The 55,858-nt window shown below is 71.7% G+C and carries 51 protein-coding genes and 1 riboswitch (2 of these 52 running past the window's edge); of the genes, 22 read left to right on the forward strand and 29 right to left on the reverse strand.

The features are described from left to right. A protein-coding gene (locus LAJ50_RS05330; RefSeq protein ID WP_130550878.1) for an aminopeptidase P N-terminal domain-containing protein crosses the window boundary here: on the forward strand, positions 1–586 show its end. Its footprint begins 746 nt before the window's first position; the window shows 586 of its 1,332 coding nt (coding positions 747–1,332); its start codon lies beyond the left edge, outside the window; it ends in the stop codon at positions 584–586. 167 nt (positions 587–753) lie between these two features. Here the strand turns inward: LAJ50_RS05330 and pepQ are convergent, their stop codons facing one another. The 7 genes from pepQ to rph form a co-directional block, all read right to left on the reverse strand. Beyond that, positions 754–2,094 (reverse strand): Xaa-Pro dipeptidase, encoded by a 1,341-nt coding sequence (gene pepQ, locus LAJ50_RS05335; RefSeq protein WP_138654876.1) that lies wholly within the window; start codon positions 2,092–2,094, stop codon positions 754–756. A 488-nt stretch (positions 2,095–2,582) separates the two neighbouring features. Then, positions 2,583–2,921, reverse strand: a complete 339-nt coding sequence (locus LAJ50_RS05340) for a PilZ domain-containing protein (protein ID WP_138654878.1) — start codon at positions 2,919–2,921, stop codon at positions 2,583–2,585. Next, complete coding sequence (locus LAJ50_RS05345; protein ID WP_224096486.1) at positions 2,918–5,251, reverse strand: DUF1631 family protein; 2,334 nt, start codon at positions 5,249–5,251, stop codon at positions 2,918–2,920. Before LAJ50_RS05345 ends, LAJ50_RS05340 begins: the two co-directional genes overlap by 4 nt. Positions 5,252–5,404: 153 nt before the next feature. Continuing rightward, the gene (gene hemW / locus LAJ50_RS05350) at positions 5,405–6,640 is read right to left on the reverse strand and encodes a radical SAM family heme chaperone HemW (protein ID WP_138655230.1); all 1,236 of its coding nucleotides are present in this window, start codon (positions 6,638–6,640) and stop codon (positions 5,405–5,407) included. Positions 6,641–6,672: 32 nt separating this feature from the next. Then, on the reverse strand, positions 6,673–7,269 hold the full coding sequence (gene rdgB / locus LAJ50_RS05355) for an RdgB/HAM1 family non-canonical purine NTP pyrophosphatase (RefSeq protein WP_171044687.1): 597 nt from the start codon (positions 7,267–7,269) through the stop codon (positions 6,673–6,675). Beyond that, positions 7,266–7,658, reverse strand: coding sequence for a VOC family protein (locus LAJ50_RS05360; protein WP_130550884.1), 393 nt, complete (start codon positions 7,656–7,658; stop codon positions 7,266–7,268). Before LAJ50_RS05360 ends, rdgB begins: the two co-directional genes overlap by 4 nt. 14 nt (positions 7,659–7,672) lie before the next feature. After that, a complete protein-coding gene (gene rph / locus LAJ50_RS05365) occupies positions 7,673–8,398 on the reverse strand; it encodes a ribonuclease PH (RefSeq protein WP_130550885.1) in 726 nt (241 codons plus the stop codon). Positions 8,399–8,500: 102 nt separating this feature from the next. On the opposite strand from rph, the gene LAJ50_RS05370 reads away from it, so the two are divergent. The 10 genes from LAJ50_RS05370 (at position 8,501) to LAJ50_RS05415 (ending at position 19,575) form a co-directional block, all read left to right on the forward strand. After that, complete coding sequence (locus tag LAJ50_RS05370) at positions 8,501–9,361, forward strand: YicC/YloC family endoribonuclease (RefSeq protein ID WP_130550886.1); 861 nt, start codon at positions 8,501–8,503, stop codon at positions 9,359–9,361. Positions 9,362–9,589: 228 nt separating this feature from the next. Beyond that, positions 9,590–10,204: a guanylate kinase gene (gene gmk, locus LAJ50_RS05375; protein WP_130550887.1), complete on the forward strand. Its 615-nt coding sequence runs from the start codon at positions 9,590–9,592 to the stop codon at positions 10,202–10,204. Positions 10,205–10,214: 10 nt separating this feature from the next. Further along, complete coding sequence (locus LAJ50_RS05380) at positions 10,215–10,541, forward strand: low molecular weight protein tyrosine phosphatase family protein (protein WP_138655226.1); 327 nt, start codon at positions 10,215–10,217, stop codon at positions 10,539–10,541. Positions 10,542–10,677: 136 nt separating this feature from the next. Then, the gene (rpoZ, locus tag LAJ50_RS05385; RefSeq protein ID WP_130550889.1) at positions 10,678–10,974 is read left to right on the forward strand and encodes a DNA-directed RNA polymerase subunit omega; all 297 of its coding nucleotides are present in this window, start codon (positions 10,678–10,680) and stop codon (positions 10,972–10,974) included. Positions 10,975–11,163: 189 nt separating this feature from the next. Further along, positions 11,164–13,332 (forward strand): bifunctional (p)ppGpp synthetase/guanosine-3',5'-bis(diphosphate) 3'-pyrophosphohydrolase, encoded by a 2,169-nt coding sequence (locus LAJ50_RS05390; protein WP_138655224.1) that lies wholly within the window; start codon positions 11,164–11,166, stop codon positions 13,330–13,332. Positions 13,333–13,880: 548 nt separating this feature from the next. Next, on the forward strand, positions 13,881–14,267 hold the full coding sequence (locus LAJ50_RS05395) for a RidA family protein (RefSeq protein ID WP_130550891.1): 387 nt from the start codon (positions 13,881–13,883) through the stop codon (positions 14,265–14,267). Between the two features lie 219 nt (positions 14,268–14,486). After that, the gene (recG, locus tag LAJ50_RS05400; RefSeq protein WP_130550892.1) at positions 14,487–16,661 is read left to right on the forward strand and encodes an ATP-dependent DNA helicase RecG; all 2,175 of its coding nucleotides are present in this window, start codon (positions 14,487–14,489) and stop codon (positions 16,659–16,661) included. 130 nt (positions 16,662–16,791) lie between these two features. Beyond that, complete coding sequence (locus LAJ50_RS05405) at positions 16,792–17,730, forward strand: nucleoside hydrolase (protein WP_130550893.1); 939 nt, start codon at positions 16,792–16,794, stop codon at positions 17,728–17,730. Between the two features lie 73 nt (positions 17,731–17,803). Continuing rightward, positions 17,804–18,046, forward strand: coding sequence for a type B 50S ribosomal protein L31 (locus tag LAJ50_RS05410; protein ID WP_130517121.1), 243 nt, complete (start codon positions 17,804–17,806; stop codon positions 18,044–18,046). A gap of 248 nt (positions 18,047–18,294) precedes the next feature. Next, entirely contained in the window at positions 18,295–19,575 is a 1,281-nt protein-coding gene (locus tag LAJ50_RS05415; protein WP_130550894.1) for a citrate synthase, read from the forward strand. A gap of 363 nt (positions 19,576–19,938) precedes the next feature. Here the strand turns inward: LAJ50_RS05415 and LAJ50_RS05420 are convergent, their stop codons facing one another. From LAJ50_RS05420 to LAJ50_RS05445, 6 genes are all read right to left on the reverse strand, one after another. Further along, positions 19,939–20,949, reverse strand: a complete 1,011-nt coding sequence (locus LAJ50_RS05420; RefSeq protein WP_130550895.1) for an HlyD family secretion protein — start codon at positions 20,947–20,949, stop codon at positions 19,939–19,941. Between the two features lie 70 nt (positions 20,950–21,019). Then, on the reverse strand, positions 21,020–21,223 hold the full coding sequence (locus LAJ50_RS05425; protein ID WP_130550896.1) for a DUF1656 domain-containing protein: 204 nt from the start codon (positions 21,221–21,223) through the stop codon (positions 21,020–21,022). Continuing rightward, positions 21,210–23,360 (reverse strand): FUSC family protein, encoded by a 2,151-nt coding sequence (locus LAJ50_RS05430; protein WP_130550897.1) that lies wholly within the window; start codon positions 23,358–23,360, stop codon positions 21,210–21,212. The genes LAJ50_RS05425 and LAJ50_RS05430 overlap by 14 nt, the downstream gene beginning before the upstream one ends. Continuing rightward, positions 23,357–23,875: a MarR family transcriptional regulator gene (locus LAJ50_RS05435; RefSeq protein ID WP_224096487.1), complete on the reverse strand. Its 519-nt coding sequence runs from the start codon at positions 23,873–23,875 to the stop codon at positions 23,357–23,359. Before LAJ50_RS05435 ends, LAJ50_RS05430 begins: the two co-directional genes overlap by 4 nt. 54 nt (positions 23,876–23,929) lie before the next feature. Further along, complete coding sequence (locus LAJ50_RS05440) at positions 23,930–24,682, reverse strand: M23 family metallopeptidase (RefSeq protein ID WP_138654566.1); 753 nt, start codon at positions 24,680–24,682, stop codon at positions 23,930–23,932. A gap of 188 nt (positions 24,683–24,870) precedes the next feature. After that, complete coding sequence (locus LAJ50_RS05445; protein WP_138654568.1) at positions 24,871–25,965, reverse strand: phytase; 1,095 nt, start codon at positions 25,963–25,965, stop codon at positions 24,871–24,873. A gap of 134 nt (positions 25,966–26,099) precedes the next feature. Next, a riboswitch (SAM riboswitch) is annotated at positions 26,100–26,224 on the forward strand. 92 nt (positions 26,225–26,316) lie between these two features. Between LAJ50_RS05445 and LAJ50_RS05450 the strand changes: the two genes are divergently transcribed. From LAJ50_RS05450 to LAJ50_RS05460, 3 genes are read left to right on the forward strand one after another with little or no spacing between them, the layout of a single operon-like run. After that, positions 26,317–27,354, forward strand: a complete 1,038-nt coding sequence (locus tag LAJ50_RS05450) for a homoserine O-succinyltransferase (protein ID WP_138654569.1) — start codon at positions 26,317–26,319, stop codon at positions 27,352–27,354. Next, positions 27,351–28,568: an O-succinylhomoserine (thiol)-lyase gene (locus tag LAJ50_RS05455; protein ID WP_130550901.1), complete on the forward strand. Its 1,218-nt coding sequence runs from the start codon at positions 27,351–27,353 to the stop codon at positions 28,566–28,568. The genes LAJ50_RS05450 and LAJ50_RS05455 overlap by 4 nt, the downstream gene beginning before the upstream one ends. Next, entirely contained in the window at positions 28,565–29,650 is a 1,086-nt protein-coding gene (locus tag LAJ50_RS05460) for a homoserine dehydrogenase (protein ID WP_138654570.1), read from the forward strand. The genes LAJ50_RS05455 and LAJ50_RS05460 overlap by 4 nt, the downstream gene beginning before the upstream one ends. 156 nt (positions 29,651–29,806) lie before the next feature. Here LAJ50_RS05460 and LAJ50_RS05465 read toward each other — a convergent pair whose 3' ends face one another. The 4 genes from LAJ50_RS05465 to LAJ50_RS05480 all read right to left on the reverse strand — a co-directional run bounded on the left by LAJ50_RS05465 (position 29,807) and on the right by LAJ50_RS05480 (position 33,503). Next, positions 29,807–29,965, reverse strand: a complete 159-nt coding sequence (locus tag LAJ50_RS05465; protein ID WP_165424106.1) for a hypothetical protein — start codon at positions 29,963–29,965, stop codon at positions 29,807–29,809. A 224-nt stretch (positions 29,966–30,189) separates the two neighbouring features. Continuing rightward, positions 30,190–31,191, reverse strand: coding sequence for an alpha/beta hydrolase (locus LAJ50_RS05470; protein WP_138654572.1), 1,002 nt, complete (start codon positions 31,189–31,191; stop codon positions 30,190–30,192). A 168-nt stretch (positions 31,192–31,359) separates the two neighbouring features. Beyond that, positions 31,360–32,742, reverse strand: coding sequence for an L-serine ammonia-lyase (locus LAJ50_RS05475; protein ID WP_138654573.1), 1,383 nt, complete (start codon positions 32,740–32,742; stop codon positions 31,360–31,362). A gap of 35 nt (positions 32,743–32,777) precedes the next feature. Beyond that, positions 32,778–33,503, reverse strand: coding sequence for a GntR family transcriptional regulator (locus LAJ50_RS05480; protein WP_171044654.1), 726 nt, complete (start codon positions 33,501–33,503; stop codon positions 32,778–32,780). Between the two features lie 177 nt (positions 33,504–33,680). Between LAJ50_RS05480 and LAJ50_RS05485 the strand changes: the two genes are divergently transcribed. Further along, positions 33,681–33,911 carry a glutaredoxin family protein gene (locus tag LAJ50_RS05485; protein ID WP_138654576.1) on the forward strand — a complete coding sequence of 77 codons (231 nt, stop codon included), beginning with the start codon at positions 33,681–33,683 and terminating at the stop codon, positions 33,909–33,911. 13 nt (positions 33,912–33,924) lie between these two features. On the opposite strand, the gene LAJ50_RS05490 is transcribed toward LAJ50_RS05485, so the two are convergent. The 4 genes from LAJ50_RS05490 to LAJ50_RS05505 form a co-directional block, all read right to left on the reverse strand. Continuing rightward, positions 33,925–34,365, reverse strand: coding sequence for a nuclear transport factor 2 family protein (locus LAJ50_RS05490; RefSeq protein WP_138654578.1), 441 nt, complete (start codon positions 34,363–34,365; stop codon positions 33,925–33,927). A 163-nt stretch (positions 34,366–34,528) separates the two neighbouring features. After that, complete coding sequence (locus LAJ50_RS05495) at positions 34,529–35,098, reverse strand: YceI family protein (protein WP_138654580.1); 570 nt, start codon at positions 35,096–35,098, stop codon at positions 34,529–34,531. A gap of 1 nt (position 35,099) precedes the next feature. Then, positions 35,100–35,678 carry a cytochrome b gene (locus tag LAJ50_RS05500; RefSeq protein ID WP_138654582.1) on the reverse strand — a complete coding sequence of 193 codons (579 nt, stop codon included), beginning with the start codon at positions 35,676–35,678 and terminating at the stop codon, positions 35,100–35,102. Next, complete coding sequence (locus tag LAJ50_RS05505) at positions 35,675–36,370, reverse strand: YceI family protein (protein ID WP_138654584.1); 696 nt, start codon at positions 36,368–36,370, stop codon at positions 35,675–35,677. Before LAJ50_RS05505 ends, LAJ50_RS05500 begins: the two co-directional genes overlap by 4 nt. Positions 36,371–36,560: 190 nt before the next feature. Between LAJ50_RS05505 and LAJ50_RS05510 the strand changes: the two genes are divergently transcribed. The 3 genes from LAJ50_RS05510 (at position 36,561) to LAJ50_RS05520 (ending at position 45,962) form a co-directional block, all read left to right on the forward strand. After that, positions 36,561–40,085, forward strand: coding sequence for a two-component regulator propeller domain-containing protein (locus tag LAJ50_RS05510; protein WP_138654586.1), 3,525 nt, complete (start codon positions 36,561–36,563; stop codon positions 40,083–40,085). Positions 40,086–40,576: 491 nt separating this feature from the next. Next, the gene (locus tag LAJ50_RS05515) at positions 40,577–44,104 is read left to right on the forward strand and encodes an ATP-binding protein (protein WP_138654588.1); all 3,528 of its coding nucleotides are present in this window, start codon (positions 40,577–40,579) and stop codon (positions 44,102–44,104) included. Between the two features lie 91 nt (positions 44,105–44,195). Beyond that, positions 44,196–45,962: a hypothetical protein gene (locus LAJ50_RS05520; RefSeq protein WP_171044655.1), complete on the forward strand. Its 1,767-nt coding sequence runs from the start codon at positions 44,196–44,198 to the stop codon at positions 45,960–45,962. Positions 45,963–46,003: 41 nt separating this feature from the next. Here LAJ50_RS05520 and hemE read toward each other — a convergent pair whose 3' ends face one another. From hemE to LAJ50_RS05540, 4 genes are read right to left on the reverse strand one after another with little or no spacing between them, the layout of a single operon-like run. Beyond that, entirely contained in the window at positions 46,004–47,074 is a 1,071-nt protein-coding gene (gene hemE, locus LAJ50_RS05525) for a uroporphyrinogen decarboxylase (protein ID WP_138654606.1), read from the reverse strand. A gap of 30 nt (positions 47,075–47,104) precedes the next feature. Further along, the gene (locus LAJ50_RS05530; RefSeq protein ID WP_138654590.1) at positions 47,105–47,662 is read right to left on the reverse strand and encodes a GNAT family N-acetyltransferase; all 558 of its coding nucleotides are present in this window, start codon (positions 47,660–47,662) and stop codon (positions 47,105–47,107) included. A gap of 2 nt (positions 47,663–47,664) precedes the next feature. Beyond that, entirely contained in the window at positions 47,665–47,922 is a 258-nt protein-coding gene (locus LAJ50_RS05535; RefSeq protein ID WP_130550915.1) for a WGR domain-containing protein, read from the reverse strand. Positions 47,923–47,951: 29 nt separating this feature from the next. Continuing rightward, positions 47,952–48,902: a helix-turn-helix domain-containing protein gene (locus tag LAJ50_RS05540; protein ID WP_138654592.1), complete on the reverse strand. Its 951-nt coding sequence runs from the start codon at positions 48,900–48,902 to the stop codon at positions 47,952–47,954. 94 nt (positions 48,903–48,996) lie between these two features. On the opposite strand from LAJ50_RS05540, the gene LAJ50_RS05545 reads away from it, so the two are divergent. Further along, a complete protein-coding gene (locus LAJ50_RS05545) occupies positions 48,997–49,941 on the forward strand; it encodes an isochorismatase family protein (protein WP_138654594.1) in 945 nt (314 codons plus the stop codon). A 13-nt stretch (positions 49,942–49,954) separates the two neighbouring features. Here LAJ50_RS05545 and aroB read toward each other — a convergent pair whose 3' ends face one another. The 3 genes from aroB to LAJ50_RS05560 form a co-directional block, all read right to left on the reverse strand. After that, complete coding sequence (gene aroB, locus LAJ50_RS05550) at positions 49,955–51,067, reverse strand: 3-dehydroquinate synthase (protein ID WP_138654596.1); 1,113 nt, start codon at positions 51,065–51,067, stop codon at positions 49,955–49,957. Continuing rightward, positions 51,064–51,609: a shikimate kinase gene (locus LAJ50_RS05555; RefSeq protein ID WP_138654598.1), complete on the reverse strand. Its 546-nt coding sequence runs from the start codon at positions 51,607–51,609 to the stop codon at positions 51,064–51,066. Before LAJ50_RS05555 ends, aroB begins: the two co-directional genes overlap by 4 nt. Positions 51,610–51,685: 76 nt before the next feature. Next, positions 51,686–52,531, reverse strand: coding sequence for a kinase (locus LAJ50_RS05560; protein WP_171044656.1), 846 nt, complete (start codon positions 52,529–52,531; stop codon positions 51,686–51,688). Positions 52,532–52,579: 48 nt separating this feature from the next. On the opposite strand from LAJ50_RS05560, the gene pdxH reads away from it, so the two are divergent. Genes pdxH through LAJ50_RS05575 form a run of 3 tightly spaced genes read left to right on the forward strand, consistent with a single transcriptional unit; the run spans position 52,580 to position 54,511 of the window. After that, positions 52,580–53,194 (forward strand): pyridoxamine 5'-phosphate oxidase, encoded by a 615-nt coding sequence (gene pdxH, locus LAJ50_RS05565; RefSeq protein WP_138654600.1) that lies wholly within the window; start codon positions 52,580–52,582, stop codon positions 53,192–53,194. 55 nt (positions 53,195–53,249) lie between these two features. Continuing rightward, the gene (gene aac(6') / locus LAJ50_RS05570) at positions 53,250–53,711 is read left to right on the forward strand and encodes an aminoglycoside 6'-N-acetyltransferase (RefSeq protein WP_224096488.1); all 462 of its coding nucleotides are present in this window, start codon (positions 53,250–53,252) and stop codon (positions 53,709–53,711) included. Positions 53,712–53,716: 5 nt separating this feature from the next. Beyond that, complete coding sequence (locus LAJ50_RS05575; RefSeq protein ID WP_138654610.1) at positions 53,717–54,511, forward strand: cobalamin-binding protein; 795 nt, start codon at positions 53,717–53,719, stop codon at positions 54,509–54,511. Positions 54,512–54,514: 3 nt separating this feature from the next. On the opposite strand, the gene LAJ50_RS05580 is transcribed toward LAJ50_RS05575, so the two are convergent. Continuing rightward, positions 54,515–55,858 carry the 3' portion of an MFS transporter gene (locus tag LAJ50_RS05580; protein WP_224096489.1) on the reverse strand. The gene runs 27 nt beyond the window's last position, so only the last 1,344 of its 1,371 coding nucleotides appear in the window; the start codon falls outside the window, past its right edge; the stop codon is at positions 54,515–54,517.

The following is a 55,858-nucleotide window of genomic DNA, read 5'->3' on the forward strand; positions in this document are numbered from 1 at the left end:
CACCGCGCAGGCCCGGGCGGGCGATCTGGTGCTGATCGACGCTGGTGCCGAGTACCGCAACTACGCTGCCGACATCACCCGCACCTTTCCGGTGGACGGGCGCTTCGGCAAGGCGCAGCGCCAGCTGCACGACCTGGTCGGCGCCGCGCAGGCCGCCGCGCTGGCGCAGGCGCGCCCGGGCGTGCCGTACGAGGCCGGCCACGAGGCGGCGGTGGAGGTGCTCACCGAAGGGCTGCTGCAGTTGGGCCTGCTCAAGGGCAGGCTGGAGAAGTGCATCGCCGACGGCAGCTACAAGCGCTTCTACCGGCACAAGACCGGTCACTGGCTGGGCCTGGACGTGCACGACGTGGGCGACTATCGCCTGCAGGGCGAGTCGCGCCTGCTCGAGCCGGGCATGGTGTTCACCATCGAGCCCGGCCTGTACATCTCGCCCGACGACACCAGCGTGGACGCGAAGTGGCGCGGCATCGGCATCCGCACCGAGGACAACGTGGCCATCACCGCCGACGGCCACCGCGTGCTGACCGCCGCCCTGGCGCGCAGCGCCGACGAGATCGAAGCGGTCATGGCCGGCGGCAGCATCTGAAGCTGCCGGGTGGGCGCCGCCATGGCGGCGCCCACCGAACGAGGCGCCCCACCGAGCGCTGATCACGTTCTAGAGGAGAGCCCCTGAGTCAGGGGCGGCCGCGAAGCGGCGGAGGCCTGGAGGCTGACGAGGCGGGACCCGAGGTCTGTGAAGCAAGCCTCGGGGCGTCAGCGCGAATGCGATGCCGCGTCGGCGAACGCCGGCCGGGTGAGGTTGTCGGCGCCGGTCTCGGTGCACAGCACCTCGTCCTCGATGCGGATGCCGCCATAGGGCTTGAACTGCGCCACGCGCGCCCAGTCGATCGCCTCGCCATGGCCGGCGGCCTTGGCGTCATCCAGCAGCATGTCGATGAAGTACAGGCCCGGCTCGATGGTCACCACCATGCCCGGCTCCAGCACGCGGGTCAGGCGCAGATAGGGATGGCCTTCCGGGCGCTCGATGCGGCCGCCGCGATCGGAGGCCGCGAAGCCGGCCACGTCGTGCACCTGCAGGCCGATCGAATGGCCCAGGCCGTGCGGGAAGAACGCCGCCGACACGCCGCTGGCCAGCGCCGCCTCGGGCGACACCTTGATCACGCCGAAGTCCTTGAGGATGCCCATCAGCGACAGGTGCGCGTCGAGGTGCAGCTGCTTGTAATCCACGCCCGGGGCCACGGCGTTGCCCATGCGGAGCTGCGCGGCGTCCAGCGCGTCGATCATGGCCTGGAACTCGCTGGCGGCGTCGGCCGCATAGGTGCGGGTGATGTCGCTGGCATAGCCGGCGGCGCTGGCGCCGGCGTCGATCAGGAAGCTGTGCGACTGCGCGGGCGCGGCGCGCTCCAGTTCGGTGTAGTGCAGCACCGCGGCGTGTTCGTTGAGGCCGATGATGTTGCCGTAGGGCAGCTCGGCCGCGTCCTGACCGACCGCGGCGCAGTAGGCCATGTGGATGTCGAACTCGCTGGCGCCGGCGCGGAAGGCCGCCTCGGCCGCGCGATGCCCGCGCACGGCCAGCGCCTGCGCCTGGCGCATCAGCGCGATCTCGTAGGGCGTCTTGTAGGCGCGGTGATAGGCCAGGTAGTCGATCACCGCCTCGGGATTGTTGGGCACGTAGGCGCCCAGCGCGCTGTGCGCCTCGCCCAGGATCGCGCAGCGCGCGACGTCCCCGGGCAGCAGGGCGGCGGCCTGGTCGGCGGTGCGGATGATGTCGATGTCGAAGTGCTCGACCCACCAGCCGCTCGGCGCGGCCGGCACCACGTGCCAATAGTCGCGCGGCTGCAGGAAGATCAGGCGCGGACGCTGGCCGGGCGTGTACACGATCCAGCTGTCGGGCACGCGCGTCAGCGGCAGCCAGGCCTTGAACTGCGGGTTGACGTAGAACGGGTAGTTCAGGTCGTCAGCATGCTGGTAGTGCAGGCGCCCGCTGGGGATCACCAGATGGTCCAGGCCGCCGCGCGCCAGCGCCTGGTCCGCGCGCGCCTTGAGCGTGTCCAGGTGGGCGGCGTACAGCGGGGCGGGATCGGGCAGGGACATGGCGGCGACTCGTGCGGCGAAAGAGCCGCGGAGTTTACCCGCCGCCGGCTCGGGTCTCTTGTCGCGATGTGCTGTGCTTTGGAGTGGGCGAGCGGCGGCGCATGGGTGCACGTGATGGCGTCCGGCCTGGGCACGGCCAGCAAATCCGTCGTTCCCGGGCTCGCGGGAACGACGGTAAGAAGTATTCCTAAGGAGTGCGCCACGAGCCTTAAACCCCCTGTGCTCGCCTGGATCCAATCCGCTCCGCGCTACCAATTCAAAGCTCGTCATCCCCGCGAACGCGGGGATCCAGGGACTTCCAGGCAGGTCGAGCAAAAGGCTCTGGGTTCCCGCTTTCGCGGGAACGACGGCAGGAGGGCTAGCGGATTGAGATGCGAATCGGCCGGGGCGGCGTGCGCGGCGCGGGCCTCAGGCTTCCCAGCGCAGGTTTCCAGCCAGGCCGTCCCCAATTCGGCGTCCGCGCCTTCGCGCGTCCGCGTACGATCGCGCTAGCGTTCGATCCAGTCGCGCAGCGCGGCCAGGTGTTCGGCCGACACCGTGAGGAAGCGCAGGCCGGCCAGCGACTGGCCTGGGGTGTGCGCCGCGCCGGTCCACAGCACGTGCGCGCCGACGTCGATGTCGGTCTCGCGGCCGGTGGAGCCGACCGGCAGCGAGAACTGGAACTGGTAGAGCGCGTCCTCGCGCACCGGCGCGTCGGCCACCAGCAGCATGCCGGCCTCGGACAGATTGCCCACGCGGCCGACCAGTTCGCCGGTCATGGTGTCGGTGACGGCGATGGCGCCGTCCGGATTGCGGCGCTGGGCGCGGCGCGCTTCGGTGATGCTCATGTCGCCTCCATGCCGGCCAGGGTGCGCAGCTTGGCCAGGGCGGCCTGCCAGGCGCGGTCGAGCAGGCTGCCGTGGTCCTCGCTGACCGGGCGCGCCTGCTCGAGGGCCATCAGCCGCGCCACGCTGTCCAGCGTGTGTTCGCCGACCTTCTGCCCGCGCGCGCTGACGAACAGGGCATGGCCGCTGGTGGGGTTGTACCAGGACAGGCGCAGCCGGCGCAGGTCGCCCTGCTGGTTCTGCACGAACTCGAACCAGGTGCCGAACGGCAGCCGCCGCAGCGATTCGTAGCTGGCCTGTTCGGCCGGGGTGCGCGGCGGCGGCGGGGGTGCCCTGCGCGGGGCGTCCTGCGTGGCGGCGGCGACCTTGGCCTGCAGCTTCAGCGCCGGTTCGCCGGGTGCCTCGGGTTCGGGCGTGTTGGCCAGGCGCCGGGCGATCACCGCCGCCTCGTCGCTGTGGTAGCCCATCTTCACCAGCGCGCTTTCGATCTGCGTCGCCAGCGCCGGCGCGGGTGCGGCCTCGCCGGTCACCGTCTCGGCGATGCGCGTGGTCAGCGCCGCCACCTCCCGCCATTCGTCCGAGTCCTCGCCGTTGCGCAGGCGGATCAGGGTCAGCACGTCGGCCCAGGCCTGGGACAGCAGCGCCTGGACGAAGGGCGGCACCGGCCGAGCGCCGAGCGCCCGGTCGATGGTGTGCGCGGCGGCGGTCTTGGCGTTCTCCAGGCGGTCGCGCCCGCGCGCGGCCTCCACCAGCCGCCGTTCGGCGACCTCGGCCTTGCGCGCCGCCGTCTGGAAATGGTCCTGCACGTCGCGATGGGCCTGGGCGAACACCGCCTCATCGCCGGTGTACTCGGTCAGCACCTTGGCCACCGCGGCCTTGAGCTTGGCCAGCAGGGCCGGGTCGGTGTCGTCCTCGCCCAGCCAGTTGGCGCCGGACTCGGCCACGGCGTTGAGCAGTTCGCGCGCCGGGTGCTGCGGGCTCACGAAGAATGCGCGGTCGCTCAGCGCGGCCTGCACCACCGGCACCTGCAGCTGGCCCAGCAGGTCCGCGGCCGGTCCGCGGCGGACCTCGTGGCCGATCTCGTGATAGAGCAGGTCCAGCAGTTCGAAGGTATCGGCATCTTCGCGCGCCAGTTCGGCCTGCGGCCCGTGCACGCGCCGCAGGCCGGCCAGGACGCGTTCGCGCAGGTCGCCCAGCGCCAGCGGCGTGCTCGGCGCATGGCCCTGCGCGACCTGCAGCTGCAGGGTCTGCAGGGTGCTGAGCAGGTGCGCGGTGGGCAGCGCCTGTCCGGAGGATGCGCCGCCGTCGCCCTGCTGGCCGGCCGTCGGCGGGGCGGCGCCTGGGCCGGCGGCGTTCGGCATCGCGGCGCTTGTCGAAGCCCCCGCGCGCGCGGGACTGTTCGCCTGCCAGGCCGGCGTGGGGAGGTCCCGGGCCGGCGTCGGGCGCGCGCCGCTCCGGGCGTGCCCGGCCGAGAGCAGCCGCTGCAGCGAAGCGAAGCTCACCACCGGCGCGGTCGAGCGCTTCGACTGTCCGGGGCGCACCCAGCCGGGCAGGTCCACCGGCGGCAGGCCCGTCCGGCCCGGCGGCGTGGCCGGCGCGACGTCCGGCGTAGCGCGCGTGACCGGCGCGCGGCCGCGCTGGGGAGCGAACACCAACCCGGGCAGCACGCCCTGGCGGCCCAGGGTCTGGGCGATCTGGTCGAGCAGTTCGCCGTAGCCGGACAGCATGTGCTGCTCGAACAGCCGATACAGCTGCAGCTGGGCGGTCAGATCCACCTCGAGCCTGGCCACGCCGGCACGCAGCGCCTGGCACAGCGAGTGCGGCGACAGCGGCTGGCGCGTCTCGTCCGGCGCCGGGCTGCCGGCCAGCACGCCCAGGCGCTGGGACAGCAGGAACAGCGCCTCCTGGTGGCGACCGGTGTGGCGGCGCGCGATGTCCTGCAGGACGATGTCCTGATCGATGACGGCGTCCTCGACCAGGGTCAGCACGGTGGGAATCGCCCCGGCCTCCCGTGGCGGTTCGCGTGGGCTGCGCAGCGCGGCCAGTTCGGCTTCCAGCCGCGCCAGCAGCGTCGGCAGCACCTGGGGACGGTCGCGGCGCAGGTGCTGCAGGTGGGCCAGGTAGGCGGTCTGCAGTTCATTGCTGCGGGCGCGATTGGCGCTGACCGACAGGTCCTGCTCCAGCGCGTCCAGGCTGGCCTCCACGCCCCGGAACAGTGCCGGCCGCAGCTGCGCCAGCAGGGTCTCCAGAATCCGGCGCACGCGCACGGGCAAGGCCGCCGACGCCAGCGTGTCGGCGGCCGAGAAGGGTGGAGCAGCCCCTGAAGCGACCATCGGATCCCAGTGTGGTCATGCGCTTTGCGGCGGTTTTGTAACACACCGCCACACGCGGCCGACACAGGTGCCGCGCCGTGAGGCGCCGGGGCTGGCGCGCGCGACGGGCTCCGGGATGAGGGGGCGGGTCGCCGACGGTCCGGCTTTCGGGGCCTAGGCTTCCAGGAACAGCGCCATCACATCGTTGGCGAAGCGCAGCCCCAGCGGCGTCGGAACGACCCGTTCGGCTTCGACCCGCAGCCAGCCCTTGGCTTCGGCTTCGGCCAGCGGCGCGGCGATATGCGCGGCCGGCAGCCCGGTGCGCACCTGGAAGTCGCGCAGGGCGAAGCCCTCCTTCAGCCGCAGCAGGTTGAGCATGTACTCGAACGGGCGCCGCGCCGGGGCGATCTCGTCGTCGCCGCCGATGCCGGCCGGCGTGCCGGCGCTGGCCAGATAGGTGGTCGGATGCTTGACCTTCCAGCGCCGCAGGATGTTCTGCCCCGCGCCCGAACTGATCTTGCCGTGCGCGCCCGCGCCAATGCCCAGATAGTCGCCGTAGCGCCAGTAGTTGAGGTTGTGCGCGCACTGGCGGCCAAGGCGCGCGTAGGCGCTGACCTCGTAGTGCGCGTAACCGGCCGCGGCCAGCGCCGCCTGGCAGGCCTCCTGCATGTCGTAGGCGTCGTCCTCTTCGGGGATGCCCTGCGGGGGGCGCGCGAAGAAGACCGTGTTCGGCTCCAGCGTGAGCTGATAGTGCGACACGTGCGCCGGCTGCAGGGCGAAGGCGCGCTCCAGATCATGCAGCGCCATCGCCAGCGACTGGCCGGGCAGGGCGTACATCAGGTCCAGGTTGAGATTGTCCAGGCCGGCGTCCTGGGCCAGCTTGACCGCGTGCTCGGCCTGGGCGCTGTCGTGGATGCGGCCCAGCCGCTGCAGGCAGCCATCGTCGAAGCTCTGGATGCCGAAGCTCAGCCGGTTCACGCCCGCGGCGCGATAGGCACCGAAGCGGTCGTGCTCGGCCGTACCCGGATTGGTCTCCAGGGTCACCTCGCACTCGGGCGCGAAGCGCAGCCGCGCGCTGGCCGCCTGCAGGAAGCGGTCGATGTGTTCGGCCGGGAACAGGCTCGGCGTGCCGCCGCCGAAGAACACGCTGTGGATCGTGCGGCCCCAGACCAGCGGCAGGTCCTGGTCCAGGTCGCGGATCAGCGCGTCGATGTAGGCATCGAAGGGCAGCGCGCCACTGCCCTGGTGCGAGTTGAAGTCGCAGTACGGGCACTTGCGCACGCACCAGGGCAGGTGCACGTACAGCGACAGCGGCGGCGGGATCAGCTGCACGCCCGCGGTCTGCGCGCGTGTGTCGAGCGGCCAGGGCGGGCCGGGCCGGTGCTCGGCGGATTCAGCGGGCGGCGCCATGGAGGACATCGGATTCGGGACGGTCGCCGCGCTCAGAACAGCGTGGTCAGACGCTGGTTGAGCACCTCGAGCGCGCGGGCGCGATGGCTCAGCCGGTTCTTCAGCGCGGTGTCCATTTCCGCCGCGGTCAGGCCATGGTCCGGATCGAGGAACAGCGGGTTGTAACCGAAGCCGCCGTTGCCGCGCAGTTCGCGGGTGATCCGGCCTTCCCACGCGCCCTCGGCGATCAGCGGCTGCGGATCCTCCGGATGGCGCAGCAGCACGATCACCGCGTAGAAGCGGGCGCGGCGCTGGTCATCGGGCACGTCCTTCATCGCGTCCAGCAGCTTGGCGTTGTTGGCCGCATCATCGGTGGGCTGGCCGGCGTAGCGCGCGCTGTACAGCCCGGGCGCGCCGCCCAGCGCATCGACGATCAGGCCCGAGTCGTCGGCCAGCGCCGGCAGGCCGGTCGCCGCGCAGGCGTGGCGCGCCTTGATCAATGCGTTCTCGACGAAGGTCAGGCCGGTCTCGGGGACGTCCTCGACGCCCAGCTCCTTCTGCGGAACGATCTGGTAGGGCAGGTGCGCCAGCATCGCGCTGAACTCGGCCAGCTTGCCGGCATTGCCGCTGGCCAGGACGAGACGGGTCATCGCTTGGGCTCCAGCAGATCCCACAGGTTGCCGTAGGCGTCGCGGAACACCGCGACGGTCGCGTAGGGCTCGTGGCGCGGCGCCTCCAGGAACTGCACGCCGCGCGCGCTCAGCGCCGCATGGTCGCGGGCGAAGTCGTCGGTGTGCAGGAAGAACCCCACGCGCCCGCCGGTCTGGTCGCCGATGCGCGCGCGCTGGGCCGCATCGCTCGCGCGCGCCAGCAGCAGCGCGGTGGCGTCGTCGGCCTGCGGCGCCACGCGCACCCAGCGCTTGCCGCCGCCAAGGTCGGTGTCTTCCAGCAGTGCGAAACCCAGGTCGCCGGTGTAGTGGGCGATCGCCCGGTCGTAGTCGTCCACCACCACCGTCACCAGTGCGAGCGTGCGCTTCATCGCCTACGCTCCGCTCAACCGGCCAGCGCGTCGCGCTGGGCCTGCACCAGCTGGGCGATGCCGGTCTCGGCCAGGCCCAGCAGCGCGTCCATCTCCTCGCGGCGGAAGGCATGGCCCTCGGCCGTGCCCTGCACCTCGATGAAGCCGCCGCCGTCGTTCATCACCACGTTCATGTCGGTGTCGCAGTCGCTGTCTTCCGCATAGTCCAGGTCCAGGACCGGCACGCCCTTGTAGATGCCCACCGACACCGCGGCGATCGCGCCGAAGATCGGGTCGCGCTTGATCTCGCGCCGCGCCTTCAGCCCGTTGATCGCGTCGACCAGCGCCACGTAGGCGCCGGTGATGGCCGCGGTGCGCGTGCCGCCGTCGGCCTGCAGCACGTCGCAGTCCAGGGTGATGGTGCGTTCGCCCAGCGCGCCGCGGTCCACGCACGCGCGCAGGGCGCGGCCGATCAGGCGCTGGATCTCCAGCGTGCGCCCGCCCTGCTTGCCGCGCGCGGCTTCGCGGTCCGAGCGGGTGTGGGTGGAGCGCGGCAGCATGCCGTACTCGGCCGTGACCCAACCCTCGCCCTTGCCGCGCAGGAAGGCCGGCACCTTGTTGTCCACCGAGGCGGTGCACAGCACCCGCGTGTCGCCGAAGGACACCAGCACCGAGCCCTCGGCATGGCGGGTGAAACCGCGCTGGATGGACACGGGGCGGAGCTGGTCGGCGGTGCGACCACTGGGGCGGGAGAACGTCATGCGTGGAATGCCTGCTTGAGGAGGGGGCCGGCGTCGGGGCCGGCCGGCCAGGCACGCTAGGGTACCATCCACGCCCCTTCGACCCTTGGGAAACGCCCCGCCGTGATCCGTTCCATGACCGCCTACGCCACCGTCGAACAGCCCGTGGACGGCGGCGCGCTCAGCGCCGAACTGCGCGCGGTCAACCACCGTTTCCTGGAGCTGGGCCTGCGCCTGCCCGACGAGTTGCGTGCGCTCGAACCGGCGCTGCGCGAGCGCGTGGCCGCGCGCGTGGCCCGCGGCAAGCTGGATCTGGTGCTGCGCCTGCGCACGGCCGAAGGCGAGGGCGGCCTGCACCTGGATCAGGCCATGGTCGATGAACTGGTGGCGGTGAACACGCAGCTGGCCATCCGCTTCCCCGGCCTGCGCACCAGCCTGACCGAACTGCTGCAGTTCCCCGGCGTGCTGCGCAGCCGGGCGCTGGATGCCGAGGCGCTGCAGGCCGCGGCGCTGGCGCTGCTGGAGCGGTTGCTGGACCAGTTCGTGGCCGCGCGCGAGCGCGAAGGTCGCCAGCTGGCCCAGGCCATCGCCGAGCGCGTGGACGCCATCGCCGCGCTCGCCGCGCAGGCGCGCACGTTGATCCCGCAGATCCGCGCCGGCCAGCGCCAGAAGCTCGAGGCGCGCCTGGCCGAGCTGGCTCAGCCGGCCGACCCCGGGCGTCTGGAGCAAGAGCTGGTGCTGTCCCTGCAGAAGCTGGACGTGGACGAGGAACTGGACCGCCTGGACAGCCACATCAAGGAGATCCGCCGCGTGCTGAAGGGCGAGGCCGCCGTCGGCCGGCGCCTGGACTTCCTGCTGCAGGAGTTCAACCGCGAGGCCAACACCCTGGGCTCCAAGTCGGTGGACGTGCGCACCACCAACATCGCCGTCGAGCTGAAGGTGCTGATCGACCAGATCCGCGAGCAGGTGCAGAACCTGGAGTAGTCCTTCCCGGGACGAGCCCAGCGGGCATGCGCGCGCCGCCGCAAGCCCGGCGGCCGGCGACAGCGTGGGATCCAGGGGCACAGGGACCTGGGCGGACAGGCTTGGGTGCGGGTCGGCCCCGTCTGTTGGGCGCCCGGTCGCCGCGCGGCGCTGCCGCGCGAAGGGTTTGCTAGACTTGCGCGCCTTTTCCGACCGTCGCGCCCTGTCGCGGCAGCTAAGGCCATCGCCATGCGCGGCACCCTGTACATCGTCGCGGCCCCGTCGGGCGCCGGAAAGAGCAGCATCGTCAATGCCACGCTGGCGCGCGATCCGCGCATCAGCCTCTCGATCTCGTTCACCTCGCGCGCGCCGCGCCCGGGCGAGCGCCATGCCCAGCACTACCACTTCGTCAGCGAGGCGCAGTTCCAGGCGATGATCGACGCCGGCGAGTTCTTCGAGTACGCCCGCGTGCACGGCGACTGGAAGGGCAGTGCGCGCCAGTCGGTCGAACCGCAGCTGGCCGCCGGCCAGGACGTGCTGCTGGAAATCGACTGGCAGGGCGCGCGCCAGGTGCGCGAGAAGGTGCCCGAGGCGGTGAGCGTGTTCATCCTGCCGCCCTCGCGCGATGCGCTGGAGGAGCGTATGCGCAAGCGCGGGCAGGACAGCGAGGAAGTCATCGCCCAGCGCCTGGCCGCCGCGCGCGAGGAGATGTCGCACTACGGCGAGTTCGACTACGTGATCGTCAATGAAGTCTTCGACACCGCGGTGGAGGAGATGTGCGCCATCTTCACCGCCAGCCGCCTGCGCCGCGAGCGCCAGGCCGCCGAACACCGCGCCCTGATCGAGGCGCTGCTGGCGCAGTGATCGCGCACGCTTGAACGTCCTGTTCGTCTGCAGCCAGAACCGCCTGCGCAGCCCGACGGCCGAGCAGGTGTTCGCCGGCTGGCCGGGCATCGAGGTCGCCTCGGCCGGCCTGAACCACGACGCCGAGAGCCCGCTGACACCGGAGCTGCTGGCCTGGGCCGATCTGGTGCTGGTGATGGAAAAGGCGCAGCGCACACGCCTGTCGCGGAAGTTCCGCCCGCATCTGTGTGGCGTCCGCGTGGCCTGCCTGGACATCCCGGACGACTACGATTTCATGGATCCGATGTTGATCGCGCTGTTGCAGGCACGGGTCCCGCGGCACCTGCCGAGGCGCTGAAAGCCTGGAGTAATGGCCTAACCGATTGATTTGCAAGGCATGGATTGCAATCGGGCCGGGCGGTCCCTAGAATTGCCGGTCCCTTTCCGCTAGTCGCGCGGCCCACCTGTCCGGTGGATGGCCGCCAGGAGCCCACATGGCCCGCATCACCGTAGAAGATTGCCTGGAAGTCGTCGACAACCGTTTCGAGCTGGTCATGATGGCCGCCAAGCGCGCCCGCCAGCTGGCCAACGGCGTCGAGGCCACCATCGACAACGAGACCGACGACAAGCCGACCGTGCTGGCGCTGCGCGAGATCGCCGCGCGCAAGGTCGACAACGAGTTGATCGACCGGGTCGAGAAGGCCGAGCGCGAGCGCGCCGAGCGCGAGGCGCTGGAGTGGGCCGCCGCCGAGGTGGTCGCCGACGATGACATGTCCAAGGGCGACGACTGAAGCGCTAGCTTCATCGCCTGACGCAGCGGCCCGCCCATGGCGGGCCGTTGTCGTTTCCGGCGCGGGAACCACAGGTGGGGCCGGGTGCGTGCCGTCGGATGGAACGCGCCCCACATGAACCAGCGTGATGCATCGCGTGCGCGCCCTTGGTGCATTGCTGCGACCGGGCCGCTGGCATAGGCTTCGCGCATGACTTCCGGGCGTTCCAGCAAGGCCATCCAATCCCCGCCGCCGCACGAGGACGACGTACCGGAGTACGTGCGTCGTTTCGAGGCGGCCGCCAGCTATCTGCCCGCCGACCAGCTGCCGCTGCTGCGCCGCGCCTGGCAGGTCGGCGCGTCCGCGCACGAGGGCCAGACGCGCAAGTCCGGCGAGCCCTACATCACCCATCCGGTGGCCGTGGCCCAGGTGCTGGCCGAACTGGGCATGGACGTGGAGACGCTGATCGCCGCGGTCCTGCACGACACCATCGAAGACACGCCGCTGACCCGCGAGGAGATCGCCGGCGCGTTCGGCGAGGCGGTGGCCGAACTGGTCGACGGCGTGACCAAGCTGGACAAGCTCAAGTTCCGCGACCGCAAGGAGGCGGCGGCCGAATCGTTCCGCAAGATGCTGCTGGCCATGTCGCGCGACCTGCGCGTGATCATGATCAAGCTCGCCGACCGCCTGCACAACATGCGCACCCTCGGCGCGCAGAGCGCCGAGGCGCGCACGCGCATCGCGCGCGAGACGCTGGACATCTACGCGCCCATCGCCCAGCGCCTGGGCATGAGCCTGGTCAAGTCCGAGCTGCAGGACCTGAGCTTCGCCGCGATGTATCCGTGGCGCCACGCGATCATCCGCAAGCACATCCAGAGCCAGCCGGTGATGCGCCGCGAGGCGCTGGCGCAGATCGAGACCCAGCTGACCCAGAGCCTGACCCGCGAGGGCATCGCCCATCGCCTGGTCAGCCGGGTCAAGACCGCCTGGAGCATCTACACCAAGATGCGCAGCGAGGGCAAAAGCTTCGACCAGGTGATGGACGTGTTCGGCTTCCGCGTGGTGGTGACCAGCGTGCCGGACGTGTACCACGCGCTGGGCGCGGCGCATGGGCAGTTCAAGCCGCTGGACGGGCGCTTCCGCGACTTCATCGCGATCCCCAAGGCCAACGGCTACCAGTCGCTGCACACGGTGCTGTTCGGCCCGTACGGCTCGCCGATCGAGGTGCAGATCCGCACCGAGGAGATGGACCTGGTGGCCGAGCGCGGCATCGCCGCGCACTGGACCTACAAGTTCGGCACGCAGATGCCCAACAGCGCCCAGAGTCGCGCCCACGCCTGGATTTCCGAGCTGATCGAGAACCAGCGCTCGGCCGGCTCGTCGCTGGAGTTCCTGGACAACGTCAAGGTCGACCTGTTTCCCGACGAGGTCTATCTGTTCACGCCCAAGGGCAAGATCCTGTCGCTGCCGCGCAACTCCACCGCGCTGGATTTCGCCTATGCGGTGCACACCGACGTGGGCAACCAGGCGGTGGCCTCGCGCGTGGACAAGAAGCTGGTGCCGCTGCGCACCAAGCTCACCAGCGGCCAGAGCGTGGAGATCATCACCGCCAAGTCGGCCGCGCCCAAGCCGCAGTGGCTGGAGTTCGTGGTGACCTCCAAGGCGCGCACCGCCATCCGCCACCAGCTCAAGCAGCTCGGCCACGAGGACGCGGTGCAGCTGGGCCACCGCATGCTCGACCGCGCGCTGGAGGACCTGGACAGTTCGCTGGATCGCTTGCCGGCACAGCGGCTGGAGAGCTTCCTGGTCGAGCACAAGTACCCGCGCCTGGAGGCGCTGCTGGAGGACGTGGCGCTGGGCAACTGGATGCCGGCCCAGGCCGCGCAGGCGATGATGGCCTTCGCCGATCTGCGCAGCGGCGGGCATTCCAAGCATTCGCAGGAGAAGATCCTGATCACCGGCGGCGAGCGCGGGGTGATCAGCTTCGCCAACTGCTGCCAGCCGATCCCGGGCGACGAGATCATGGGCTTCCACACCGCCGGCAAGGGCATCGTGGTGCACCGCCTGGACTGTCCCAATGTCGTCGAGTTCCGCAAGTCGCCGGACCGCTGGGTGGCGATCGACTGGGATCCGGGCGTGAGCGGCGACTACGACGCCAGCCTGCTGATCGAAGTGGAGAACCGCACCGGCGTGCTGGCCCAGGTCGCGGCCGCGGTGGCGCAGAGCCAGTCCAACATCGAGCGCGTGGAGTACCTGGAACGCGACATCAACGCCGCGGTGCTGCGCTTCAACATCCAGGTCCGCGATCGCAACCATCTGGCCGAGGTGATGCGGCGTCTGCGGCGGTTGCAGACGGTACTAGGGGTGCGGCGGGCGTAGTGGGGCGGGGATTCGGGATTCGGGATTCGGGATTCGGGATTCGGGATTCGGGATTCGGGATTCGGGATTCGGGATTCGGGATTCGGGATTCGGGATTCGGGATTCGGGATTCGGGATTCGGGATTCGGGATTCGGGATTCGGGATTCGGGATTCGGGATTCGGGATTCGGGATTCGGGATTCGGGAAGAGCGTCCCCTGTCGATGTGAAGGTCCTGCGCATGTGCTTGCCACGCTGCAGAAAGCTGGTGACTCACGTTCTCGGAGCCCGAGGCCTTTCGTCCGCTCCCTTGCGCGCAGCGCGAGGGAGGGTTGGGGAGGGGGTCGCTGTTGCTGTTTCGCTTCTAGAAGTCACGCCGCGCAAAGAGCACCCCTTCCCAGCCCTGCGCGCGGGAGGGGCCATTCAATGGCGTTGATGGGTGCTCCCGGCCTGCTGTATCCCGGCTTCGGCTTCGGCCTCGGCCCGCTCCCCAATCCCCAATCCCGAATCCCGAATCCCGAATCCCACCCAGCTAAAATACCCAGCCCTGTCCCCGGAACCCCCAACGCCATGACCAAGCAGATCATCCACACCGACCACGCGCCGGCCGCGATCGGTCCGTATTCGCAGGCCGTGCGGGCCGGCAACACGGTGTACTTCTCCGGCCAGATCCCGCTGGATCCGGCCACCGGCAACCTGGTCGAAGGCGACATCACCGCGCAGGCGCGTCGTTCGTTCGACAACCTCAAGGCCGTGGCCGAGGCCGCGGGCGGGTCGCTGGGCGACATGGTGCGCCTGGGCCTGTACCTGACCGACCTGAGCCAGTTCGCCGCGGTCAATGCGGTGATGCAGGAGTACTTCAGCGCGCCGTTCCCGGCCCGTTCGACCATCGAGGTCTCCGGCCTGCCCAAGGGCGCGCTGTTCGAGGTCGACGCGGTGATGGTGCTGGGCGCGTGATCCGCTCCGCATGCGGCGTTGTCCGACGCGCGCATGCGGCGATGTGATCTGGCAATCGCCGAAGTCGGCCGGCATCCTGGGGCGCGTGATGAAGCTTGAGCCAAGCGGCGTGGGTCGCCGGTGGTGCAAAACGGGCGCCTCGACGCGCCCCGCCGCCGGCGGTGTCGCGGGCGCTTCGCCGCGTGGCGCACCCGCCGGGGCCCGATGACCCCCCAGACGATGTCGCCCGCCCGCCGCAGCCTGGAGCCCGCCTTCACCCAGCCCATCGTCGGGCTCAGCGGTGCCGGTCCCAAGCTGGCCGAAAAACTCGCCGCGCGCGGGTTGCTGACGCTGCAGGACCTGTGGCTGCTGCTGCCGCTGCGCTACGAGGATCGCACCAGCCTGACGCCGATCGCGCGGCTGCAGCCCGGCGTGGCGGCGCAGGTGGAAGGCAGGATCGAGGCGGTCGAACGCGGTTTCCGCTATCGCCCGGTGCTGCGGGTGGCGATCGGCGACGAGTCGCGCGCCACCCTGGTGCTGCGCTTCTTCCATTTCCGGGCCGCGCAGGTGGCGCAGTTCGCCGTCGGCGCGCGGCTGCGCGTGTATGGCGTGCCGCGTCAGGGTCAGCAGGGGCTGGAGATCGTCCATCCCAGCTACCGGCTGCTGGACGCGCAGGGCGATACGCCGCTGGGCGAGACCCTGGAGCCGGTGTACCCGGCCGTCGACGGCGTCGGGCCGGCGGTGCTGCGCAAGCTGATCTCGCAGTCGCTGGATCGCCTGCCGGACCAGGCCGCGCTGGAACTGCTGCCTGAGGGCCTGCTGCGCGCGTCGCGCCTGCCCGACGGCAGCATGCTGCCCTCACTGCGCGAGGCGCTGCTGACCATGCACCGGCCCGCGCGCGATGCCGACGTGGCGGCGCTGTCCGCGGGCACGCATCCGGCGCAGCGGCGACTGGCGCTGGAGGAACTGCTGGCCCACCACCTCAGCCTGCGTCGCCAGCGCATCGCCCTGCAGCGGCACGGCGCGCATGCGTTGGCGGGGAAGGGCGCGCTGGTGGCGAAACTGCTCAAGACCCTGCCGTTCAAGCTGACCGGCGCGCAGCAGCGGGTGTTCGCGCAGATCCGCACCGATCTGGCCCAGCCGCATCCGATGCTGCGCCTGGTGCAGGGCGACGTGGGCAGCGGCAAGACAGTGGTCGCGGCGCTGGCGGCGATGCTGGCGGTCGAATCCGGCAAGCAGGTCGCGCTGGCCGCACCGACCGAGCTGCTGGCCGAACAGCACCTGGCCAACCTGCGCGGCTGGCTTGAGCCGCTGGGCGTGCGCGTGGCCTGGCTGGCCGGCAAGGTCACCGGCAAGGCGCGCGCCAGGGTGCTCGAAGAGGTCGCCAGCGGCACCGCGCAGGTCGTCGTCGGCACCCATGCGCTGATGCAGGACGCGGTGGCCTTCCATGACCTGGCCCTGGCCATCGTCGACGAGCAGCACCGCTTCGGCGTGCACCAGCGCCTGGCGCTGCGGGACAAGGGCACGCAGGCCGGCACCGGCGCAAGCCGCGTGCCGCATCAGCTGGTCATGACCGCCACGCCGATCCCGCGCACGCTGGCCATGGCCGCCTATGCCGACCTGGACGTCTCGGCCATCGATGAACTGCCGCCGGGCCGCACGCCGGTGCAGACCATCGTGCTCAGCGCCGAGCGCCGCCCCGAGCTGATCGAGCGCATCCGCGTGGCCTGCGCCGAAGGCCGGCAGGTCTACTGGGTGTGCACGTTGATCGAGGAGGCCGAAGACGACGCCAAGGCACCGGCCGGCGGTGCCGGCCCGGCGCTGCGCTTCGAGGCGCAGGCCGCGCAGACCACCTTCGAGCAGCTGACCGCGGCGCTGCCGCAGGCGCGCGTGGCGCTGGTCCATGGCCGCATGAAGCCGGCCGAGAAGCAGGCGGTGATGCGGGCCTTCAAGCAGGGCGAGTGCGATCTGCTGGTGGCCACCACGGTGATCGAAGTGGGCGTGGACGTGCCCAACGCTTCGCTGATGGTGATCGAGAATGCCGAACGCCTGGGCCTGGCCCAGCTGCACCAGCTGCGGGGACGCGTGGGCCGCGGCGCGATGGCCTCTTCATGCGTGCTGCTCTACCAGGCGCCGCTGTCGCAGATGGCACGCGAGCGCCTGGACACCATGCGCCAGACCAACGATGGCTTCGTGATCGCCGAGAAGGACCTGGAGCTGCGCGGCCCGGGCGAACTGCTCGGCACGCGCCAGACCGGTCTGGCCGCCTTCCGCGTGGCCGACCTGGCGCGCGATGCCGGCCTGCTGCCGCAGGTGCATGCGCTGGCCGATCGCCTGCTCGACACCGACCCGGCGCTGGCCGATCGCCTGATCGCGCGCTGGATCGGCGGCGCCGCACGTTACGCCAGCGCCTGAGGCGAGCAACGAGCGGGGAAGGCGAGTCGCGTCCGACGATTCTGGCTGTTGCTTCACTCGTCCCTCGTTCCTCTCTACTCGTTGCTGGCTATGTCAGACTCGGCGACCGTTCCATGAGAGCTCCCGGAGCATGACCGCGAAGATTCCGCTTCTCATCGATACCGACCCGGGCGTGGATGACGCGCTGGCGCTGTTGATGGCCTTCAACGACACCGCCCACGACGTGGTCGGCCTGACCATCGCCGCCGGCAATGTCGGCCTGCAGCACACCGTGCGCAATGCGCTCAAGCTGTGTGAGGTCGCCGGGCGCAGCGATGTGCCGGTGTTCGCCGGCTGCGCCGCGCCGCTGTTGCATCCCTCGCCCGACGCGGCCGATGTGCACGGCCTGGATGGCTTCGGCGACACCGGCTACGCGCCCGCGGCGCATGGCGCGCAGGCCGAGCACGCCGCACTGGCGATCCTGCGCCTGTCGCACACTTACGCAGGCCGCCTGCTGCTGGTCACGCTGGGCCCGCTGACCAACGTGGCGGTGGCGCTGAAGCTCGACCCGACCCTGCCGCAGCGCGTGGCGCGGCTGGTGGTGATGGGCGGGGCGGCGTCGGCGCACGGCAACCTGACCCCGGCGGCCGAGTTCAACGTGGCCTTCGATCCGGAGGCGGCGCATCTGGTCTTCCAGGCGTTCCCGACGTTCGACGTGGCCGACTGGGAGGCCACGCTTGCCCACGGGCTGCACCACCCTCGGGTGGAGCAGTGGCTGGCCGCGCCGTCGCCGCGCGCGGCCTTCTACGAGACCATCTCGCGGCAGACGCGGCTGTGGTCGGCCGATCGCCGCGGCGATCACTGGCACAGCGCCGATGCGCTGGCCATGGCCCTGGCCCTGCACCCGGACGGCGCCACCGAGCTGGTGGAGCGCCCGCTGGCGGTCGAACTGGCCGGCACGCTGACCCGCGGCGCCACGGTCACCGACTGGAACCGCCAGACCGGCCGCCCGGACAACGCCAGGCTGCTGCTGCGCTACGACCAGGACCGGTTCGAGGCACTGGTCCAGGCGGCCCTGGCCGCCGGCTAGGGCAGAGCCCTTGCGCGGGGTGGGGTGGGCCGCTACAATGCGCGGCTCACCTTTTCGACATCTGGTGCCCGCCATGAAGGCCGACATCCATCCGCAGTACCGCGACGTCGTCTTCCACGATGTCACCTCCGATTTCAAGATCCTGACCCGCTCGACCCTTGCCAGCAAGGAAACGATCAAGTGGGAAGACGGCAACGAATACCCGCTGGTCAAGGTCGAAGTGTCCTCGGCCTCGCACCCGTTCTACACGGGCAAGCACAAGGTCATGGACACCGGCGGTCGCATCGACAAGTTCCAGAAGCGCTACGCGCGCTGATCGAACGACGCCCTGCGCGGTTCGAACAACGGCTGTGTCCCTGACGGGACACGGCCGTTTTCGCATGTGCGGCCGGCGGCCGCGCCGGCGTCATCCTTTGGTCTGAGGGGAACGGTCCGTCACGGCCCTCGATACCGGGCCGTATGCGATAATCCTCGGACTGCGCGGCCGGGTTTTCCGGCCGTCGCGGGTCCTGTCTACGCGCCACGGCCGACAGGCTTTGGCGCTTCCCCACGAAGGAGTGCACTGTGTCCGAACTTGACCAGGTCACGCTGAGCGCCGGTGAAAAATCGGTGGCCCTGCCTGTACTGAAACCCACGCTTGGCAACGATTGCGTCGACATCTCCAAGCTGACCAAGGAAACGGGTCTTTTCACCTACGATCCAGGCTTCGGCGCCACCGCCGCCTGCAAGTCGGCCATCACCTACATCGATGGCGACAAGGGCGTGCTGCTGTACCGCGGCTACCCGATCGAGCAGCTGGCCGCCCATTCCAGCTTCACCGAGGTCTCCTACCTGCTGATGAACGGTGAGCTGCCGTCCAAGGACGAGCTGGCCAAGTTCGAGCACGAAGTGACGCATCACACGATGATGCACGAGTCGCTCAAGAGCTTCCTCAAGGGCTTCCACTACGACGCCCACCCGATGGCCATGCTGGCCGCCTCGGTGGCCTCGCTGTCGGCCTTCTACCACGACACCCTGGACCTCAACGATCCGGAACAGCGCCGTCTGGCGGCGATCCGCCTGATCGCCAAGATGCCGACCCTGGCCGCCGCCGCGCACCGCTACGCGCTGGGCCAGCCGATCCGCTATCCGCGCAACAACCTGGGCTACGTCGAGCGCTTCCTGCACATGATGTTCGAGGTGCCGAGCGAGGACCTGGAGCTCAGCCCGGTCGTGGCCAAGGCGATGGACCTGCTGTTCATCCTGCACGCCGACCACGAGCAGAACGCGTCGACCTCGACCGTGCGTCTGGTCGGTTCCACCGGCGCCAATCCCTACGCTTCGGTCGCCGCGGGCATCACCGCGCTGTGGGGTCCGGCGCATGGCGGCGCCAACGAGGCGGTGCTCAAGCAGCTGGCCGAGATCGGCGATGCCAAGAACGTCGCCAAGGCGGTCGAGCGCGCCAAGGACAAGAACGACCCGTTCCGCCTGATGGGCTTCGGCCATCGCGTGTACAAGAACTTCGACCCGCGCGCCAAGATCATCCGCGAGATGACCCACAAGGTGCTGGGCGAGCTGGGCGTCAACGATCCGCTGCTGGAAGTGGCGATGAAGCTGGAAGAGGCGGCGCTGAAGGACGACTACTTCGTCGAGCGCAAGCTGTATCCCAACGTCGACTTCTACAGCGGCATCATCTACAAGGCGCTGAACATCCCCACCGAGATGTTCACGGTGCTGTTCGCCATCGGCCGCACGCCGGGCTGGGTCTCGCACTGGCTGGAACAGCAGGTCGACCCGGATGCGCGCATCGGCCGTCCGCGCCAGATCTACGTCGGTTCGCCGAGCCGCGATTATCCGAAGGCCTGATCGGTTCTTGGGATCGTGAGAGAGAAGCCCCGCAGTTGCGGGGCTTTTTTGTGGTGCCTTTCCAATCAGGATCTGCTGCGCTTGAGCGCTCTGGCTTCGGTAGGGCAGCGATCCGGCGGGCGGTGGCCGCTTGCCCCTCGATCAGGGCATCCTGCCCTGATTCGGGCGCTCGGCGTCGTGCCTCGCTCGTCGCGGCCACCGCCCGCCGGACGCTGCCACGCGCGTCGGGTCAGGCGGCTTCGGATCGAAAGGCGGAGTCCGTTCACCGGTCCGCAGCCACATGCCGCGCAACGCGCGCAATCCGTCAATCCACGCAACCCGCAACCCGTGCGGTCCGCGCTGCTCGTGCGATGGCAGCGCGGCTCAGTTCCGCGCGTGCGTGCCCGGATGCACGGTGACCGAGGCGGTCATGCCGGCGGCCAGGATGGTGTCCTTCGGCACGCTGGCCGGGTCGATGCGCACGCGCACCGGCACGCGCTGGGCCAGGCGGATCCAGTTGAAGGTCGGGCTGACGGTGGCCAGCAGGTCGCTGCTGCTGGTGGGGTTGTCGGCGTCGGTGATGCCGCGGGCGATGCCCTCGACGGTGCCGCGCAGGGCGTGGCCGCCGCTCATCAGGCGGATGTCGGCGCGGTCGCCCGGGCGGATGTGCGGCAGCTTGGTTTCCTCGAAGTAGCCGTAGACCCACATCGTGTCGCTGCGCACCAGCGCCATGCGCGCGGCGCCGGCGCTGGCGTAGTCGCCCACGCGCACGTTGAGGTTGGTGATGTAGCCGTTGGCGGCGGCGCGCACGGTGGCGCGCTCCAGGTTGAGCTGGGCCAGGTCCAGCGCGGCCTGCGCCTGTTCGACCGCGGCCAGCGCCTGGGACTGCGAGGCGGTGGCGGCGCTGCGGTTGGCGCGGGCCTGCTCGACCGCGGCCTGCGCGGCGCGCGCGGTGGCATCGGCGTCGGCGCGCGCCTCGGCCGAGATCACGGCGGCGGCCGCCTCACGGCGCTGGGCCTGGGCCGCGTACTTCTGGTAGTCGGCCTGGCTGGCGGCGGTGCCGGCCGCGGCGGCCGAGATGTTGGCACCGGCCGCGCGGGCGGCGGCCTGGGCGGCGCCGAGGTCGGCCCGGGCCTGGGCCACGGCCAGTTCGAAGCGGCGCGGGTCGATGCGGAACAGCACATCGCCGGCCTTGACCGGCTGGTTGTCCTGCACGTCGACCTCGGCGACCAGGCCGGACACGTCCGGCGCGATGCGCACGATCTCGGCGCGGATGCGGCCATCGCGCGTCCAGGGCGAATACATGTAGTGCTTCCACAGCGCGTAGCCGATCAGGGCGGCAGCCAGCACGACGACGGTGGTCAGCGCGGTGCGGATCAGGGATTGGGTGTTCATGGCGGTCGGGGTTGAAGGGGGTTGGATAGGGGGCGTGGCGTTTGCTGCGCGGGTGCGGGCGCTGGCGCGTTCAGTTCAGCAACAGCAGGCCGAGCAGCCCGAATACGCACACGTACACGGCCAGGCGGAACAGCGGCGGATGCCAGGCGTAGCGGTACAGGCCGGCGCGGGCGGCCAGGCCGTCCAGCAGCCAGAACACCACGAACAGGCCGGCGGCCAGCACCAGCAGGCCGGGCGCGTAGACGCCGCCGATGGAGATCTCAGGAGGTAGCACGGGCAGGCTCCGGGGCAGGGGTGCGGCCGGCGGCGCCGGCCAGCACCGAATCGGCGTCGCGCAGCGCGCTGCGCAGCAGGTGCAGGTGTTCGCGCACCGGCTGCAGCGACGGCGGCACGGCGCCTTCGATGAGGGTCTGGTCCAGCGCCGCGTCCAGGTGCGCCAGCGCGGCGGCGTGGTCGGCTGGTGAGAGCTGGTCGTAGAGGCGGCCGATAGCGGCCACGGCCGCGTCGATATGCGTTTCGATTGATGCCGGCACGGCGGCGTCGAGGCTGTCGTGGCGCAGCTCGATCAGGGTGCGGCCGGTCTCGTGCACCGACAGCGCCCAGGCCAGCAGCGTGCGCGATTCGTCGCTGCCCTGCTGGGTGTGGTTGACCACCTGCAGGAACAGGTCGCGGCTGACGCTCTCGAAGCGCGGCGCCAGCCCGCCCAGCGGCGCGCGCGCGGCCAGCGCGACCTGACGACGCAGTTCGATCAGCAGGCGGCGGCGCTGCCCGGGCGTGCCGATCACCGAGGGGATCAGCTGGAAGGCGAGCATCGCCAGCAGTGCGCCGATCCCGAGGGCCACCGCGTTGTTGATGAAGCCGGCGGTATCCAGATTGGGCGCCAGGCCCAGGCCCAGGCCCACCACCGAGCCCAGGCACATGCCCAGGCTGATGCCGAACAGCGTCGGCCGGGTCGACAGGTAGACGGCGACCATGAAGAACGGCGCGGAACCCAGCACCAGCATGCCGAAGCTGTCGATGCGCGGCAGCACCAGGACGAAGCAGAGGAACGCCGACAGCAGGCCCAGGAAGATGCCCTTGGTGGTCTGCGCCGCGGCGATGTGCGCGTTGGCGCCGGAGGCCAGGATCGCGGTGAAGGCGATCACGTTGGCCATCGCGCCGGCGCCGCTGGTCCAGCCGCTCTGCATCCAGGCCAGGCCCAGCACCAGCGTGACCAGGAAGCTGCGCGCCACGGTCACCGCCACCGCGACCCGGTCGGTGGCGTAGTGGAAGCGGATCTGCTCGTCGGCGCGACGCAGCGGCGCGCTGACGCCGGGGCGCTGCAGGGCGGCCGCGGTGTGGGTGAGGTCGCGCAGCTCGCCGGTCAGGCGCCGCAGCAGCGAGGCGCCGGTGTCGAAGTCGTCCAGCAGCGGGGTGGCCAGGCTGGCGCGCAGCGCCGCGGCCCGCGCCGGCTGGGCTTCTGATACCGCGTCCAGGCACTCGCTGATCCGCGCGTAGTCGGCGCCCGCGGCGCGCTCGGCCAGCGCATCGCCCAGCGGCCGGTACAGCTGCAGCAGCGCGGCGAAGACCGGATCGTCGCGGTCGCGCTGCTGCAGGCGGTTCATCAGGTGGTGCAGCGACTGGAAGCGGGTGGAAGCGGCCATGAAGCGTTGGTTGAGCAGGCGCAGGCGCCGGCTGCGCACGCGCGCCTCCGGATCCTCGAACACCACCGACGCGCGCAGGTCCTCCAGCGCCATGCTCTGGCGCACGAAACGCAGGTGCGCCTGCTCGATCTGCGCGCGCGGGATCGCGCCGCGCGTGCCGTCGCGGACGAAGTCCAGGAAGCCGTCGATCAGCGAGGTCGCCGTCGTGCGCAGGCTGTTGCGCAGGCGGGTCGGGAACACCACGTCGAACACCACCGCGCTGACCAGGATGCCCAGCAGCACCTCGGTCAGGCGCGCGATGGCCAGGTCGAACACGTGCATCGGTGTGTTGACCGCCGGCAGGGCGATGATCGCCACGGTGTAGCCGGACAGCACGAAGCCGTAGGAGCGGAAGTTGCGGAACGCCAGCGCGCCGCCGGCGCACAGCCCCACCCACACCGACAGCGCCAGCAGGAACAGCACCGGCTGCTGCGGGAACAGCGCGGTGATGGTCACCGCCGCGATGCTGCCCACGATGGTGCCCAGCGCGCGGTAGAACGACTTGGCCAGGACCATGCCGCTCTGCCGGTTCATCAGCACGATCACCGTGACCATCGAGGTCGAGGGCGAGGCGAAGCCCATGCGCATGGCGATCCACGCCGCCAGGTACATCGACAGCAGCACCTTGAACACGAACAGCCAGGCCGGGCCCTCGCCGCGCAGCACGTCGCGGATCTGCGTGGACAGCGGCACCGGGGCGGGCGTCGCGGCGGTCGGCGTGGCGCTCACCGCGCCTCCTCCACGCCACGCAGCAGCTTGGCCAGCAGCAGCTTGAGCTGCTCCAGCTCATCGGCCTGGAGATGGCGCGTATAGCCCAGCAGGACGTCGCTGATGTCGGGGATGAGCGCGGTGACGCGCGCGCGGCCGGCCTCGGTCAGACGCAGCAGCCACATGCGCCGGTCGTGCGGGCTGGGCTCGCGTTCGATCAGCCCCTTGTCCACCAGCTGCTGGGTCAGGCGGGTGACGTTGGCCGACTTCTCGCTGGCCGCATCGGCGATCTGCGAGGGGTTGATCGCACCGTCGGGGCTGGCCTCGATCATCATCAGCACGTTGTACTCGGCATAGGTGAGCCCGTGCTCACGCATGCGCTCGTTGCCGTGGTCGGTGGTGAGCTTGTAGAGCAGCTTGACCAGACGCACCACCGTGGCGGCGGGGCACGGAAAGCCGGGGTGGCGGCGGCTGGTGGCCTGCAGCCCCTGTTCGGTGGCCTCGAAGCGGCTGGCGGCGGGAGCGATTTTGTTCACAAGCTAATATTACACTTGTGTACTAAATCGTGGAGGAAACGCTGGCTGAACGGGTCAATGCGCCAAGCGCAATACCCCCAGCGGGCCTGCCAGACGCACAGGGACCGACACCAGCCGCATGCCAGCGTTGACCTGGACCACGAAGTGCAGATGTGGGGCGGAGGAAAAGCCGGTGTTGCCGGACAGCCCGATCCGCTGCCCGGCGGCGACCGGCTCGCCCGGGCGCACCAGGACACCCTCCGGCTTGAGGTGCGCGTAGAGCGCCATGCTGCCGTCGGCATGCAGGATGCGGACGAAGTTGCTGCGCCCGCCCAGGGCCTCGCGCTGCGGCCCGCCGTGCGCGAAGCCGTCCTGCACCTGCAGCACCACGCCCGCGCGCGCGGCCAGGATCGGGGTGCCCTCGGGCAGGGCGAAATCCAGCGCGTCGGCGTTCTCCGCATCGTCGTGGCTGAAGCGTCCGCCGGGCCCCTGGTCCACGCGCACCGGCGCGTCGAACGGCAGCCGGTAGACCACCTGCAGCGGCCGCGCCTGCGGATCGCCGGGGACCGCGTCGAGCCGCAGCCGGAAGTCGCTGCCGGCCTGGAGATCGGCCACGATCAGCGTGGCGACCAGGGCGCGGCCGTGCGCGGGCAGCAGCTTGCGTACCGGCAGGGCGGGCGAGGCGAGCACGCCACGCAGGTTCAGCGCGTCCAGCTGCACCTGGACCGGACCGGGCAGCGGGTTCTCGACCCAGGCCAGGGCGCGGGTGGGCGTGCGTTCGAGGCGCAGGCGCGCGAGGGGGCCGTCCGCGGTCTCGGCCCGCGGCATCCCGGCTTCGGCGACGTTCGCGCTGCCCTGTGCAGCGGCCGCTTGCGGCGTTGCGTCCCTGGCGCCATCCGCACGCACTCGTGCATCGGCCTGGGCGTCGGGACGGACCGTCTTCCACCAGGGCAGGGCGGCGTGAACCGGGCCCAGCAGAAGCAGGGACAGCGCGACGCCGCACGCCGCGCGCCCGATCACGGCAGGCAGCCGCCGCGCAGGTGCAGCGCGCGGGCGATCTCGCGCAGGTCGAAGGCGGCGATGGACTGGTTGTCGTGCTGTGCGAACAGCGCCCCGTCGGGAAAGCGCGCCGTGCCCGCCGCGAACAGCGCCACGCCGTCGGTCTGGGCCACGACCTTGCCGGTGAAGGTGCCGACCGGCGCCAGGGTGTCGCGGCGGTAGACGCGGAACAGCGTCGGGGTGAGCTGGTCGGCCGCGATCCACCAGCCATCGTCGAGCTCGCAGTCCCACAGCGCGACGCCCTCGGCGTCGGCCAGGAAGACCGGCAGGCTGTCGCCGCGGAACCGGCCCTCCAGCGTGTAGTCGCGCAGGGTCGAGCCAACGCGCCGGTCCTCGTCGGCGATCAGCAGGCGATCGTGCGCCGGATCACCGGCGATCGATTCGACCATGCGCAGCATCCCGGCCTGTCCGGTGTCGCCGAAGCTGCCGGCCGCGCGCGCCTGCAGGCTGCCGTCCGGCTGCAGTTCCACCTCGAAGCGGCGCACGCGCTGGTCCATCTGCTCGCGCGGCGGCAGCTGGCCGCTGCGGAAATCGGCCATGAAGCTGTCGGTGACCAGCAGCTCCAGCACGTCCGGCGCGGTCTCGCGCAGCCACAGCCCGTAGGGCAGCCTGAGCGTGTCGGCGCCGATGAAGCCGCGCGTCCTGAAGTCCGGCAGCGACAGCGCCTGCACGCGGTGGTTGTCGCGCTCGGCCACGAACACCGTATCGCCCCACACCGCGATGCCGTTGGGTCGCCCGAACTGGCCCGGCCCCTCGCCCGGGCCGCCGACCGTGCGCAGGCGCTCGCCGCTGTCGGCATCGAACACGACCAACTGGTTGCTGGCCTTGGCCGTGGCGATCACCCAGGCGCCGCCGTCCTCGGTCGGCCACACCGCCAGCGAATCCAGCTCGGCCTGCGGCAGCGGTGCGGAGAGCCAGGCCTCGGCCACCACCGCGTCCGGCGCGGGCGCCTGCACCACGGCAGGCGGCATCGGGGCCGGTTCGGAGCGGGGCAGGCTGGTGCAGCCGACCAGCAGCAGGCCGGCGAGGAGGAGCAGGGAGGCGCGGATCATAGGGCGGCGATTATGCGTGAGCGTCCGGCACAGGGGACGTCCACGGCATGCCGGCCGCGAGCGGTTTCAGGTGGAATCATCGCTCCATCGCGATGGAGCGATTGACATCCGCTTCCGGCGCTGGCAACCTGCACCCACCATCGAGACCGGCAGAGGGACAGGCCCTTTGAAGCCGGGGCAGCCAGCGGGGCGCGCAAGCGCCTCGTGGTCGGTGCCAAATCCTGCGGCGACGCTTCGCGTTTAGGCCGAAAGATGGTTCGTACGATGCATCGACGGCATGGCCGTTCGACGCGCACGACGAACGCGAGCTTCCCCGCGAAAGCTCGATGGCCGCTCCTTTCCGGATCCGCCATGAGTCTCGTGAACGCCGCCGCCCTCCCCGAATCCCCTGACGTCGATGCCTGTTATGCCAGTGCGCAGGTCAGCGCCGTGGCCGCGATCCGCGGCGAACTGCCGGTGGCCCTGGCCCTGCGCCACGCCGGCGCGCGCACGCTGAGCCTGCGCTACGAACTGCATGGCCCGGCCGCCGCGCCGGTGGTGTTCGTGGCCGGCGGCATCTCCGCGCACCGCCACGTCGCGGCCAGCGCGCAGTTCCCCGAGAACGGCTGGGCCAACGACCTGGTCCGCGCCGGCCGCACGCTGGATCCGGCGCGCGTGCGCATCCTGTCCTTCGACTTCATCGGCGCCGACGGCCAGCTCGACGCGCCGATCGATCCGGCCGACCAGGCCGATGCCATCGCCGCGCTGCTCGATGCGCTGGACATCGCCGCGCTGCGGGCCTTCGTCGGCTATTCCTACGGCGCGCTGGTCGGCCAGCACCTGGCCGCGCGCCATCCGCAGCGCGTCGAGCGCCTGGTGGCGGTGAGCGGCGCGCATCGCCCGCACCCGTTCGCCTCGGCCTGGCGCGCGCTGCAGCGCCACGCGGTGGCGCTGGGCCAGCTGCAGTGCGCCGACCAGCAGGGCCTGTCGCTGGCGCGCCAGTTCGCGATGCTGAGCTACCGCACGCCCGAGGAGTTCGGCGAGCGCTTCGACGCCGCGCCCGAGCTGGTCAACGGCCGCGTGCGCGTGGCCGCCGAGGACTACCTGGACGCCGCGGGCGCGACCTACGTCGCGCGCACCCCGGTCACCGCCTTCCTGCGCCTGTCCGAATCCATCGACCTGCACCGCATCGATCCGTCGACCATCGCCGTGCCCACCCTGGTGGTGGCCGTCGAGGGCGACCGCCTGGTGCCCTTGGCCGACCTGGTCACCCTGGTCGAAGGACTCGGCAAGCGCGGCAGCCTGCGCGTGCTGCGCTCGCCCTACGGCCATGACGCCTTCCTGAAAGAAACCGACCGCATCGACGCGATCCTCGCCACCGCCCTTCGCCCCACCGGAGACACCCCGTGAGCCATTCCTCCCACGACGCCGTTCCCTGTAGCGCGGCCACCGCCGCCGTGCGCGCCGGCATCGATCGCGACACCGCCTATGGCGCGGTGACGCCGCCGATCGTGCTGTCGTCCAACTTCTCCTTCGACGGCTTCGGCAACAAGCGCCAGTACGACTACACGCGCAGCGGCAACCCCACGCGCGACCTGCTGGGCGAGGCCCTGGCCGAACTGGAAGGCGGCGCGGGCGGGGTGATCACCTCCACCGGCATGGGCGCGATCAACCTGGTGCTCAACGCGCTGCTGCAGCCGGGCGACAAGCTGGTGGTGCCGCACGATGCCTACGGCGGCAGCTGGCGCCTGTTCAACGCGCTGGCGGCCAAGGGCCATTTCGAGCTGATCACCGCCGACCTGACCAACCCGGTGTCGCTGGGCGAAGCGCTGGCGGCCTCGCCCAAGCTGGTGCTGATCGAGACCCCGTCCAACCCGCTGCTGCGCATCACCGACCTGCGCCTGGTCACCGAGGCCGCGCACAAGGCCGGGGCCAAGGTGGTGGTGGACAACACCTTCCTCTCGCCGGCGCTGCAGCGGCCGATCGAGTTCGGCGCCGACCTGGTGCTGCACTCGACCACCAAATACGTCAACGGCCACAGCGACGTGGTCGGCGGCGCGGTGATCGCGCGCGAGGCCGAGCTGCACCAGCAGCTGGTGTGGTGGGCCAATGCGCTGGGGCTGACCGGTTCGCCGTTCGATGCCTTCCTGACCCTGCGCGGCCTGCGCACGCTGGACGCGCGCCTGCGCGTGCACCAGGAAAATGCCTCGGCCATCGTCGCCGCGCTCGATGGCCACGCGGCCGTGGCCAAGGTCTATTACCCGGGCCTGGCCTCGCATCCGGGCCATGCGCTGGCCGCGCGCCAGCAGAAGGGCTTCGGCGCGATGATCTCCTTCGAGCTGGACGGGGGCGAGGCGGCGGTGCGTGCCTTCGTCGACGGCCTGCGCTACTTCACCCTGGCCGAATCGCTGGGCGGCGTGGAAAGCCTGGTCGCGCACCCGGCCACCATGACCCACGCGGCGATGACGCCGGAAGCGCGCGCCAAGGCCGGCATCTCCGATGGCCTGCTGCGCCTGTCGGTGGGCATCGAGCTGGCCGACGACCTGGTCGCCGACCTGCAGGCCGGCCTGGCCCGCGCGCAGGCGGTGATCGCGCTGTCCAAGCGGAAAACGGTCGACGCATGAGTGCGGTGGTCCGCCTGGGCACCCATCGCGCGCCGCGCCTGGCGCTGCTGGGCACCGGCGTGGTCGGCGGCGCGCTGCTGGCGCGCTACCAGCGCCTGCAGGCGCGCGGCGTGGCGCTGCCGGCGTTCGCCTGGATCGCCAACTCGCGCGGCGTGGTCGAAGGCGAGGGCGATCTGCACGAGGGCCTGGCTCAACTGCGCGCCGCACCGGCCAATGCGCGCATCGTGCCGCCCTGGGCCGAGGCCGATGCGCTGGACGCCGGCGACATCGTCATCGACGCCACGGCCAGCGATGCCATCGCCCTGCGCCACGCCGAGTGGCTGGGTCGCGGCGTGCACGTGGTGACCGCCAACAAGCTGGGCCGCGGCGCCGATCTGCTGCGCGCCCAGGCGATCGCCGAGGCCGCGCGCGAGGGCGCGGCGCGCTACGGTGACAGCGCCACGGTCGGCGCCGGGCTGCCGCTGCTGCGCAGCCTGCGCGCGCTGGTCGCCGGCGGCGATGCGATCGCTTCGGTCGAGGGCGTGCTCTCGGGCTCGCTGGCCTTCCTGTTCCACACCTTCGACGGCCGCACGCCGTTCTCGGCCTGCGTGCGCCAGGCGCGCGCGGCCGGTTTTACCGAACCGGATCCGCGCATCGATCTTTCCGGCGAGGACGTGCGCCGCAAGCTGCTGATCCTGGCGCGCGCGGCCGGGCTGTCGCTGCAGGCCGGCGACGTGCGGGTCGAATCGCTGGTGCCGCAGGTGCTGGCCAGCGCCTCCGCCGCGCAGGTCGATGCGCTGCTGGACACGCTGGATGCGCCGCTGGAGGAACGCCTGCGCGCGGCCCGCGCGCAGGGCGCGCAGCTGCGGTTCGTCGGGCGCTTCGATGCGCGCGGCGCCAGCGTGTCGCTGCAGGCCCTGCCTTCGGGGCACGCGCTGTGCGGCGGGGCGGGCACCGACAACCGCGTGGCCATCCACAGCGATCGCTACGCGCAGCAGCCGCTGCTGATCCAGGGTCCGGGCGCAGGCGCCGAAGTCACCGCCGCCGCGCTGCTGGACGATGTGCTGGCCGCGCTGCCGGCGCGCGCGGCGCTGGCGGCCTGAGGCCGCGCTGCTGGTCGTCCATGTCTGCGCGGTGTCCGGCGGCTTGCCGGGCACGCGCTCGTGGCACCGGAGCAGGAGACGCTGCGCGGCGACCGCTGATCCGTGTTCGACTTCAGCCAGCGTCCCGAGTGCGATCGCGGGTGTGACGCTGGCGCGTCAGTCGCGCGGCAGCAGGCCCTGGGCGTTGCGCGCCGGCGGCGCCAGGCGGCTGAGCTGCAGTTGCTGCAGCACCCGCGGTTCGTGCTCGGCACTCCAGCCGCCTGCGCTGCTTTCGAAGCAAGTGGTGCACACCACGATCCCGTAGCGTTCGATCACGCAACCCGCGTCAGAATCTGGCGCGAAATACAGTTTTGTGTCGCAGCAGAAGCAGTTTGCGGTCATGAGGTCGTGTCGCACGGCCATTCCCCTGGCACTAGTCCGGATGTACGGGAGGGGATGGCGCATGGGACGTGCCAAGTGCGTAGCCGAAACTGTGACTTCGATCAGTCTTTGCGTTGCGATGCGGGAAAGTGCGACGCACCGCGCATTCCTGGCCCCTGTCAGCGCGGCGCCAGGGCCTTGAGCAGCGCCGCATTGAACCGCGCCGGATCCTGCACCTGCGGCGAGTGCCCCAGGTCGTCGAACTCGACCAGCGTCGCGCCCGGGATCGCCGCGGCCGCGCGCTTGCCCAGCACCGGGTAGTCGCCCAGCGTGGCGCGGATCTGCGGCGGCGCCTTGCCCTTGCCGATCGCGGTGCGGTCCTTGAGGCCGATGAACAACGTGGTCGGCACCGCGATCCTGGGCAGTTCGTAGACCACCGGCTGGTTGTAGACCATGTCGTAGGTCAGCGCCTGGTCCCAGGCGTTGATGTCCTTGCCGGCGCCGGCGTACAGGCCGGCCTGCATGCGCGCCCAGCGCTCGAAGGCCGGCTTCCAGGTGCCGGCGTAGTACACGTCGAGCTGGTACTGCTTGATGCTCTCGAAACTGGTCTTCAGCTCGCCGGCATACCACTGGTCCACGCTCTGGTAGGGCACGCCGACGGCCTTCCAGTCCTCCAGCCCGATCGGATCGACCAGCGCTAGGTGGCTGACCTCGCCCGGGAACATTAGCGCGTAGCGGATCGCCAGCATGCCGCCCATCGAGTGGCCGACGATCACCGCCTTGTCGATGCCCAGGCGGGCCAGCAGCGCATGCGTGTTGTCGGCCAGCCCGGCCAGCGAGAACTGGTAATGGCGCGGCTTGGACGACTTGCAGAAGCCCACCTGGTCCGGCGCGATCACGCGATAGCCGGCCTGGGCGAGGGCCACGATCGTGTCCTCCCAGGTGGCGGCGCAGAAGTTCTTGCCATGCAGCAGCACCGCGGTCTGGCCGTTGGCCTGGCCGGTCGGCGCCACGTCCATGTAGGCCATTTCCAGGTCCTGCCGCTGCGCGGTGAAGGCATAGGTCCGGACCGGATGCGGATAGTCGAAGCCTTCCAGGCGCGGCCCGTAGGCCGGCTGCTGCTGGGCGAGGGCGGGCGCCGCCAGGGCGGCCAGGCACAGGGCCAGGAACGAACGCGGCATGCGCGACTCCAGTGGAGGGACGAGAGGCGCAGCGTAGGCAGGACCGGGCGAGGCCGCAGTGAGGACCTCGCGCAGGCGTGCCGGCGTGTCCCAGCCCGCGGGACGCACTGGATGACAGGCGCGAGCGCCAGCAGGGAACGTATCAGCGACGGCGCGCCGCCGCGCCGCTCAACACTCGATGACGTTCACCGCCAGGCCGCCGCGGCTGGTTTCCTTGTACTTGTCGCGCATGTCGCGGCCGGTGTCGCGCATGGTCCGGATCACCTTGTCCAGGCTCACCTTGTGCTTGCCGTCGCCGCGCATGGCCATGCGGCTGGCGTTGATCGCCTTGACCGCGCCCATGGCATTGCGCTCGATGCAGGGGATCTGCACCAGGCCGCCGATCGGATCGCAGGTCAGGCCCAGGTTGTGTTCCATGCCGATCTCGGCGGCGTTCTCGATCTGGCTGGTGTTGCCGCCCAGCGCCGCGGTCAGGCCGGCGGCGGCCATCGAGCAGGCCACGCCCACCTCGCCCTGGCAGCCCACCTCGGCGCCGGAGATCGAGGCGTTCTCCTTGTACAGGATGCCCACCGCCGCGGCGGTCAGCAGGAAGTCGAACACGCGCGCCTCGTCGGCCCCGGCGCAGAAGCGGTCGAAGTAGTGCAGCACCGCCGGGATGATGCCGGCCGCGCCGTTGGTGGGCGCGGTGACCACGCGCCCGCCGGCGGCGTTCTCCTCGTTGACCGCCAGGGCGTACAGGTTGACCCAGTCCAGCGTGGTCAGCGGGTCGCGCATGGCCGCCTCGGGCTTGGACGACAGCTCGCGGTACAGCGCCGGCGCGCGCCGGCCCACGTGCAGGCCGCCGGGCAGGGTGCCTTCCTGGCGGATGCCGCGCGCCACGCAGGACTGCATGGCGCTCCAGAGCTCGCGCAGGCCCTCGCGGATCTGCTCCGGGCTGCGCCAGACCTGCTCGTTCTCGAACATCAGCTGGGCGATGGACAGGCCGGTCTGGCTGCTGCGGGCGATGAGTTCATCGCCGCTGGAGAACGGATGCGGCAGGGCGGTCTCGTCGGCGACGATGCGATCCTCGGCCGCCTCGTCGGCATTGACCACGAAGCCGCCGCCGACCGAGTAGTAGTCGCGCGTGGCGATCACGTTGTCGGCGGCGTCGAAGGCGGAAAAGCGCATGCCGTTGGTGTGGAACGGCAGCTTCTGGCGCTTGTTCATCACCAGGTCGCGCTTCTCGTCGAAGTCGATGGCGTGCTGGCCCATCAGCCGGATCCGCTTCTCGCCACGGATGCGCGCCAGGGTGTCCGGGATGATGTCCGGGTCGATCAGGTTGGGCCGGTGGCCTTCCAGGCCCAGCAGCACGGCCTTGTCGGTGCCGTGGCCGCGCCCGGTCAGCGCCAGCGAGCCGAACACCTCGGCGCGCAGCCGCGCGGTGCGCGCCAGCTGGCCCGGATCGAACAGCCAGCGGTGCACGAAGCGCTCGGCCGCGCGCATCGGCCCGACGGTGTGGGAGGAACTCGGCCCGATGCCGATCTTGAACAGGTCGAAGGTGCTGACGGCCACGATGGACTCCAGGGAACAGCGGTGTTGATGGGGTTTCAGCGCGGCGCGCGCGCCTGCGGCGCGGGCGCTTCGGGCTGCAGGTGGCGGGCCAGCGCCGCGCGCACGCTGGCGTGGGTGCGGGCCATGTGTTCGTCGTGCAGGCGGCAGGCCTTGATCACGTTGCGCGCCAGCGCCGCATCGGCGATGGCCATGTGTTCGTCCAGCGAGAAGCGCTTGTCGCGCGCGCGCGGCAGCGCGGCGTAGCGGTAGCGCTCGGCCTGGTGGTAGAACATGTCCTGCAGGCGCAGCAGCCAGGGCGAGCGGCAGGCGCCGAGCAGGGCGCGATGGAAGGCGAAGTTGCGCGCCTCCAGTTCGTCCAGCACGTCGCCCGGCGGCTGGGTGGTGCTGCCGGAGAGGTCGCGCTCGATCGCCGCCAGCGCGTCCAGCGCCTGGACCACCTGCGCCTCCCACGCCGCATCGCCGTGGACGATGGAATCGTTCATCGCCTCGTCGACCACCAGCACGCGCACCTTGGCGATGTCGTCCAGTTCCTGCAGCGACAGCGGCGCCACCCAGAACCCGCGCTGGTCGGCGCTGACCACCAGCTGCTCGCCGCACAGGCGCGCCAGCGCCTCGCGCAGCGGCGCCAGGCCGATGCCGTAGCGCTGCTGCAGCTCGGCCAGCTTGAGCTTGGCGGCGGCCTTGAGCCGGCCGCGCACGATGTCGTGCCGCAGCTGCTGGTGGATGCGGCTAGCCAGGGTGCCGGTGACGACGGCGTCCATAAAATCGAAATTATTCGGCGTAATACGGGATTGGCTCCATTGTAGGCCCGTGTGCCGCCCATGAATTTCGATATTCGGCACGGGGCTGAGGCCTCGCGGCAGCGCGGTCAGGGATCGCACTCGACGCGCCGCTGCGACGCGGGTTAACTCTGCGGCTCGCCCACCTGCCGCGCCCGCATGACCGACCTGCTGCTCTACCAGCGTGACGACTGCCATCTGTGCGATGCGGCCCTGGCCGTGCTGGCGGCGGCGCGCGTCCCGGAGCCGGTGAGCGTGTTCATCGACGACGATGCCGCGCTGGAGGCGCGCTACGGGCTGCGCGTGCCGGTGCTGCGCGACGCGCGCACGCAGGCCGAACTGGACTGGCCCTTCACCATCGAAGCGGTGCGCGCCTTCCTGGCGCGCTGAGGGCCCGGCAGGCTCAGTGCGCTGGCGGCGGCGTGTTCGCCTTGATCGGCGTGTACTGCGCGGACACCAGCACCCAGCCCTGCGGCGTGCGTTTGGCGGTCGCGCCCAGGCGCAGCGCCATGGCGCGTTCGCCGACCACGTAGCGCAGCTGCGCCGACAGCACCGCGGTGTCGCCGTGGGCGCGCACGATCACCTCGTCCATCGTCGTCGGTGGCGCGGCGACCTTCTTGTCCGGCGCGTAGAACGAGAGCACGGCGTCGTGCTCGTCCACCTGGCCCAGCGGGCTGATCTCGACGAACGAGGCATCCAGCACCTGGCGCAGCCGCTCCAGGTCGAAGTCGTGCTCGGCCTGCTGGTATTGGCGCAGGGCGTCTTCCGGCGTGGCCGGCTGCGCAGCGACCGCGGGCAGCGACAGCGCGGTGGACAACAGGATCGCGATCAGGGGCGCACGCATGCTCGAAGGCCTGGCAGGGGAAGTGCCGGCACGATGCGCCGCACCCACTCACCCGCGCATGGCCGGGAAGTCACGCGCACCTCCGGCACAGCGCTTCCCCGCTTTGGGGAGCCGCCCTTGTGGCCTTTTGGGCCCATGGCGGCTCCCACCAATCTTTCCTCGCTCAGCTGCCGGGCTTGAGCACGACCTTGGTGCTGATGGCCACCGCGTCGGGGATGGTCTTGGTGTCCTTCCAGTCGCCGCCGCCGACGCCGAAGTCCAGGCGCTTGACCGTGGCCTTGCCGGCCAGCGTGGGCTGCGCACCCGGCGTCCACACGAAGGTCAGCGTCACCGGTTTGGAGACCCCGCGCAGGGTCAGCACGCCGTCGGTGCTGTAGCGATCGCCGCCCAGCGACTTGAAGCCCTTGGCCTTGTAGGTGGCCTGGGCGAACTTGGCGACGTCGAAGAAGTCCGCACTGGCCAGGGTCGAGTCGCGGTCGCCGTTGCCGCTGCTGGTGCCGGCCAGGCCGATGGTGACGTCGATCGTGCCCAGCTCCGGGTGGGCCGGATCGAAGTTGACCTTGGTGTCGAACTTGCCGAACTTGCCGGTGAAGGTCTCCCCGTCATAGCTGCTGGCGAACACCAGCGTCGAACCGGGCGCCTGCACGTAGGTGGCGGCGCGGGCCGGGGCGGCGACGAAGGCGGCCACCAGGGCGGCGGCGGTCAGGGCGGGGCTCAAGAAATTGCGGGACATGTCATGCATCCTTCGGTTGGGCCGACACGCGCAACCAGCCGCGCGGCAGCATGCGGGCGAGCGTCGCGTCGCCCTGGAACAGGTGGTGGTACAGCGCCGCGCCGGCGTGCAGGACCACCAGCACGATCAGCACGTACAGGCCCCATTCGTGCGCGGAGTGGGCCAGGTGGCGCAGGTGTTCGTCGGGTGCGACCAGCTTGGGCATGTCGAACAGGCCGAAGAACTTAAACGGCCGCAGCCCGCTGGCCGAGTCGTACAGCCAGCCCGACAGCGGCATGGCGAACATCACCGCATACAGCAGCACGTGGGTCAGCGTGGCGATGGCGTGCTGCCAGCGCGGCGTGCCGGGCACCGGCGGCGGCGCGCCGGCGTACAGGCGCCAGGCCAGGCGCATCGCCACCAGCACCAGCACGGTGATGCCCAGCGACTTGTGCGCGGTATAGACCCAGAAGTACTTCGGCGTGCGCGGCAGGTCGTCCAGGGTCAGTCCGACCACACACAGCACCAGCAGCAACAGCAGGATCAGCCAGTGCAGGGTCTGGCTGACGGCGCCCCAGCGTTGGGCGTTGGCTCGGGTCATGGGGTGGTGGGCTCCTGGGTGGGCGTCGGCGTGGCCTCGCCGGGTGGGGTTTCGGCGGCAGCGGGCGCGGCGGCGGCAGGGGCGAGTTCCTCGCGCGTGCGCGTGGCTTCCACCTGCAGGTTCAGCTGCACCGCATCGCCGATCACCGAGGGCCAGGCGTCGATGCCGAACGCCGCGCGGCTGAGCATGGTGGTGGCCGAGAAGCCCACCGTGCGCCGGAACGGCGGCAGCGGGTGGCGCTTGAGCTGGTTGAAGGTCACCGCCAGGGTGACCTCGCGGGTGACGCCATGCAGGGTCAGCTGGCCGACCACGTCGAAGTGATCGCCGCCGCGCGGCACGACGCGGGTGGAGACGAACTCGGCGCGCGGGTGGTCCTTGACGTCGAGCAGGTTGGAGGCGGCCACCGCCTTGTTCCAGGCCGCATCGCCCAGGTCGGCGCGCTCCAGCGGCACGCTGACCTGGACCCGCGCGCGGCTCCAGTCGTCGGGGTCGAACTCCACCAGCCCGGTGCTGCCCGACACCGTGCCCATCGCCTGCGAGAAGCCGGCGTGCGAGACGGAGAACAGCACCCGGGTGTGGACCGGATCGAGCTGGTAGGTCTCGCTGCCGGCCCAGGCGGTGCCAGGCATGGCCAGCGCGGTGAGCAGGCAGGCGCGGGACAGCAGCGTGCGGGGGCGGGGTGGATTGGGCATGGGGGGGATTCTAGGCATGCCGCCGGCCGCGCGCGTTGCGGGCGGAGACAACATTCCATTGCAGCCCGCGCAACGCCCCCGCAACCCGGGCCCGGGAGGCGTGCAGTTGCCAGCCCCCGGCGCGGCCCTGCACGATGGCCCGCATGCGGGGCCGTGGCGGCGCACGCAGGCCCGTGAAGGAAGAGTTCCGATGTGGGGACGCGTGATCGTGTTGTGGAGCCTGCTGGCCTGGTGCGGGCTGGCCGCCGCGCGCGTGCCGCTGACGCCGCAGCCGCGGCAGATGGGCGTGGCCGACGGCCTGCCCAGCGCCACCATCAACGCCTTCGCCGAGGACCACTTGGGCTATCTGTGGATGGCCAGCAGCGACGGCCTGGCACGCTACGACGGCCGCGGCTTCCGCATCTGGCGGATGGAGCACGGACTCAGGGACAACCAGCTGTGGTCGCTGTACGTCGATGCGCAGAACCAGTTGTGGATCGGCACCGAGAACGAGGGCATCGCGGTGCTGGACGCCGACCGCCGCGACTTCCGCTTCTACAACCGCGCCAACACGCCCCAGCTGCGCAGCAACACCATCTGGTGCATCGCCGCCACGCCGGACGGCAGCCTGTGGTTCGGCACCATGGCCGGAGGCCTGACCCGGCGCCTGCCGGACGGGCGCTTCGAACACTTCCGGGCCAATCCCAAGGACCCACGGGCGCTGCCGGGGCGCGACGTGGTGCACCTGGCGCTGACGCCGGACGGCAGCCTGTGGGTGGGCACGCGCTCGGGCCTGGCGCGCTGGACCGGGCACGACTTCGAACGGGTGCCGTCCTCCGCCCTGCCTTCCCCCAAGATCAACCGTCTCACCGTCGAAGCCGACGGCAGCCTGTGGGTGGCGACCAGCCGTGGCGTGTCGCTGCGCAAACCCGACGGGAAGTGGGTGCGCGACCCCTGGAGGCCGGTCTCGGACATCCCGATCCTGCAGACCATGCTGCGCGACAGCGCCGGGACCTACTGGTTCGATACCGCCGCCGGCATGGGCTACAAGGCCGCCGACGGCACGGTGCGCAACGTGCCGCTGTACAGCGTCTCGGCGCGCGGGGTGGTCAAGCCCAACTGGATGGGCGGCTACGAGGACCGCGACGGCGGCCTGTGGTTCGCCAGCCTCAACGCGGGGCTGTGGCACCTGCCGGCCAACTGGCGCCAGTTCGCCGTGCTCACCAACGACGCCAGCGACCCCAGCACCATGACCAATCCCTACGTGCTGGCGCAGGCGCCATCGCGGCGCGGCGGGCTGTGGCTGGTCGGAACGCGCGGCGCGCTGGACTGGCTGGACCCGGCGAGCGGCCGCGTGGAGCAGCACGTCCAGCCGCTGGACCCGGTCAACTGGCCGCAGTCGGTGGAGGAGGACAGCCAGGGCCGGGTCTGGGTGGGGTTGAGCGACAAGCTGTTGCGCTACGACCCGGCCAGCGGCCGGCGGCGCGAGTGGACCCTGGACGACGCCTCCGACCGTCCGCTGCCCGGCGGCCAGGCCGAACTGCGCCGCTGCGGCGCGCAGCTGTGGATCTCCGCCAATTCCGGCGGCCTGCAGCTGCGCGACGAACAGGGCCATGTGCTGCGCAACCTGGAACGCGGCAGCGACGACTATCCCACCGGCCTGATGGTGCAGCAGATGCGCTGCGATGCCGCCCAGCGCCTGTGGCTGGCCACCAACCAGGGCGTGCTGACCTGGGACGCGGCGCGCGGGCGCCTGGCCGCCGTCCCCGGCGGGCCGGAACAGCCCTTGTTCTCGCTGGCCCTGGCCGGCGATGGCAGCGTGTGGACCGGGCGCATGGGCCAGTTGGACCACTACGCCTGGAATGGCCAACGGCTCACGCGGCTGCAGTCGATCGGGCTGGCGCAGGACTTCCCGGCGATCGCCCCGACCGGCATGCGCATCGACGCGCGCGGCGTGGTCTGGACCACCTCCAGCCGCGGTCTGGCGCGGGTCGATCCGGTCAAGGGCATGGTGCGCACCTACAGCGTGCGCGACGGGCTGCCCAATCCGGAGGTGCGTCCCAACACCCTGGTCCAGGCCGCCAGCGGGCAGCTGTCGATGACCACGCCCGATGGCCTGGTGCTGTTCGACCCGGCGCGGCTGGTGCCCTCGGCACGGCGGCCGGACCTGCAGTTCGAATTCGTCGGCGTGCGCCGCGGCGATCGCGGCCTGGACCTGACCCACACCGTCAATCCGCTGCTGGACAGCGAAGACCGCGACCTGCACGTGATCGCGCGGCTGCTGTCCTTCACCGGCGCCGAGGGCACGACCTACCGCTATCGCCTCAGCGGCTACGACCCGGGCTGGGTCGAGGTGGGCAACACCGGCGAGCGCATCTTCTCGCGCCTGCCGCCGGGCCGTTACGCGCTGGAGGTGCAGGGCCGCAGCAGCGACAGCGTGTGGTCGCAGGTCAGGACGCTGCGCTTCCGCGTGGCCCCGCCGTGGTGGCAGAGCCCATGGGGCGTGGCCTGCATGGCCGGCCTGCTGATCGTGCTGATCGCCTGGTGGATGCACGCCTACCGCCGGCGCCTGCGCCGCCGCACCGAGTGGCAGATGGCCCAGCACCGGCGCAGCGTGGCCGAGCAGGCCTCGCAGGCCAAGACCCAGTTCCTGGCCACCCTCGGCCACGAGGTGCGCACGCCGATGACCGGCGTGCTCGGCATGAGCGAACTGCTGCTGGCGACAAAGCTCGACGAGCGCCAGCACCGCTACATCCGCGCGATCCAGAACGCCGGTCGCCACCTGCTGCGGCTGGTCAACGACGCGCTGGACCTGGCGCGCATCGAGGCCGGCCGGCTGGAGCTGGACCAGCAGGACTTCGACCTGCGCGAACTGCTGGACGAAGTGGTCGCGCTGACCGCGCCGATGGCCGAGCGGCGCGGGCTGACCTTCACCAGCGAGATCGATCCGCGCCTGCCGGCCGCCCTGCGCGGCGACGCGGTGCGCGTGCGCCAGATCCTGCTCAACCTGCTGGGCAACGCGGTCAAGTTCACCGAACGCGGGCAGGTCAGCCTGCAGGCGCGGCCGCTGGACGGGCAGGGCCTGCGCCTGGTGGTCAGCGACACCGGCCCGGGCATCAACGCCGAGCAGCAGGCGCGGCTGTTCCAGCGCTTCGAACAGGGCGACGGCGCGCACACGCGCTACGGCGGCAGCGGCCTGGGCCTGGCGATCAGCCAGGAGCTGGCCGGCGCGATGGGCGGCGGCATCGCGGTGGAGAGCACTCCGGGCCAGGGCACGCGCTTCGTCGTCGACCTGCCGCTGCCGGCGGCGCAGGGCGATGGCGCGGCCGGCGGCGTCCACGCCGAGACCGCGGAGGGCCCGCTGTCGGTGCTGCTGGTCGAGGACGACGCCACCATCGCCGAAGTGATCGTCGGCCTGCTGCAGGCGCGCGGCCACCGCGTGCGCGCGGTGCCGCACGGTCTGGCGGCGCTGGCCGAAGCGACGATGGCGCACTTCGATATCGCCCTGCTGGATCTGGATCTGCCCGGCATGGATGGTCTGGCGCTGGCGCGCGAGCTGCGCAGGCAAGGCTTCGCACCGCCGCTGCTGGCGGTGACCGCACGCACCGACGCGCAGGCCGAAGTGCAGGCGCGCGAAGCGGGCTTCGACGGCTTCCTGCGCAAGCCGGTGACCGGCGAGCTGCTGGCCGCCGCGATGACCGCCGCGCGCGCGGCAGCCAATCTGCGCAAGGACTAGCGCTGGCCGCGGTGTCGTCGTTCCCGCGAACGCGGGAACCCAGCGACTTCCGCGATGCGAAAAGATCGACCGTGCCTCGCGGCTCCCACAGGGAGCGGGTTGGCGCTCCGCGAGAGGGAAAATCAGGATCTCTTCGACCCGGAGTCTTCTGACGGGACGCGCCAGGCAGCGGTCCGGCGGGCGGTGGCCGCGATGGGCGAGGCAGGAAGCCGAGCGCCCGAATCAGGGCACGATGCCCTGATTGAGGGAAAAGCGGACACATCGCCCATCGGACCGCAACCAGCGACTGCTCCTGCGGTAGCAGGATGGCGAGAAGCCTTCCGCCCTTCCGAAGCCAGACCGCCCAAGGCGCCGCGATCCAGCGCCGAGGCGCCGCGGTCCCTTGATCGAGAGAAAACACATCTTGGCCTCATCCGCATCGCACCGGCGCTTGCATGCACCGATGCGCGTTGCGAGGATGATCCGGGGACACCGATGGAGTGGGCCGAAGCATGGAACGCCGGTGCGCGGGGCTGCGCCGTGTGCTCTGGACGCTGGCGCTGTGCTGCGCCGTGGCGGAGGTCCACGCGCAAGTGCCGCAGCGGCCGGTGTTCCGCCTGACCGCGACCGCCGAGGGCCTGCCCTCCACCTCCATCACCGCGCTGGCCACCGATCGCACCGGCTATCTGTGGATGACCACCTACGATGGACTGGCGCGCTTCGACGGGACCGAGTTCACCGTCTGGCAGCACGACCCGCGCGACCCCGCCTCGGTGGCCGGCAACCTGCAGCAGGCCCTGTATGTCGACCCGGGCGACCGCGTGTGGGTGGCCACTGCCGGCGTGAGCGTGCTCGATGCCGAGCGCCGCGGCTTCCGCCACTACCGCCGCGCGCAGTACCCGCAGATGCGCAGCGACGACGTGTACGCGATCGCCGGCGTGGGCGGACAGGTCTGGTTCGGCACCAACGGCGGCGGCCTGTACCGCATCGACGAAGACGGCGCGCTGACCCGCTTCGATCACGCCAGTACCGGCGGCGTGCTGCCCTCGGATGTGGTCACCAGCCTGGCCACGGACATGCGCGGACGCCTCTGGGTCGGCACCGAGGCCGGGCTGGCCTACGTCCAGGAGGGCCGGCTGCACGCGTCGCCGGCGGGCGGGCCCGGCCCGCTGGCGGTGTTCTCGCTGACCCGCGTCGGCGATGCGCTGTGGGCCGGTACCCGTGCCGGGCCGCGCATCCTGGGGCGCGACGAGGTCTGGCGCGCGCCGCCCTGGTCGGCGATGTTCGAAGGCGCCAACCAGATTCTGGCGGTGGCCGATGCCGGTGAAGGCGAATCCTGGCTCGGCACCGCCAACGGCCTGTGGCTGACGCATGGCGCCCAGGCGCCGCAGTGGATCCGCGACCGCGACGGGCTGTTCGACCGTCACTTCGTCACCGGCTTCCAGGCGGTGGCCGGCGGCGGCCTGTGGATGGGGGTGGTCGGCAGGGGGCTGGCGTTCCTGCGTCCGGACTGGCGTCGTCTGGCGGTGCTGCCCGCGGCCAAGGGCACGTCGATCAGTCCGTACTGCACCGTCGCCCCCGGTCGCCACGGCCTGCTGTGGCAGACCGATGCGGCCGGCACGCTGGAGCAGGTCGATCGCCGCACCGGCGAGGTGACGGTCACCGCCCTGCATGGCATCGACCCGCTGCACCTGGGCCTGACCAGCGCGGTGCAGGACCGCCGCGGCGCGCTGTGGCTGGGCGTGCGCCCGGCCGCGCTGGTGCGCGTGGACCCGGCCACCGGCGCGCGCCGCGATTGGCCGCTGCGCAGCGCGGGGCACGTGGATTTCGCTCCCGAGACCCTGCTGGAGGACGCACGCGGCGACATCTGGCTGGGCACGCCAATCGCCGTGCAGCGACGCGACGGACGCAGCGGGCAGGTGCTGGATGCCTTCGAACGGCATCCGCTCACCGGTGTGGAGCTGGCCTTCCAGCAGCTGCGCCTGGGGCCCGATGGCGAACCGTGGATCGCCAGCGGCACCGGCCTGCTGCGCTGGGACCCGGCCGCGCGGCGGCTGCTGCCGGTGGACGGCCCGGACGGCGCGCTGGAGATCTCCGGCTTCGTGCCCGAATCGGCGCAGGCGCTGTGGGTCTTCCGCATCGGCGAGCTCGAACGCTGGCAGCGGCACGAAGGCCGCTGGCGGCTGGCGCGCCGGATCGGATCCGGCCTGCCCAACGTGTCGGCCAACGGCATGCAGCGCGACGCCCAGGGCCGGCTGTGGCTGGCCACCCCGCGCGGCCTGCTGCGCGTGGACGTGTCCGATCCGCGGCGCGTCGCGGTGCGCACCTTCGGCGTGCGCGACGGGCTGAGCAGCCAGGAGTTCCTGGAGAAATGCCTGTACCGGTTCGAGGACGGCGTGCTGGCCTCGACCACCAGCGATGGCGCGCTGGTGCTGATCGACCCGGCCGCGCCCGACCGCGCCGCGCGCGCTCCGCCGCTGCTGCTGAAGCCGCCCACGGTGGTGCGCGCGGGGCGGGTCGAGACGCTGCCCGGGCCGACGCCGCGCCTGCGTCCGGACGACCGCGAACTGCGCGTGGGCATGCGGCTGCTGGCCTTCGACGACGTGGCCGGCAGTCGCTACCGCTCGCGCCTGCTCGGGCTGGACCCGGACTGGGTCGACCAGGGCGCCAGCGGCGATCGCGTGCTTTCCGCCCTGGCCCCGGGCGACTACACGCTGGCGCTGCAGGGCTTCGACGCCAGCGGCAACGCCTCGGCCGTGCACCGGCTGCAGTTCAGCGTGGCCCCGCCGTGGTGGCGCAGCGCGCCCGGCCTGCTCGCCCTGTCGCTGCTGGGGCTGTGCCTGCTGCTGATCGGCGCCTGGGCGTACCGGCGCCGTGTGCAGCGGCGCAGCGTCTGGCAGTTGGAGCAGCACAAACGCGTGCTGGCCGAACAGGCCTCGCAGGCCAAGACCCATTTCCTGGCCACGCTCGGCCACGAAGTGCGCACGCCGATGACCGGCGTGCTGGGCATGAGCGAACTGCTGGCGGCCACGCCGCTGGATGCGCGCCAGCGCGGCTACGTCGCGGCGATCCAGAAGGCCGGCGCGCACCTGCTGCGGCTGGTCAACGATGCGCTGGACCTGGCCCGCATCGAGGCCGGGCGGCTGGAACTGGACGCGCAGGACTTCGACCCGCGCGAGCTGCTGGGCGAGGTGGCCGCGCTCATCGCGCCGACGGCGCAGCGCAAGGGCCTGGCCTTCGACTGGCGGGTGCAGGCGGACGTGCCGCGCGCCCTGCGCGGCGATCCGCTGCGCGTGCGCCAGATCGCGATGAACCTGCTGGGCAACGCGGTCAAGTTCACCGAGCGCGGCCGCGTCGGCCTGCATGCGCAGGCCACGGCCGAGGGCGTGGCGCTCATCGTCAGCGACACCGGGCCGGGCATGGACGCCGAGCAGCAGGCGCGGCTGTTCCAGCGCTTCGAGCAGGCCGAGGGCGCGCGCACCACCGCGCGCTATGGCGGCAGCGGCCTGGGGCTGGCGATCTGCCAGGAGCTGGCCGTGGCCATGGGCGGGCGGATCGCGGTGGAGAGCGCGCCGGGGCAGGGCACGCGCTTCATCGCCCACCTGCCGCTGCCCGCGGCGGCGGAACGGGGGACGCCTGCAGGATCCGATCGCGTCCCTCGCGATGCGTCGCCGCTGTCCGTGCTGCTGGTCGAGGACGATCCCACCATCGCGCAGGTCATCAGCGGCCTGCTGCAGGCGCGCGGCCACCGCGTGCGCGCCGTGGCGCACGGGCTGGCGGCGCTGGCCGAGGCGCGCGTGGAGCGCTTCGACATCGCCCTGCTCGACCTGGACCTGCCCGGCCTGGACGGCCTGGCCCTGGCCACCCAGCTGCGCGCGCAGGGTCTGGACCTGCCGCTGCTGGCGGTCACCGCGCGTGCCGATGCGCAGGCCGAGCCGTTGGCGCGGGCCGCCGGTTTCGACGGGTTCCTGCGCAAGCCGATCACCGGCGATCTGCTCGACGAGGCGATCGCGGCGGTGCTCGCTGGGCGGCGCGGATGAGCATTCCGTCAAGGTTCGCGTGCGTCCGGAGCCAGGCGCCCATGCCGCCCTTGCTAGCATCCCGCCTCCGATCCACCGCCGAGCCGCCGTCATGGAAGCATCCTCCACGCCGCCCGCATCCGCCCGCGCCGATGCGTCGTCCCCGCCGTTCACCGGCAAGCTCGATGGCCGGCTGACCGAACACGGTGCGCAGGCAGAAGGCCAGCTCCGCGCCGGCGGCGAGCGCTTCGGGGCCGGGCTGGACGCGAAGATCGAAGGCGCGATCACCCGCGCCGAGGGCCAGGTGCGCTACACGCTGGAAGGCAGCGTGAGCGGCTTCGTGCAGGCCAACGCCGCCGCGCGCGGCATCGGCGTCGATGCGCGCGTGCAGGAAGGCGGCCGGGCCAGGTTCGAGGCCTCGCTGCCCGAGCAGGCCGCGCGCGATGTCGACCTGCGTTCGATCAACCCCTTCGATCCGGCGTCGATGCCGGTCGGCACGCGCATCAGCATGGACGCCGCCCACACCGGCAGCGTCGAGGTCGGCACCCGGCTGCGCCAGCTGGCCACGCGGGACCGGGTCGGGCACGAGGAGGGCGTCCAGGTGTCGATCGAGGCACTGGAAGGCCAGCGCGTGCGCGTCGTGGCCGGCCCGCGCGAGGCGGTGGAGGCCTATCACGGCGTCGGCCTCAAGCTCGGCCCGGCCAGCGCCATGCTGGGGCGCGAGGACCGGGTGTCCGGCGGCACGCTGCACACGGCGCAGTTCGATCTGTCCAATCCGCAGGGGCGCCAGGCCTATGACGCGTTCCTGCGCTCCGGCGTCATGCCCGAGCGCGATGCGCCGGGGCTGTCGGAGGTCAGTACGGTCTCGCGCCTGGACATGCGCTCGGAAGGCAGGGTCGACCTGGGCCTGGGGTCGCGCTCGACCTCGCTCTCGACCGGCGCCAACAGCGGCCAGGCCGTGCGCGCCGTGCATGGCGACGGCAGCGCGGAGGTCTCGCGCACGCTGCGTTACCGCGAACACGACGTCAGCCTGCAGATCGACCAGTCCTTCGCCGCCGACGGCACGCCGGGCGAGCGAAGCTACCGCTATCGCTTCACGCCCGACGCCACCCAGGCCGGGCAGCTCAACGCGGTCTACGGACGCGAGGGCGCCACGCCGTTCCAGGCCGGACGCGAAACCAGCCTGCGCTTCAGCGAGCAGGAGATGGCCGGCCTGCAGGCACAGACCCTGCGCGCCCACCAGAACATCGCGCGTACCGGTGGCAACGATGCGATCCGCCTGCTGGCCGAGCCGCCGCCGCAGGGCGGCCAGCGCACGCCGGAACGGTTCGCCGTCGATCTGATCCACAACCCGAGCACCCTGGCCAGCCTGCCGTCCACGCTGTACACCGTCTCGCTGCGCGCGGGCGAAGAGGCGCGTGGACGCCCGCTGTCGTTCTTGCCGCTGCCGGGGCAGGTGGAAGGCGCCGCAGTGCAGCGACCGCAGGCGCCGGCGCCTGGGAACCCACCGCAGCCCGCGCCCCGGGTCGACTTCGGCACGGCAGCGGCGTCCCCGGCGCTGGGCCAGGGCGGCCATCCCGACACGCCACTGTTCGCCGCGATCCGCGAGCGCGCCCCGGCGGGCGTGAGCGAGGACCATCTCGCCCGCGCCACGCTGCTGGCGCGCCAGGAAGGCATCACGGCCGATCGCCTGCAGCAGGTCGGCGTCCACGACCAGACCCTGTGGCTGGTGGGCAATCAGCCGGGCCAGCGCGCGAGCGTGGACCTGCGTCAGCCGGCGCCGCAGGCGCATGAGACCGGCGCCCAGCTGCTGGCGATGCAGGGCCCGCCCGACCAGGCGCAGCAGCAGGAACGTCAGGCGTCGATGGCCCGCGGCTGAAGCCGGGCCGGCGACGCCGTACGCGCCGCCGGCCCGTGCGATCAGCGCGCGCTGTGCCGATGCACCGCGTCGACCAGCGCGGCGACGTGATCGGGATTCATGTCCGGCGACATGCCGTGTCCGAGGTTGAACACATGGCCCTCGCGTGAACCGCCGTTGCCGGCCGCGTAGCTGTCCAGCACCTGCCTGACCTGGGCGTCGATCGCCGCGGGCGAGCCGTAGAGCACGGCAGGATCCAGGTTGCCCTGCAGCGCCACCGTGCCGGCGGTGCGGCGCGCGGCTTCGCCGAGTTCCACCAGCCAGTCCACGCCGACCGCCTCGGTGCCGCTGGCGGCCAGCGCTTCCAGGTGCGCGGCGTTGCCCTTGCCGAACAGGATCAGCGGCGCGCGCTCGGCGCCGTGTCCGCGTTCCAGCTCGGCGGCGATCCGCTGCAGGTAGGGTAGGGAGAACTCGCGGTACATGGCCGGGCTCAGCACGCCGCCCCAGGTGTCGAACACCTGCAGCGCCTGCGCGCCGGCCGCGTGCTGCGCGGCCAGGTAGGCGATCACCGCATCGGTATTGACCTTGAGCAGCGCGTGCAGCGTGTCCGGATCGTTGAGCGCCATCGCCTTGATCCGGGCGAAGTCCTTGCTGCCGCCGCCTTCGACCATGTAGCAGGCCAGCGTCCACGGGCTGCCGGAGAAGCCGATCAGCGGCACGCGGCCGTCCAGCTCGCGGCGAATCAGGCGCACCGCGTCCATCACGTAGCGCAGCCCGGTCTCCATGTCCGGCACGCCCAGGCGCGCGACCTCGTCGGCGCTGCGCACGGTGTGGCGGAATCTGGGGCCTTCGCCTTCGACGAAGTACAGCTCCAGCCCCATCGCGTCGGGGATGGTGAGGATGTCGGAGAACAGGATGGCCGCGTCCAGCTCGAACCGCGCCAGCGGCTGCAGCGTGACCTCGCAGGCGATCTCCGGATGCTTGGCCATGCCCAGGAAGCTGCCGGCGCGCGCGCGCGTGGCGCGGTACTCGGGCAGGTAGCGCCCGGCCTGGCGCATCAGCCACACGGGCGTGCGGTCGGTGGGCTGGCGGCGCAGGGCGCGCAGCAGGCGATCGTTCTTGAGCGGCGGCAGAGACAAGGCAGGTCTTCCGTAGAGAGGGAATCAGGCGGGTGAGGGCGAGGAAATGCGGCCGGGCAGGATCCGGCCGTACAGCAGCAGGTCCTCGAAGACCCCGTGCTTGCATTCGTGCGCGACCAGGCGGCCCTCCAGGCGCAGGCCGGCCTTTTCCATGACCCGCGCCGAGGCCGGGTTGCGCGCCAGGCAGGCCCCGCCGATGCGGCTCAGGCCGTGCGCGGTATGGCCATGGTCGATCAGGCGGCGCGTCGCTTCGGTGGCATAGCCCTGGCCCCAGTACGGCACGCCGATCCAGTAGCCCAGCATCGCCCGCGCATGGGTGCGGGACATCTCGTGCAGATCGACGGTGCCGATCAGCGCGCCGTCCCGGCGCAGCGTCACCGCGTAGACGATGCGCGTGCCGGCGGCCAGCGCCGAGGCCTGCCCGGCGATCCAGGCCTGCGCTGCGCCGTCCGGATAGGGATGCGGGATGTTGGCCGTGGTGTCGGCCACGCGCGCGTCGCCGGCCAGGCGCTGTACATCCGCCGCGTCCGCGGCCAGGTAGGGGCGCAGCAGCAGGCGCTCCGTTTCCAGGACCGGCTGCATCGCTAGGCGCGCGGGGCGTCGAAGCCGTGCACGAACATCACCTGGTACCCGCGCTTGAGGTGGGTGTCGCGCAGCTTCTCGAATGCCGCCGTGGCCTCGGCCTGGGCCATGAACTGCTCGCGTCGCAGCTGCCCGCGCCCCCCGACCTGGCCGGCCTCGCGCAGCAGCTCCCAGCCGCCGAACAGGTCCGGCTGCAGGGTCAGCTGCAGGTAGCGGGGCGCCTGGCCCACGCTGGGGTGTTGCTGGAGAAGGACGCGCATGGCGGCGATTGTAGCCAAGCCGCTCTGGCTCAACCGCGAAAGCTGCGCCGATAGGTGGACGGCGATGTCCCAAGCGTGGCGGCGAAGCGCTGGCGCAGCGAGATGGCGCTGCCGAATCCCGCCTCGGCCGCGACGCGATCCAGCGCCAGGTCGCTGGTCTCCAGCAGCCGCTGCGCGCGCGCCAGGCGCTGGTGCGCCAGCCAGTCGCCGACGCTGGCGCCGGTCGCCTGGCGGAAGCGCCGGGTGAAGGTGCGCCGGCTCATCAGCGCGCGCGCGGCCAGCGTATCCACGTCCAGACGCTGGTCCAGGTGCGTCATGGCCCATTCGAGGACCTGTCCCAGCCGCTCGTCGCCCGGGTCGGTGGGCAACGGCTGCTCGATGTACTGGGTCTGCCCGCCCTGGCGGTGCGGCGCGACCACCAGCCGCCGCGCGATGCGGTTGGCGACCTCGGCGCCGTGCAGGCGGCGCACCAGATGCAGGCAGCAGTCGATGCCGGCCACGGTGCCGGCCGAGGTCAGCACATCGCCATCATCCACGTACAGCACATCCGGCTGCAGCCGCACCCGCGGATGGCGCCGGGCGAAGGTCTCCAGCGCGGCCCAGTGCGTGGTCGCCGGACGGCGATCGAGCAGCCCCGCATCGGCCAGCACGAAGGTGCCCAGGCACAGCCCGACCAACTGCGCGCCGGCGGCATGGACGCGCCGCAGCGCCTCGACCAGCACTCCCGGTGCCGGTTCGTCCCGATCGCGCCAGGAGGGCACGATCACCGTGTCCGCGCCTTTCAGGCCCTCCAGGCCGCAGGCGGGCTGGACGCTGAAGCCGGCATCGGTGCGCAGCGGACCGGGCTCGGCCGCACAGACGCGCAGCTCGAAGGCGGGCAGGTCCGGCTCCGCGCGCGACTCGAACACCTGGCACGGCACGGCCAGGTGGAAGGGGCTGATGCGGTCGAAGGCGACCACGGCGATGCGATGCGGCGACATGGCCCGATTCTATCGAAAGTCGTTTATCGGGCCACTCGTCGATCCCGCGACCGATGCCCAGACTGGCCGCCTTCTTCAACGAAAGGCTGCCGCCATGTCCGCTCCCCGCCGCGCCCTGCTGGTCATCGATGTCCAGAACGCGTACTTCAGCGGCCCGCTGCGCATCGCTCATCCGCCGGTGTCCGAGTCCCTGCCCAACCTCGTCCGCGCCATCGACGCCGCCCACGCGCACGGCGTGCCGGTGGTCGTGATCCAGCACACCACGGCGGCCGATGGGCCGGTCTTCGCCGAGGGCAGTGACGGCTGGGCGCTGCATCCGCAGGTCGCGGCCCGTCCCCGCGAGCACCACGTCCTCAAGACGCGGCCCAGCGCGTTCGCCGGCACCGACCTGGCCGCATGGCTGGCGGCGCGTGACATCGACACCGTGACGGTGGTCGGCTACATGACGCACAACTGCAACGCCTCGAGCGTGTTCGAGGCCTTCCATCGCGGCCTGCGCGTGGAAGTGCTGGCCGATGCCAGCGGCGCGCTCGCGTACGCCAACGCCGCCGGCCAGGCCAGCGCCGAGGAGATCCATCGCGTCTTCAGCGTGGTCTTCCACAGCAACTTCGCCGCCGTGCTGAGCACCGAGGCCTGGATCGCGGCGCTGCAGGCCGGCCAGGCGCTGCAGCCGGACAACGTGTTGAGCTCCCACCAGCGCGCGCGCAGAAACACGGCGAGCCCGACACCAACGGTGGTGCGCAGCCGCGACTTCACCGGGACGCGCGCCTGGGAGGCCTTGCCGATCGCGCGGCTCGACGGCGTCGGCGTGCGCCTGCACTGGACCGATCAGCCGTATGTCTGGCACGTCAACGACGGGCAGGAGATCTTCGCCGTGCTTGACGGACGCGTGCGGATGCACTGGCGCCGGCACGGCACCGAACAGACCGCGCTGCTGGAAACCGGCGATGTCTTCCACGCGCCGGAAGGCACCGAGCACGTCGCCCATCCGCAGGGCGCGGCGCGGATCCTGGTGATCGAGCGCGAGGGCAGCCTCTAGCGCCGCGCCCGGCTCAGCCCATGCCGGCCAGCACCGGCAGCACCTGCGCCTCGTCCACGTCGGGCACCACCTCGGCCCTGCCGATGCCGCGCCACAGCACCAGGCGCAGGCGGCCAGCGATGTTCTTCTTGTCCAGGCGCATGCGCGCCAGCAGCGCCTGTGGCGACAGGCCGGGCGGGATCTCGGTGGGCAGGCCGCAGGCGGTGAGCAGCGCGATCAGGCGTTCGGTGTCGGCGGCCTCGCTCATGCCCAGCCTGGCCGAGAGCCGGGCGGCCAGCACCATGCCCACGGCTACCGCCTCGCCGTGGTTGAGGTTGTCGTTGGCCACGCCGCCGTAGCCCTGTTCGGTCTCGATGGCGTGGCCGAAGGTATGGCCCAGGTTGAGCAGGGCGCGCTCGCCCTTCTCCAGCGGATCGCGCGCCACGATCGCGGCCTTGGCCTCGCAGCTGCGCGCGATGGCGGTGGCCAGCGCGCCGGCATCGCCGTCCAGCAGCGCGGCGTGCTCGGCTTCCAGCCATGCGAAGAACAGCGGGTCGCCCAGCGCGCCGTACTTGATCACCTCGGCCAGGCCGGCGCGCAGTTCGCGCGGCGGCAGCGTGGTCAGCGCCGTGGTGTCGGCGAACACCGCGCGCGGCGGATGGAAGGCGCCGACCAGGTTCTTGCCCTGCGGGATGTCCACCGCGGTCTTGCCGCCCACCGACGAATCGACCATCGACAGCAGCGTGGTCGGCAGCTGGACCACGTCCACCCCGCGCATCCAGCACGCCGCGGCGAAGCCGGCCAGGTCGCCGACCACGCCGCCGCCCAGGGCGAACACGCAGGCATCGCGCGTGGCGCCCAGTTCGGCCAGCGCCTCGATGGCCGCGCCGAAGTGGGCCAGCGTCTTGGACTCCTCGCCGGCCGGCAGCACGAAGCGCGCCAGCTGCAGCTCCGGGCGCGCCTCGCTCAGGGCCTGCGTCACCGCGTCGGCATACAGCGGCGCCACGTGGGTGTCGCTGACCAGCAGCGCGTGGCGGCCGCGCACGTGCCGGGCCAGCGCCGTGCCTGCGCGCAGCAGGCTGGGGCCGATGTGGATGGCATAGGGCGCGTCGCCGCCGACGTGGACGGTCTGGGTGGCGGGGGTCATGCGGTGGGAGCTCCGGTGGGGTGCCAGTCGCGCGCCAGCCGCCCGACCAGGGCGGCGGTGGCCTCGCCCGGCGTGAGGCGGTCGGCGTCGAGTACCAGGTCGGCGACCTGGCGGTAGAGGGGATCGCGCACGGCGAGCAGGTCGGTAAGGACCTGGCGGCGGTCGACGTTGTGCAGCAGCGGGCGGTTGCGGTCGCGGGCCACGCGTCGCAGCTGCGTCTCCACGTCCACGCGCAGGTAGATGACGAAGCCGCGCGCCTGCATCAGCGCGCGGTTGTCCGCATCGAGCACCGCGCCGCCGCCGCTGGCCACGACCTGGCCTTCGCCGGCCAGCAGCTGGGCCAGCGCCGCGCGTTCGCGGGCGCGGAAGCCGGACTCGCCCTCGTGCTCGAAGATCTCCGGGATGCTCGACCCGGCCGCCTCGACCACGGCGTGGTCGGCATCGACGAACTTCAGGCCGAAGCGCTCGGCGATGCGGCGGCCGATCGAGGTCTTGCCGGCCCCCATCGGGCCGACCATCACAAGGTTGGGGGCGGGATTCATCGCTCCGGATGATACTGGCGCGCCGCGCGGGCCGGCCACGGCCGTTGCAGGCGAAACTGCGTCCTGATGACGCGCCCTAGCCGGCGATCACCCGCCGCTGCGCGTCCACGCGGACCACGTGGTCGGCCAGCGTCGGCAGGGTGCGCAGCGCCTGGCGGCTGACGCGCTCGTAGTGCTGGACGAAGCGCTCCAGCTGCGGGCGGGTCATGGCGGCGCGCCCGGGATGCTCGGCCTGCAGGCTCTGTTCGGCCTTTAGGCCCTCCTCGGCCTTCAGGCCCTCCTCGGCCTGCCAGCGCCAATCCACGACATGCTCGAAGCCGGGCGGCTGCAGGAACCACAGCGTGTCGCAGGTCCGCCACAGCGCCGGGTAGTCGCGCGCCAGTGCGGCGTTGCAGTGGCTGCGCCAGGTGCCGTCGCGGTCCTCGTCGCGCTCCAGCGCGTTGATCGGCGCCACCAGGGCGGCCTCCGCCTGGGCGGGCGTGCCCAGGCACCAGCCTTCGAAGATCACCAGGTCCACCGGTCCGTCCACACGCGGCCAGGCCGATTCGGCCACGCGGTCGTCGGCCAGCTTGTCGAAGCGCGGCAGCGCCACCGGGCGGCCTTCGCGCAGGGCCTGCAGCGTGTGCAGGGCCAACGGCAGGTCGTGGGTGCCGGGCGGCCCCCGGGTGACCAGCAGCGGATGCACCTGGCGCGCCAGGGCCCGGCGCGCGGCGCGGGTCAGGTAGAAGTCGTCCAGCGACAGCACCGCGCTGCGCAGGCCTTGCTGCCGGGCGGCGTGCGCAAGCTGGGCGGCGAGCGTGGACTTGCCGGTGCCCTGCAGCGCCGACAGGCCCCAGACCGGCACCGCCTGCGGCAACGCACGCGCGCTGCGCAGCGCCGCGGCGACCAGCGATCCGGGGAAGCCGTGCGTGGGAGACGTCATCGCGCGACAATAGCGCACCGCCCGCGGGCCGCTGCCGTATCCCATCAGATGAGCGAAGTCGAAGTCGATCTGTACGCCGAAGCGCTGAGCACCTTCTCGGCCCTGTACGAAGAGGCCGGCCGGAGCGCCGGTGAGCCCGAGTTCAACGCCATGAGCGTGGCCACCGCGACGCTGGACGGCCAACCTTCGCTGCGCACCGTGCTGCTCAAGGCGCACGATGCGCGCGGCTTCGTCTTCTACAGCCACCTGGACAGCCAGAAGGGCCGCGAGCTGCAGGCCAATCCGCGCGCGGCGCTGCTGCTGCTGTGGCGCACGCTGCGCGAGGCCGGCGTGCAGGTGCGCATCGAAGGCGCGGTGCAGCTGGTCACCGACGCCGAGGCCGACGCCTACTTCGCCACGCGTCCGCGCGAGAGCCAGCTCGGCGCCTGGGCCTCGGCGCAGTCGCACACGCTGAAGGATCCGGCCGATTTCCACGATCGCCTGGCCCAGGTCGAGGCCGAGTTCGACGGTGGCCCGGTGCCGCGCCCGGACGGCTGGACCGGCTTTCGCGTGGTGCCGGACAGCTTCGAGTTCTGGTACGGGGCCAGGTTTCGCCTGCACGAGCGCTGGCGCTATGAACGCGCGCCGGACGGCCACTGGTTCAAGCGGATGCTGTTTCCTTGAGCGCCCGCGCGCAGCGGCTGCCGATGTGCCCACCGATCGCGCTGTTCCCGCAGCCTTGAGCGCACTGGTCACGATCCGCGCGGCCAGCGCGCACGATCTGCGCGCCTGGGCCGGCCTGCAGGGCGAGCTGTGGCCCGATCAGGATCACGACGCCCGCGGCCATGTGACCGAGGCGCTGCAGCGTGCCGATGCCGGCAACTTCCTGGCCTTCGGCGCGGACGGCACGGCGATCGGTTTCGCCGAGGCCACGCTGCGCAACGACTACGTCAACGGCACCGACAGTTCGCCGGTGGCCTTCCTCGAAGGCTGGTACGTCAACGCCGGTTGGCGCGGCCAGGGCATCGGGCGCGCGCTGCTGTCGGCGGTGCGGCAATGGGCGCAGGCGCAGGGGTGCAGCGAGCTGGCCTCCGACGCGGCGCTGGACAACCTGGCCGCACAGCGCGCGCATGCGGCCTGCGGCTTCGCCGAGACCGAGCGCGTGGTGTACTTCCGCATGGCGCTGGACGACGACGCCTGATGGCGATCGGCCCGCGCCGCATCGTCTGCCTGACCGAGGAGCCCTGCGAGACGCTGTACGCGCTGGGCGAATCGGCGCGCATCGTCGGCATCAGCGGCTTCACCGTGCGCCCGCCGCAGGCGCGGCGCGAGAAGCCCAGGGTCGCCGCGTTCACCAGCGCCAACATCGACAGGATCCTGGCGCTCAAGCCCGACCTGGCGATCGGCTTTTCCGATATCCAGGCCGAGATCGCCGCCGCGCTGGTCAAGGCCGGCGTGGAGGTGTGGATCGCCAACCATCGCAGCGTGGCCGGCATCCTCGATTACGTGCGCCGGCTGGGCGCGCTGGTCGGCTGCGCGGCGCGCGCCGAGGCCTACGCCGATACGCTCGAGCGCGGCCTCGATGCCATCCGGACGCAGGCCGCGCGGCTTGCGCGGCGGCCGACGGTCTACTTCGAGGAATGGGATCAGCCGCTGATCACCGGCATCCAATGGGTGGCCGAGCTGATCGAGCTCGCCGGCGGCCGCGACGCCTTCCCGGCGCTGTCGCGCGAGCCGTTGGCCAGGGGCCGCATCCTGGCCGATGGCGCGCCGGTGATTGCGGCGGCGCCGGACATCATCCTGGGCTCGTGGTGCGGCAAGCGCTTCCGCCCCGAACAGGTGGCCGCGCGGCCGGGCTGGGAGGCGATCCCGGCGGTGCGCGACGGGCAGCTGTACGAGATCAAATCGCCGCTGATCCTGCAGCCGGGCCCGGCCGCGCTGACCGACGGCGTGCAGGCGATCGCCGCGATCGTCCAGGCCTGGAGCGCCGGCAGGCGCTGAAGCTCAGGCGGCCTGGGTGCGACGCGCCAGCCAGATCGCCAGGCCCGCGCAGCCCAGCGACAGTGCGAACGGCGCCGCGTGCGCCAGCGCCGGCGCATGCTCCCGCAGGGCGCCGAACACTGCCCCGCCGACCGCGAGCATGGTGGCGACCGCCACCGCCTCGCACAGCTGCAGCGCGGCGCTGTTGCGGCCCTGCTCGGCGGCCGGCGACAGCGCCAGGGTCAGCACCGACAGGCTGGCATAGAGCAGGCCCATGCCCAGGCCCGTGCAGGCCCAGCCGAGGATCGCCACGACGACCGGACACGCCGGCCACGCCACCGTGGCGGTGGCCGCCACGCCGACGGCGAGCAGGCCACAGCCGACGCGCACCAGCGTCTGGCGATGCAGGCGCGTCTGGTGGCCCTGGAACCAGGAGCCGCAGAACCAGCCCAGCGCCCCCACGCTCAGGGCGATGCCGGCCCGGCTGGGCGACAGGCCGTGGGCCTGCGCCAGCACCAGCGGCAGGAAGGCCTCGCTGCCGAAGAAGGCGGCCGCGGCCACGCCGCGCAGGCCGATCACGCTGGCCAGGCCGCGCGCGCCGCGCAGCGTGCCCCGCGGCAGCAGCCGCCAGACGCTGACCAGCAGCAGCGCCAGGGCGGGCACCAGCACCAGCGCCGCGCGCAGGCCCGGCGGATGCGCGGCCATGGACAGCGCGCACACGCCGATCGCCGCGCCGGCCGCCCAGCCGATCGAATGTCCCGGCGCCCCGGCCTGCGGGGTCGGCGTCAGGCGCGCCAGCGCCGGCCGCAGCAGCCAGGCCGCGGGAAGCGCCAGCACCGGCACCGCCAGGAACACCCAGCGCCAGCCCAGGTGTTCGACCACCAGCCCGCTCAACGCCGGGCCGATCAGCGACGGCACCACCCAGCCGGCGGAGAACGCCGCGAAGATCCTCGGCCGCAGCGCCTGCGGATACTGCCGGCCGACCAGCACGTACAGCGAGACCGACAGCGCACCGGCGCCCAGGCCCTGCACCAGGCGCCCGGCGATCAGCATCGGCATGCTGACGGCCAACCCGGCCAGCAGCAGGCCCGCGACGAAGCACGCCAGCCCGCCCCAGAGCGCGCCGGCGGGGCCACGCCGGTCGCACCAGCGCCCGGCCGCGGTCATGCCGACCACGCTGGTGGCCAGCGTGCTGCCGAAGGCGAAGGCATACAGCGGCAGGCCGTCCAGCGCCGCGGCCACCGTCGGCATCGCCGTGGCGATGGCCAGGGCCTCGAAGGCGCCGAGCGACACCAGCGCAACCATGCCCAGGGTGGTCGCCCGATAGCGTGGCGAAAGGATCGATGCGGCGGCTGTGCCGTCCTGGGA

The organism is Pseudoxanthomonas sp. X-1 (assembly GCF_020042665.1).
Classification (GTDB): Bacteria; Pseudomonadota; Gammaproteobacteria; order Xanthomonadales; family Xanthomonadaceae; genus Pseudoxanthomonas_A; species Pseudoxanthomonas_A spadix_A.

Coding starts and splice junctions, on each gene's coding strand:
- LAJ50_RS05545 (WP_138654594.1), top strand. CDS start 48,997: ATGTCCGCTCCCCGCCGCGCCCTGCTGGTCATCGATGTCCAGAACGCG.
- pdxH (WP_138654600.1), top strand. CDS start 52,580: ATGAGCGAAGTCGAAGTCGATCTGTACGCCGAAGCGCTGAGCACCTTC.
- LAJ50_RS05510 (WP_138654586.1), top strand. CDS start 36,561: ATGTGGGGACGCGTGATCGTGTTGTGGAGCCTGCTGGCCTGGTGCGGG.
- pepQ (WP_138654876.1), bottom strand. CDS start 2,094: ATGTCCCTGCCCGATCCCGCCCCGCTGTACGCCGCCCACCTGGACACG.
- LAJ50_RS05345 (WP_224096486.1), bottom strand. CDS start 5,251: ATGGTCGCTTCAGGGGCTGCTCCACCCTTCTCGGCCGCCGACACGCTG.
- LAJ50_RS05340 (WP_138654878.1), bottom strand. CDS start 2,921: ATGAGCATCACCGAAGCGCGCCGCGCCCAGCGCCGCAATCCGGACGGC.
- LAJ50_RS05410 (WP_130517121.1), top strand. CDS start 17,804: ATGAAGGCCGACATCCATCCGCAGTACCGCGACGTCGTCTTCCACGAT.
- LAJ50_RS05450 (WP_138654569.1), top strand. CDS start 26,317: ATGAGTCTCGTGAACGCCGCCGCCCTCCCCGAATCCCCTGACGTCGAT.
- LAJ50_RS05420 (WP_130550895.1), bottom strand. CDS start 20,949: ATGAACACCCAATCCCTGATCCGCACCGCGCTGACCACCGTCGTCGTG.
- LAJ50_RS05535 (WP_130550915.1), bottom strand. CDS start 47,922: ATGCGCGTCCTTCTCCAGCAACACCCCAGCGTGGGCCAGGCGCCCCGC.
- LAJ50_RS05490 (WP_138654578.1), bottom strand. CDS start 34,365: ATGCGTGCGCCCCTGATCGCGATCCTGTTGTCCACCGCGCTGTCGCTG.
- LAJ50_RS05395 (WP_130550891.1), top strand. CDS start 13,881: ATGACCAAGCAGATCATCCACACCGACCACGCGCCGGCCGCGATCGGT.
- LAJ50_RS05495 (WP_138654580.1), bottom strand. CDS start 35,098: ATGTCCCGCAATTTCTTGAGCCCCGCCCTGACCGCCGCCGCCCTGGTG.
- LAJ50_RS05560 (WP_171044656.1), bottom strand. CDS start 52,531: ATGACGTCTCCCACGCACGGCTTCCCCGGATCGCTGGTCGCCGCGGCG.
- hemW (WP_138655230.1), bottom strand. CDS start 6,640: ATGGCGCCGCCCGCTGAATCCGCCGAGCACCGGCCCGGCCCGCCCTGG.
- recG (WP_130550892.1), top strand. CDS start 14,487: ATGTCGCCCGCCCGCCGCAGCCTGGAGCCCGCCTTCACCCAGCCCATC.
- LAJ50_RS05515 (WP_138654588.1), top strand. CDS start 40,577: ATGGAACGCCGGTGCGCGGGGCTGCGCCGTGTGCTCTGGACGCTGGCG.
- LAJ50_RS05520 (WP_171044655.1), top strand. CDS start 44,196: ATGGAAGCATCCTCCACGCCGCCCGCATCCGCCCGCGCCGATGCGTCG.
- rdgB (WP_171044687.1), bottom strand. CDS start 7,269: ATGACCCGTCTCGTCCTGGCCAGCGGCAATGCCGGCAAGCTGGCCGAG.
- LAJ50_RS05540 (WP_138654592.1), bottom strand. CDS start 48,902: ATGTCGCCGCATCGCATCGCCGTGGTCGCCTTCGACCGCATCAGCCCC.
- LAJ50_RS05555 (WP_138654598.1), bottom strand. CDS start 51,609: ATGAATCCCGCCCCCAACCTTGTGATGGTCGGCCCGATGGGGGCCGGC.
- LAJ50_RS05485 (WP_138654576.1), top strand. CDS start 33,681: ATGACCGACCTGCTGCTCTACCAGCGTGACGACTGCCATCTGTGCGAT.
- rpoZ (WP_130550889.1), top strand. CDS start 10,678: ATGGCCCGCATCACCGTAGAAGATTGCCTGGAAGTCGTCGACAACCGT.
- LAJ50_RS05480 (WP_171044654.1), bottom strand. CDS start 33,503: ATGGACGCCGTCGTCACCGGCACCCTGGCTAGCCGCATCCACCAGCAG.
- aroB (WP_138654596.1), bottom strand. CDS start 51,067: ATGACCCCCGCCACCCAGACCGTCCACGTCGGCGGCGACGCGCCCTAT.
- LAJ50_RS05530 (WP_138654590.1), bottom strand. CDS start 47,662: ATGCAGCCGGTCCTGGAAACGGAGCGCCTGCTGCTGCGCCCCTACCTG.
- gmk (WP_130550887.1), top strand. CDS start 9,590: ATGCGCGGCACCCTGTACATCGTCGCGGCCCCGTCGGGCGCCGGAAAG.
- rph (WP_130550885.1), bottom strand. CDS start 8,398: ATGACGTTCTCCCGCCCCAGTGGTCGCACCGCCGACCAGCTCCGCCCC.
- LAJ50_RS05460 (WP_138654570.1), top strand. CDS start 28,565: ATGAGTGCGGTGGTCCGCCTGGGCACCCATCGCGCGCCGCGCCTGGCG.
- LAJ50_RS05470 (WP_138654572.1), bottom strand. CDS start 31,191: ATGCCGCGTTCGTTCCTGGCCCTGTGCCTGGCCGCCCTGGCGGCGCCC.
- LAJ50_RS05440 (WP_138654566.1), bottom strand. CDS start 24,682: ATGCCGCGGGCCGAGACCGCGGACGGCCCCCTCGCGCGCCTGCGCCTC.
- LAJ50_RS05360 (WP_130550884.1), bottom strand. CDS start 7,658: ATGAAGCGCACGCTCGCACTGGTGACGGTGGTGGTGGACGACTACGAC.
- LAJ50_RS05390 (WP_138655224.1), top strand. CDS start 11,164: ATGACTTCCGGGCGTTCCAGCAAGGCCATCCAATCCCCGCCGCCGCAC.
- LAJ50_RS05500 (WP_138654582.1), bottom strand. CDS start 35,678: ATGACCCGAGCCAACGCCCAACGCTGGGGCGCCGTCAGCCAGACCCTG.
- LAJ50_RS05445 (WP_138654568.1), bottom strand. CDS start 25,965: ATGATCCGCGCCTCCCTGCTCCTCCTCGCCGGCCTGCTGCTGGTCGGC.
- LAJ50_RS05505 (WP_138654584.1), bottom strand. CDS start 36,370: ATGCCCAATCCACCCCGCCCCCGCACGCTGCTGTCCCGCGCCTGCCTG.
- LAJ50_RS05405 (WP_130550893.1), top strand. CDS start 16,792: ATGACCGCGAAGATTCCGCTTCTCATCGATACCGACCCGGGCGTGGAT.